Genomic DNA, 56023 nt, shown 5'->3' with positions numbered 1-56023 from the left:
TATGCTGGATCAACTCTTTCAGTAAAAGGTCAGGCAACAGCAGCAAACACAGCTACTGAGAATGCGCAAACAAACGCACCTCAAGCTGCGCCAAAACAAGAGGCTGTGCAAAAGGAGCAACCTAAACAAGAAGCTGTACAACAGCAACCTAAACAAGAAACAAAAGCTGAGGCAGAAACTTCTGTTAACACAGAAGAGAAGGCTGTTCAATCAAATACAAATAATCAAGAAGCTTCAAAAGAACTAACAGTTACTGCTACTGCTTACACTGCTAACGACGGCGGCATTTCCGGCGTTACAGCTACAGGCATTGACTTAAATAAGAACCCGAACGCGAAAGTTATTGCGGTTGATCCTAATGTGATTCCGCTAGGTTCTAAAGTCTATGTTGAAGGCTACGGGGAAGCAACAGCAGGAGACACTGGCGGCGCTATTAAAGGAAATAAAATCGACGTATTTGTACCAAGTAAAAGTGATGCATCTAATTGGGGCGTCAAAACTGTAAATGTTAAAATCTTAAACTAATAATATAGATTGTGGTAAAAGACATGAGCTTTTGGCTTGTGTCTTTTTTTCGTTCTGCTTAGAGCTGTTTATATCATATGCTGATAAAAGAAAGTGGTCCCGTTTTTCTCTTTATGTGCGATTCAGGGGCTCTCGGGTTAAAAGATTGATTCCACATTACAGAGACATTCGGCATCATGACATTTATAGCTGGTTGTTACTATCTTTGATCAGCGAAACGAGCTGGTGTTGTATCTTTTTTGGCAGATAATAAGCAGTTGGATGTAGCAGATGCCATTGACGGAATCGGATTGATTTCAGACGGTTTTTTATTGTGTTATTAGGCTCTTGCAGTTGGGCATGGCAGCTTCGGGAGCGAAGTGGCACAACTTTGTCATACTGAAAATACAATATAATCAATATCAGAAATTCTGCTGATGTGCAATGGCCGACCATTTTAACAGGGATATCATTCAATCCAGTCTTTTATTGGGCTGTTAACCAAGCAATCGTTCAGCGGGCATAGGAGCGAGGATATGGATCAGTTTAATTCTTCTGGTTGCGGCGAGGTTCTCAAACGGGAATTTCAGGTTAAAAAAAGGATCCTGGCAGATGCCAAGATCCTTTTTTATTTAAACCAGCCTTTTTCCTTTGACCGGGTAATGGCTTCAATTCGATTTTTCACTTCAAGCTTTTCTAGAATCATTGAGATATAATTCCGCACCGTCCCGCTTTTGATGCTGAGTTCCTGAGCGATTTCTTTTGTGTTTTTACCGTCAGCCACAAGTTCAAGCACTTCTTTTTCTCTATCTGTAAGAGGGTTAGCTTCGCTGTATAAGTCCTCCATCAGCTCAGGTGCATAGATGCGTTTTCCGTTCATGACGCTACGGATGGCGTTGGCCAGCTCTTCACTCGGACTGTCTTTTAACAAATAGCCTTTAACGCCAGCTTTAATAGCTCTCTGAAAGTAACCGGGTCTGGCGAAAGTGGTTAAGATGATAATTTTGCAGCCTGTATCTTTTAGCTCCTCAGCAGCTTCAAGCCCTGTTTTTCCGGGCATTTCAATGTCCATAATACATACATCAGGCTGGCGTTTTTTGACAAAATCAACAGCATCTTGGCCGGTTGTACCTTTGCCTACGACTTCCATATCGTCTTCGAGGTTTAGAAGTGATCCTAAAGCGCCCAGCAGCATTTGCTGATCTTCTGCAATAAATATACTAATCATATAAGCCATCCTTTATGTTTATTTTGAATTATTAGGAATTGCCATGGTAAGCTTGGTTCCGTTTTCGGTATTGATGTGAAGGCTTCCATTTGCAAACTCAAGCCGTTCTCTCATCCCGAGTAAGCCATGTCCTTTTGAAAAGGAATTTTCTTCTCCTTTGAATGTTCCATCGTCAGACACTGTTATCACAACTTCCTTCCAGAGCTGCTGAATGTCAACTCGGCAAGTTTTAGCCTGGCTGTGTTTGACGACATTTGTGACAGCTTCCTTTAAGCACATGCTCAAAATGTTTTCATTCAGCAATGAGATATTTTCGGGCCATTTCTCTTCTTCATAGATAAACATAATGTCAGCTGCTTCGAGAATTTGTTTGATGTTGATCAATTCATCCTTGAGCCGTATGCCCTTCATAGAGGAAACGATTTTTCTTACTTCATTTAAAGAAGTTCGCGCTGTTTGCTGAACACTTTTCAGTTCACGAGCTGCTTGTTCGGGATCTTTGTATATCAATTTTCTTGCTAAGTCGCTTTTTAAACCGATAAGAGAAAGCTTTTGCCCAAGCGTATCATGGAGATCGCGGGCAATTCGCTGACGTTCTTCTAATTTTACCAGTTCTGCAATCCGTTCATTTGCATCCTCGAGCTTTTCTTCAAGCCGTTCGCGCTCCTTGCGGCTTCTTATACTAAAGGGCAATAAAATTGCGCTGATGAGGGTAATGACGACAAAAGGAATTTGTGTCAGAAAGAATTCCTTTTTTAATACGAGACTGAAATTGGCTGCGACGGCTGCGCTAATTAAATGGACATAATATAAAATATGAAAAGGGACGCGTTCCTTAATGTTTCCAATAAAATACGCGATAAAAAAAGCAAAATAAATATAACTGAACAGGGTAATGGAAGCGGTTGAAATGCCAATTAATAAAAATCCCCACAAATAAATGGTCCAGCCTTTTGAGACAAAAGCAAATCGATATACCGAAAAAAATAAAAGCGTCAAAATGATGCCGACAATAATAACAAATGTAGATGATGATTTCCATATAAAGTAGAAGGGGAGGATGAAAAATATCGTCCATATATAGGGCGTAATCCCGTTTAGTTTTTGAAATGTAAAATGATTTTTAATCATGATCTTACCTCATTTTCAGCTTTTCATCTTACTTGTAACTTTATCATTGTGAAAGCCAGAATGCACCCTCCAACAATAAAAAGGAAGCCTTCTAGTATATTAGAAGACCTCCTTTATCATCAGGCATTCTTCCGCAGCTTCTGTTTTTCTGGTGAATCAGGCGGAAGGCTTACAGGTATATGTTTTATAGCCCGAAATGACACAAACTGTTTGTTATCTTCATCCCATAGACGGAACGCAAGTGATTGCAGGCTTGTTTTTAAGGTGATTGTCGGTACGTTTTTTAATGGTTCGTGATGTTCATGAGCAACTTCAAGCTTATAGTTAGGCACCTTTGGACTCAAATGATGAACGTGGTGGTAACCAATATTGCCTGTTAGCCATTGAAGCAGTTTCGGGAGTTTATAAAATGAACTGCCTTCAACAGCAGCCTGAACGTAGCTCCAGTTTTCATCCGCTTCAAAATAAGAATCTTCAAAGGTATGCTGCACATAAAACAGCCAAACACCGATTGAACCTGAAATCAGAAATATCGGGCCTTGCACCAGTAAAAACGATTGCCAGCCAAAGATCAGACAGCAAGCAGCAGCCAACGCGACAATTGCCAGATTCGTAAGGTATGTGTTTACACGTTCCTTGCGTCTTGCGCCTTTTTTGTTAAAACGGTTCGTAATCAGAAAAACATAAATCGGTCCGAGAATAAACATGATAAACGGGTTTCTATAAAGTCTGTATGCAAGCTTTGTTCGTCTGGATGCAGCTTTATATTCGTTTACTGTTAACATCCAGATGTCTCCTGTTCCGCGTTTATCCAGATTGCTGCTAGTCGCATGATGAATCGAATGGCTGTGCTGCCATTGAAGATACGGGAATAAAGTCAGGACACCTGTCAGAAAACCGAGAATGTGGTTATAGCGTTTTTGTTTGAAAAAAGATTGATGGCAGCAGTCATGGAAGATGATAAAAATTCTTGTCAGAAAACCTGCGGCAATCACCGTTAATGCTAACGTAAGAAGATAGGAGACATCGAGGCTGAGATAAGCAAGAAACCATAGGCCGAAGAATGGGATAAACGTGTTTAAAAGCTGAATCAGGCTGTTTTTTGTTTCAGGCTGAGCAAATGCAGCAACTTGCTTTGTCAGCTGTTTTTGTTTATGTGCAATGGTTTGTTCAGTCATAGTAAGTATCCTCTCATTGTGTGTCTCGGTTCAGTATACGCTAATGAGAGAAGTCTTTTGTAGTAGCACACATCATGCCTCCTATATGACATTTGTCATGTCTCGTGCGGCATGCATAACCGATTGCGCTAAAAAAGCTTGTAAAAAAATTTACAAGCTGATTAATGTTTATCAATCCATATGCGTGATGTACCCGAAATAGCTTCAATCCTGCATGTTCCTCCTATAGGGAACGTGGCAATTGGCGAGGTATGTCCGGCATTTATATTTGCGATGATCGGGATGCCGGATAATTCTTTTTTTGTTTCGATCATGGCTTTTACAAGATCCATTGATACGTTCGATGCTTTCTGAAATCTGCCGATCAAAATCGCCTTTACATGTGAAAAAGCGGGGAGGTGGATGAGTGATTGCAGATCGCGGTCAAACATGTGGATGTCTGACATATAATCATCTTCAATCAATAAAATAGTATGTTCTGTTTCAGGAAAATACTCCGTACCCTGCAGCAAATTAAGCGTGCATAAGTTTCCGCCAATTAAAGTGCCTTCCGCATAACCTTCTTGGATTACTACAGGGCCGTTATTAGGATAAAAACGCCTGTTTTCTTGATCCAAAAACCAGCGATCATCGCTCCACTCACTTGAAGGAAGAATTTCAAACGGATCGTCTGAAGCGCAGCAAGAAAGAAAATACTCTTGTGTATAATCAAGCCCTTTTTTCATTGCAAATGTTGAGAAGTGGGGACCTGAATACGTAACAAGACCCGTTTTTTGATAAATAGCGTTGCAAAGAGCGGTTATATCGGAATAGCCGCACAGAATTTTTGGATGTCGTTTGATTTTCTCGTAATCAAGATAACGCAGCAGCTGATTTGAATTAAACCCTCCGAGTGTCGTTAAAATCGCTTTGACGCCTGGATCAAAAAAGGCAGCGTGCAGATCATGGACTCTTGACTCGATAGAGGATGAATCAAATTCGTTACATTCATTTGCGTGTTCAGCGATGGTTACCCGATAACCTAAGCGTTCTAACGCCGTTTTTGCTTGGATTTTTGCTTCATTTGATAATATAGACATGCTGGTCGCGGGAGACACGATCCGGATTTCGTCTCCCTTTTTCAGTTTTGAGGCGTACATAGAACCCTCCATCAATGGTTTTATACCATTACAGCATATCTTGGCTCTTTCTTCCAGACTTTTTTACAAATCAACCCACTTAATGCTGCCGGATTGGGTATCATGATCGATACATACTTTGAATTGATGTTTTTCATAAAAGTGAATCAGCCGGTCTACATGATTCCAATCCCGTTTGGCGATGTCTCCGGTGACTTTCGGTATATTGTGGTCTCTTGCAATATCTTTTAAATATTTCATGCAAATGGAGCCAAACCCGTGATTCGGAGGGCCTTTGATGTCCCCTATATGAATGGCATCGTCCTTGTAAGACGCTACAAGTGAAAAACAGCCTTTTCCTCGGTATGCCGTTTTACAATCAGTTAGCATAATTTTGCATGTTTGGCCATCATCAATCGAGGAAACAATCATCCACTCATCATGTTTCGATTGATCAATACCAAGCACTTTGGCATCTTTAGATAAATCCTTCATATTCTCCTGCATGCGATAAATTTGAAATTCTAAATCATTTAGTTCTTCTTCAAGCTCTTGACGATTTTTTTCTTTAATAGTAAACAAGATCAAACTCCTTTCAAAAATCAGCTTAGAAACACAGTTACCAATTGTATTAGAAGAGAGGCGTATTGTAAACAACAATTCCATTATTACTAGAAATTAGCGGAAAGTCAGGTTTGATCGTTTTTAAGAGAGGAAAAAGAAAACTAACCTGTGAAAAAGGAGGAATCGGAATGGCGATTGATTCATTGATTAACAAATTACAGTATGTCCAATTGGAACCGCCGGATAAAATTCTCTCTCTGTATCTCAATACAGACATGAGAGATCCAGAGCAGCAGGGGGGAGAATGGAAGATTGCCCTAAAGTCAGGATTCAGCCGATTAAAAGAGTATTTGGCAGCTAGTGATCCAGAGGAGGAAAAGTGTCTGGATGGAATCAGGGCTAAAATGAATCAATACTTGAATGCAATGGGAAAAGACATGCCCCGCAGTCTCGTGTTTTTTGTTTCCGACAGCGGCATATGGGAACTTATTAAGCTTCAAGTCCCTGTAGATACAAGATTTTACTGGGAAGAAACAGCTGTCCTGGATCAGCTAAAGGGTTTGCGCCAGGCATACCCAAGTACGGCGTTTATTTTAACTCAGCAGCATGAAGTGAAAATTATTGAAACCGTATTAGGAAAAATTGAGGCGGTGGAGCGTTATGAGTATGATATGATCAATGAGTCTTGGAAGAATAGCCATTCCGCTGTAGACAAAGCGCCACCATTTGAAGAGAACCGGATGAGGGAACATGTAACAGAGAACCAATCGAGACTGTATAAGCGGCTGGCTGCCAGCCTTGATCAAAAAGCTGCCGCGAAAAGATGGGAACGAATGGTTATTGCCGGGGATAAAGAAACGGCCGATATCTTGGATCAGCATATGAATAAACCCATTCATTCGAAAATTCAAAAGAACCTGCTGAATGAAAATGAACATAAGGTCATTGAACATTTGATAAAAGAGGCGTAAACCTAACAGGCCGGGGCTAATAGCCTCCGGCCTTTGAAGTGTGTCTAATTTCTGACGAAGCAATCGAAACCGTTGACATCTTCTTTGAATTTGCATACGATTTGGATAGCCAGTACAAATTAGGAGAGGTCACCAAATGAACCAAACAGAAAATAAACCGAAAAATTACACGGGGATTGTCCTTACGCTGACAGTTCTGATTAACGGTTTAATCGCAGTGCTGTTTTTTATGCCTAAATTAGATCAGTTCAGCCATGCGAATATTCACATTTTGCCAATGCTGAATGCGATATTCAACAGCTTTACGTTTATCTTCTTATTGGCCGCGCTGATTATGATTAAACAGAAAAATATCAAAGCTCACAAACGCTTTATTTTGGCCGCATTCACAACAACATTACTATTTTTGATTTGCTATGTGACGTACCACTCGATTGCGGAAAACACGCTCTATGGCGGAGAAGGTATTATGCGCCCGATTTATTTCTTTATTTTAATTACACATATCTGCCTTTCTGCAATTATTGTGCCGCTTGCGCTGTTTACGCTGATCAGAGGCTTCAGCATGCAGGTAGAGCGCCACAAAAAAATTGCGAGATGGACAATGCCTCTATGGCTGTATGTAAGCCTTACAGGCGTTATTGTATATTTGATGATTTCACCGTATTATTAAAAGCCATACTCAGTATGGCTTTTTTTACGTGTAAACATGGCAAAAGCCCAAATTCATTTTTGGGCTTTTGTCAGTAAATTGATAGACTCTTATTCATGAGCCTTGGATTCCATGGTTTCAAGTGTTGCAACCTGCAAAGATTCTTCAACAGTTTTTGTTTTTTCTTTTACTTTTTCTGCATACGTATAATCACCGTAGCAATACGGATAGCGGAAATTTTTCGCATTTCCCCCGCAAGTATACAGATCAGGATTTTTTTTGACTTGCTGCTCGGAGTATTGTTTTGCCAATTCCTCAGTATGCGTTCCTCCATGTTCAGCTACAAAATCAATGTAACCTGCCCCCATGTTGTAGCTTTGAATAATGGTATCCAAATCCACGCCTTTTTCCTTACCGGTCTTGTACATGAGGGTAAATTGCTTGATGCCTTGTTTAACACTGAGTTGAGGGTCTGTTATCTCATTGCGTTTTAACCCCAGAGATTCAGAGGACTGCATGGGATCATTGCCTTTTCCTTTTGACTCCTGATACATCATGCCTAATATGAGTGATGTATAATTAGAGAGTCCTTGGCTTTCAAGCTCTTCTTCCACCAAGGGTTTGTAATCGGTTAAACGTTCCAAAACAATCGTTTTCGTATCGATCGGAAGTTTTTTGACTAAATCCCGGTTGAAAAAAAGCAGGACCAATAAAAAAGAGGCGATGACAAAGACAAAAATCATCATAAAACCCGCAGCAGCGAAACAGCCTTTTCTCTTTTTCTTCACTGTGTTTCACCCTCAATGTTTGGAGCAGTATGACCTTTTTTATTATGACATAAGACGGTATATCAGACCAAGTAAAAACCTGATTTGAAACATAAATTTAAACTATGAGATTGAAATGGAATACAAGCAGGCTGGTTTGCACTCAAGCGCATTTGTTATAAGATAAAACTATGAATAAAGAAAGGTGATACATATGACTGAATTTAGAGAAACGGAACAATCGGCTGCTGATCTGGACGAGGAGACGTTGTTTCTAGTCGCGCAAACATTCAAAGCGCTTTCAGATCCTACCCGAATCAGAATTCTCCATTTATTGTCCCAAGGTGAGCATGCAGTAAACGGAATTGCAGAAAAGCTGAATTTACTGCAATCCACTGTGTCCCACCAGCTTAGATTTTTAAAAAATCTCCGGCTTGTCAAATCGCGCAGAGAAGGAACATCGATTTATTACTCTCCGGAGGATGAACATGTTTTAGATGTTCTTCAGCAAATGATCCATCATACGCAGCATGATTGAAAAAGACATCCTTGCTTAACTCGCTGCTAGCGGGCAAGGATGTCTTTTTCTTTATTGTGTCCGTGCTGTTCGAGTTCGTTTCTGCTGAGCTTGATGACAAAAGAAGAAAAACCGATATAATAAACGGCTATCAGAAAAAAGACGCCTATTGTCAGAGGGTCCGTTCCGATTGACTGACTGTAAGATCCAAGGCTGTTTAGATCAGGCGAGGTAAGATAAAGCTCTGTCACTCGATATAGAAATCTTGACAGGAATAAGGTTAAGAGAATCATTTCTACCCAAATATGAGTCCGAAAATAGATCTTTCCTCTGCGTTTTTCAAAGGAGATGTTTTTCTTAGCGAAAAAGACAAGGAGCCATCCGCCAAGAATGCCCAAAATGAGATATCCATATAAAAAAGGGTGAATGGCGCTGAAGATTGAAAGTCCAAAAGCAAACAGCGAGAAAAGAATGATACGGGTGAACAGCCAGCGGGGCTTCAGCGGCTGGTATCCGATGGACCTTTTAATTTTTTTATACAGAAAAAAGATGATGATCATGGCAGGATAAACGCTCTGAAGTGTAAGATGCATGATGTGAAATCCCCTCCGTTGAAAAGTGTATGCTTATCCGGTCGGAAATAGTAGCTGAAATAAATACTGAACACAAAAAAGAAGGGGAAACCCCTGTTTTCATAGCATATGCGAGGTGTATTCCGCCGCATAATAGATATGCCCAAGCTTTATCAAAATGTTATGATTGTTTTGTTGGAAAATACAAGAAGAAAAGGTGCGCAGAATGAAACTGGAACGTTTGTTAGCGATGGTTGTGTTATTGATCAGCAAAAAACAAGTGCAGGCTGCAGAGCTTGCTGAGCTGTTTGAAGTATCTGTCAGAACAATTTACCGTGATATTGAGACGATCAATAGGGCTGGTATTCCGATTGTGACCTCACAGGGTTCCGGGGGCGGAATTGGCATCATGGAAACGTATCGGCTTGAAAGAGAGTGGCTGAAGGAGGAGGAATTGTTTGCAATTGCTTCCGCTTTGCAGAGCGTTTCATCTATGTATGAACCTGTTTCTCACAGCACAGCCTATCAAAAAATCAAACACCTTATACCTGAGCAATCTGCTCAAGCATTTAAGCACCAAACAGAAAAATGGTTTATTGACATGACGGCATGGGGCCATACCGAGGATCAAAAGGCGCTTCGTGAGAAAATCAGCGCCGCCATCGATCGGTTGTCAACGATATCTTTTACATATACAAGCGCAAGCGGGGAAACTCTTCTTCGTGAAACTGAACCTTATACATTGGTTTGCAAGGCGGGGCACTGGTATTTATATGCCTACTGCCTGGTAAGAAATGATTTTCGTTTTTTTAAACTAAACCGGATGAAAGATCTGGCTATCTTACATCAGACCTTTATCAGAAAAGACATTCAGCTGGACACTTTGCCATGGGATAAGAATTGGTACCAGAAGGGCCGTTTAACTGAATTGGTTATTCTTGTTCAGCCGGCAGCACGTCAGCGCATAGGTGAATGGTTCGGATATGATGTCCTTCACTGTTGTGAGGAAGATAAAATCTGCCAGGCGGTGATTTCACTTCCAGAAGATCAATGGCTGATCGGTTTTTTGCTCCAGTTCGGAAAGGATATTGAGGTTCTGCAGCCTCTTCATATACGGGATAAAGTAAAAGAAACCATTCATCACATGCAAAAAATATATGAAACCTGACACACTGCTGTCAGGTTTCTTTGTCTATAATCTTAAAAAAAGGAGGAGATCGTATGGGCTTTTCACATATAACACACTTAGACCGGAAACGATTTGCCGGACTATCACAACGGACAAGCAACGCACTGGAAATGACGGAAGAAAGGAGGATTCCGGCACTGTGGGATCAATTCTGGAAGCAGGATATGAGCGCTCTTTTATCACAGGCTGAAAAAGACAAGAGCATTATTGCCTTATATTCGAATTATGAACAAGAGACGAATGGGTTTTATACGTTTTCAGTCGGAACGTTTCAGGAATACGACGACATTCTTCCGGGACCATATGAAAACATTGATTTGCCGGCTTCCGCTTACGCCGTTTTCACTTCCAGAATCGGTCCTATTGAAGAGATTGTGCTTGAAACGTGGAAGGAAATTTGGACTTGGGATAAGCGGCATCTGCGCACGTTTACAGGTGATTTTGAGATGTATGATCAAAGTGCCGCAGTGCCACAGCGAGCACAAGTTAACATTTATGTAGCGATAAAAAAATAATAAACTCTTGAAAAACTAATGGTGTTAGTTAATAATAAAACTAACGCCATTAGTTTTTGTTAGGAGGGTAAAAAGATGAGAATGACTCAGTACCAAACGGTTTGGCAGCTGACTTTTTTTCCAGCATTGTTTCCGGTTAATTGCTATTTAGTAGAGGAAGAAAACGAAGTCACCCTTATTGATGCCGCACTGCCAGGCAGCTATAAAGGGATTATTCAAGCTGTGAATCAGCTTGGAAAACCGCTTCAGCATATTTTACTGACTCATGCACATGGGGACCATGTCGGATCACTGGATACATTGGCACAAACATTTCCGCATGCAAAGGTCATGATCTCGGAACGGGATTCATTCTTGCTTCAAGGTGACACATCCTTGCGGCAAGATGAGCCGCAGACGCCTATAAAAGGAGGTATTCCGAAACACATACAAACAAAGCCTCACCAACTGCTGACGGGCGGTGAAACAATTGGTTCTCTGCTTGCCATTCCAACACCGGGCCATACACCGGGCAGCATGTCATTTCTTGATACAAGAAACGGCACTTTAATAGCAGGAGATGCGTTTCAGTTGCGCGGAGGAATCGCTGTATCAGGTCAGATAAAATGGACGTTTCCTTTTCCCGCTTTCGCCACATGGAATAAGGAGGAGGCCATCAAAAGTGCACAATTGCTCGCCGATAAGGCGCCTTCCTGTCTCGCTGTCGGACATGGAAATTTCCTGAGATCACCCGCAGAGCGGATGAGACAGGCGATCCAAAAAGCAAAGAAAGGATGATGAGCATGTCACCGAGAATAGGTTTGACCCAAAAAATGATTGTAGACGCTGCAGCGGAGATTGCCGATCAGGAAGGGGTAAATGGTGTCTCACTTGCGGCACTTTCTAAAAAAATGAATGTGCGCCCCCCGTCATTGTATAACCATATCAACGGGCTGCAAGCGATCAGAACAGAACTTGCTGTCAGAGGACTGACAAAGCTTTTTGATCAAATGGCGGACTCCGTAACCGAACGAAAGGGAGATTCCGCTATGCTTTCTTTAGCACATGCATATGTTGATTTTGCAATTGAAAATCCCGGATATTATGAAGCGGCTCTGCTTAAGGTTCAGGACAAACGGACGGAAATCGTCTCTGACCAAATTGTCTGTCTTGTGACGAAGCTGCTCATTGAAAACTGCTATGCAAGTGAAAAGACTGCCATTCATGCGACAAGGGGGCTTAGAAGCCTGCTGCATGGCTTTACTGCTTTAATCGCAAAAGAAGCATTTGAACGTGAAGAGGACATTTTAGAAAGCCTGTCATTTTCAATTCGGACATTTTTGTCGGGATTATTAATAAACAATAAAAATATTATGTAAACAAATAAATGGATGTCTTATATTTCTGAATATTGTATAATATCAAGGGAGTATACATAGGGGAGAGGCATTATGCAATGGATGACATTCACAAGATTGAACGGTTAGCGGCAGCTTCATGGCCGGCTTATTTTCAAAAAAGCATAGGGCAATGGCTTCTCAGAGCGAATTTTGGCGTAACCAAAAGGGCAAATAGCGTATGGACGTCTGCGGATATGCCAGAAGGGGATTTTCAGCTAGAGGCTGAACTTTTTTATCAAAGTTTAGGCTTACCTGTTTGTTTTCATATTAGCAACGCATCACCGAAAGGGCTTGATGACGCATTGGCAGACAGCCGTTATGAAAAGGTAGACGAGTGCTTCCAGATGACAGCGTTGTGCCGGTCAATTATGAGCCGAACAAATGACAACAGCCGATTTACATACAAGTGGGAACAAGAGCCATCATCTGTTTGGATAGATGAATTTATTCAATTAGAAGGGTTTTCACCCGAGCGTCACAAAGGTTACAAACACATTTTCGAACGCATGCCGCCGTGTAAAACTTTTTTCAAGATGTATGACAAAGAAAGCCTGACAGCGCTTGGCACGGTTTCTGTCATTGATGGTTATGGCGGACTTAGTAATATCGTTGTAGCTGAGGAGCACAGAGGAAAAGGGGCAGGAACCCAAGTGATCAGGGTGTTGACTGAATGGGCAAAAAACAACGGAGCGGAACGCATGTTTTTACAAGTGATGAAAGACAATCTGGCGGCAGTTTCTTTATATGAAAAGATCGGATTTTCGCCTATATCGGAACACCATTACCGGATTAAAAGATGACCAAAGGAAGGGGTTTGCTGATGGACTCGCTTCAAGAGATGATTTGCGAAAAACGGACATACACACGCCTTTATCATTCACATAAGCACGCATACAGCCAATTTCTTTTTCCGCTTGAAGGGAGTATTGATCTTGAGACTGAAGAGCGCCAGGTGAAATTAAAGCCAGATCATTTTTTATATATTCCGCCGGAGTGTGAGCATCGTTTCCGTTCTATCGGAAGAAATGAATGTCTTGTACTGGATGTTCCGCTTCATGCAATGAAAATTGATGAGTATCGTGCAGGATCGGGAATTGAAGCTGCACTCGATCCTTTCTGGTCTTCGATCAGGTACTTGCTGACAGAGGAAGCAAAGGCCGGAACAGCCAACTCGCTTCATATGCTAGTACAATACATAAAAGAAAAGCTTCAATCCCATAACTATGCCTCAATTGCATACATTCACAGCCATTTATTTGAGCGGCTGACGATTAAGAAGCTGGCAGAAATCGAGCATTATCACCCAGCTTACTATTCAAGCTGGTTCAAAAAACAGACAGGGAAGTCCCCGCAGAACTATATTGCCGACCTTCGCCTTGAGGAAGCAAAACGAATGCTGATGGAGAGAAATGAAACCCTTACCGTCGTGAGCGAGGCGCTGGGCTTTCAAAACCTTTCTTCTTTTACAAGATGGTTCACGAAAAGCACAGGAATGCCGCCCCGCCTGTATCGAAACACCTTATATTCGGATAAAAAATGATGGCTCTTTAGTTAAAAGAATATTGTATATCTCCTTTACAATAGGAGAAAAAGGAGTTATTGATATGGCAGTTATTGAAGACTTTGAGAAATTGGATATCAGAACGGGAACAATTGTAAAAGCGGAAGAATTTCCTGAAGCAAGAGTACCGGCAATCAAGCTTGTGATAGATTTTGGGACTGAAATCGGCATAAAACAATCGAGCGCACAAATCACGAAGCGTTACAAGCCGGAAGGTCTCATCAACAAGCAAGTCATAGCAGTCGTGAACTTTCCGCCCCGCCGAATCGCCGGATTTAAATCGGAAGTCTTGGTCCTCGGCGGCATACCCGGCCAGGGCGACGTCGTCCTTTTGCAGCCGGATCAGCCTGTCCCAAACGGCACAAAAATCGGATAACGCAAAAAAAGACGTTTGCCTAAGGCAAACGTCTTTTGCGTATTGAGGCGATGCACCACACGCCACATTCGTGTGTGCCGTAAAGGCATGTACATCGGCTTACACAATTCAGCTCATCGCTATATGAATATAGCATGGAGGGCGAAGGAATGCAAGGATTACTTTGTTTTTGTGATTGAATTTGTCCGTCTAATCAAGATCTTATTATATGAAATGTAATAATCTTTTAGTACAGAAGGTGAGCATGATCTAAGGTAAGCGATTGACCTCATAAGCAACACGTATTCCAGATTCAATCGCGCCTTGCATCCACGCATGAGTGAGTGAGGCGTGTTCTCCGGCGAAATGAACTCTGCCCTCAGGGACAGGAATATAGGGATACAGCTCTAATTCTTGTCCTGGTTCGAAAGCTGTAAAACCTCCCGCAGAATACGGGTACTGGCTCCAGCTAAAAGAAGTGCCAGACACAAATTCAGACCACACAATATCACCATAGATTTCAGATAAATTCAGTAAAGTATACTGGATTCGCTCTCCTTCTGAAAGACTGTCCCATATTAGTGCCTCATCAGCCCATGTATAACTCGCCAGAATGACGGCATGTCCATTTGCTCCAATATTTCTGCTTGGATAATACGAAAAACGAATCGGTAGATCAGTAATAGATTTGCCGCCGCGCTGCCCGGCTTTTTCCCAAAATCGGCTTTTAAACTCTATGCCGATTTTTGTTGCACTGATATAGTTTAGCTCACGGATGGCCCTCCGTTTATAGTAAGAGAATGAATGGTATGGTTCGACTTTTACAAATCGCAATGTTGAAAAAGGAATGGTTACAATAGCGAGATCTGCTGTGAACGATGCAAATTCTGCCGTTTGTTGATGCTGACAATGGATCGTAACACTATTTTCCCCCTGAGAAATTTTCATCATTTTTTGATGGTATAGAATGTTTGTTTTTAATTGAGGAAGAAACGCGTGAGGCAGCAGATCCATGCCGCCAGTTATCTCATAGAAGTGAGCGGGCGATGAAAAAAAGATAGATTCCCGCAATACTTCAACAAGGGACATCCCCATATACGCTTCCATATCCAAAAGTACACCAATCATATCGATCGCGCCATATGAAAAATACGTGTTTAAAAAAGAGCTTAACGAATGATTTTTGTATTGTTCTTCGACAATCCGCCAATTTCTCGCTGGATTTTGATTGATAAAATTTAGAATAGGCTGCAGTAAAGAAAGCATCAGCTCTTCAGACGTTTTCCCTTGTTCATTTGGTGCAACTGGGTATCTCAATATTCCAGGAGCTCGTTCAAAAACTTGGAGACGTGTTTTGATTCCATTTGCATAAATGATGTCCATCGGGGTTCTGTTGAGAAATACATTTGTTGGCAATTTGAATTTTTTTATATATTCTAAGGTTAACGAATGGTTATTCGGTATGCGCATCGGGCCAGCGTTAAAATACAAATCATCACTAAAGGGAGCTCTCAAAGTGCAGACACGGCCGCCCGCTCTGCCGCTCGCTTCGAGAATCGTTACTCTGTGACCGGCATTTTTCAGCAATGATGCTGATACAAGCCCGGACAATCCAGCTCCTACAACAAGAATATGCTTTGGATGCTGGGATGCGCTAAGGCCATTTCTAATGATCTTTACCATGTCATCATTCATTAGAGAATTCAATTTTTGGAGGCACCTCTTTTTAGAATTTATTGCATTATATTCACTGAAAAGAGCACCTATCACGATCTGTTCACATCTTTTGGAATTTGAAAGGTTATTGTTAAAAGGAAATAAAGGGGTGATGTATGTGACTAACTTTGTTCATAAGACGGTAAATGGCTTGAAAAGTCTTTTAGATGAAAAAGGAGCCATTAAATTGTTTTGTTCAGAAGGTGATATCATGGAGTTCCTTGTTACATTTTCACCGGACAAAGCAACCCTGAATGACATTCAAAGCTTTGAGGCTAAACACCAGCTTACCCTTCCAGAGGATTATCAGAAGTTCTTGACACTGCATAACGGTGCGAAAATTTTTGAAATTCTTTCTGATGGGGAGAATATAGGTGGAGGACTTCAGCTATTTAGCCTGGAAGAGATTGAAGAGGAGTTAAAATATGAGGATTTGTTTGAAGATATCAATGGTATTCCAATTGGCTACTTATTGGAAGAATGCCATTTAATGATTGATAAAGATAAAGTGAACCAAGGTGATCCCAACTATCTCTATATATTTGAAAGTGGTTTAGAATATAATCCATTAAATGTAAACTTTGAAATATTTTTAGACCGGTATATATTGGCCAATGGAGAACCTTTTTGGGATTGACGCTACTATACCGCAGAAAATGATTATAGAACAAGATAGTGTGTGATGTATAAGACAGTCATTTTGGCTGTCTTTTTCTGTTATTCAAATAGATTACTGTGGTAAAATTCACATAGAGTAGTCTAGGAAGGAGAATGATATGAAGGTATTTGAGGCTGATTCATTACTCTTTGAGGCCGATAAAAGAATCAAAGAGTTTAAGGAACTAAGGTCGCAAATGGTGAAGCTAAGAAAAGCTTTTCAAAACGTAGCTAACCTAGATGACAGTGAGTTTTCAGGCAAGGGTGCTGACAACATTAAAGCATTTTATCATGATCATGTCGGTGTTACCGATCAATGAATTGATTTAATTGACATGAAGATTGCTTTCTTAAGCAGCATGTCTGCAAAACTTGAAGATGCAAAGATGTCAGATGCTTACATAGAAGAATCCTTTTTAGAACATGAACTGGCGAACGCTTATACAAAATCAAAATCCATTATGTCTGAACAGAAGAAAGCGATGAAAGACATTCTGAATAACATCAATGATATTCTCCCCCTTGATATATTCTCAACAGAAGACTTCAAAGACAAACTTTCTTCTGCAGATGACAAACGTGAAAAAACAATCGATAAGCTAAACAAGCTTGATGAGGATTTAAAAACAGAGTACGCTGAGACTGAGCCAAACGAACAATTCATCCAGCAAGATTTTAAAAAGCTGCAGGAATCTACAGGCAAAGGGAAGAACGCCACTCCGATTCACTATAACGCCAAAGCGTATAGAGAAAGTGACATACATAAGAAAAAAGGCGACATAGAGAAGCATTCTGAAGCTTACTTAAGCGTGAAGAAAGAAGAAGCAAAGGACCGTGAAATCAAGGAATTAAAGAAAAAACTTAATGACGGTGTCTCTGACCCTGATGAATATTTAGAGATTGCTAAGAAAGTAGGGTACGAGAATCTGGAGCCAGCTCAAGTACAGCTAGCAGTGCAAATTGAACAAGCGAAGCAGCTAGAAGGAGCAGGAGAAATCACCTGGGATATCGTAAAAGGTGTAGGAGTAGGCTTATATGATGTTGGTAAAGACACTGTAACCGGCATATGGGATTTCATCACCGATCCGGGAGAAACGCTCTCAGCACTGGGGAATGCAGTTATTCATCCAGTGAAAACATATGACGCTATTTCAGCAGCAATTGAAGAGTCATATCAAAAGGATATGGTGAATGGAGATGCCTATTCAAGGTCAAGATGGGTGACGTATGCAATTGGCTCAGTGGCTGCAGCTGTTGTCGGAACAAAAGGTGCAGGAGCCATTAACAAAGCAGATGCAGCGGGCAAAGTAATAAACAAAGCAAGTCAAGCAGGGAAGAAAATTAAAGACGTTAAGATTCCAGATTTGCTTCCGTATAACCCTAAGTACGATCTTGCTATGACAGGGGACGTGCCATACAATGTAGTGGATGGAGAAAACTTAAAAAATCAACTAATGATTTTTGCTAAAGGATCAGATAAAGAAGTTAAACCTTTTGATGTCGTTGATTATAGACCAAGTAACAGTCCTTTAGAGAATCACCATGGTGTAATGGATGTATGGGCTAAACATAATGTTCCGAATTATGTGAGCAGAGGTAGTAATACGCCAACAGTAGCTTTAACTAAGGAGCAACACAATGCTACCAAGAAAGTTTATAGAGAATGGTTGTTCGAAAAAACAGGGAAGAAAGTTGGCGGCAAAGTAAACTGGAAAGAAGTATCCCCCAGAGAAATACAAGAACTTACTGAGAAGATGTTTGATGCTGCTAATGTTCCTAAAGAAGCGAGACAGCAATATTATAATGCATTTAATCAATACAACTTTAGAAAGTAGGTGTGGACATATGAGTATTGATATGTTAATCAAGAAGATTGCTTCTACATCAGACTGCCGGCTGTTTGAAGCTGATGGTCTCCCAGCGATAGACGTGAAGCATCAACTACCAAGAGATGTTAGTGAATTTTATGAGCAATGCGGCGGAGCAGTTTTATATGAAAATGCGGATTATCCAATATACATAGTACGACCAGCTGAGTTTGAATTGGCTAATCCCATTATTGTTGGGGAACTCTGTGAAGAAGACATTTCATCCGAGTGGTATATTGTTTGCACGGATGGAAAAGGAGAATACCTAACAATTGACTTAAACGAAGAGCGAAAAGGAAAATGCTATGACAGCTTTTTTGATCGACATGGAATAGTTGGTGAAACACAGGTGATAGCAAGTTCATTTACAGATTTAATACAGCGACTGCTTGAGAATAAGGGTAAACATTGGTATTGGTTAAGGGATGATTATATATCACTAGGCGATGCATATGATGGCGTAGAAATTGAATAATCTAATAAACAAAAGCATTGCAATTGTTCATTGCTAAAGATGTGCAATGCGGAGGGATTAAAATGAGCTTCACTAAGATCGAACAAAAGTTGAAAGAGTTTACGATTGATGCTGGCACATATCCTAGCATTAATACAAATGAACAACTCAAAGAGCTTGAAATGAACATAGGCAATCAATTACCTTCAGATTATAAGAACTTTTTGAAGAAATATGGCGGCTGTTATTTAGAAAGTAAAAAAACATCAGATGAGATTGAGTATGACGTTTGCTATAAACCTATAGAGAAAGATCCTTGGATGGGCAAGGGCGATGATACACAATTGTTAGAAGGTTTTTATGGTTTAGCGAACGATCATGACAGTCTTCAGAAAGCAATCGATACATATTCTGATCGCTTTCCTAGAAATATTATTCCTATCGCAAGCTCTGCAGGCGGGAATGAAATATGCATGGATATCGATAATGGAAAGATATTGTTTTGGGATCATGAATTAAGTCATCCCGACAAAGACTTTTTCTTAATTGCCAATTCGTTTGAGGAGTTTGTCTTCAGTTTAGTTGATGAACCAATTGAAGCTGATAAAGAAGATGATGGAATTCTGTATATTGAATTAGATGATGACTTACTAAGCAGTTAAGAAAGCGTATGGAAATAACTGGAGGAAAAGTTAAAATGGCAGTTAGTTATTGGACAGGGGAGAATCTTACACTGCGAGCAATTCAACCTGAAGATATCGTTATATTTGATTCGTTAGATGATGAAATTCTGCGAAATATGGACTCGCTACATTTTCCTCGTTCAGCTAATAACATGAGAGAATGGGTAGAAGAACAATTAGAAAAAGATGAATTCCGTTTTATTGCAGTTGATAGTGATAATAATATAGTAGGTATAATTGAAACCTTTGACTGTGATAGGAAAAATGGTACCTTCGGTTATTATTTGGCTGTATTCGAGCCATATAGGGGAAAAGGATTTGCCAAAGAAATGATCTTGATGGTTCTTCGCTTTTTCTTTTTGGAACTTGCTTATCAAAAAGTAAATACAACTGTTTATTCTTTTAATAATCCATCCATACGATTACATGAAAAATTAGGTTTCATGAAAGAGGGACAACTAAGAAAGATCATTTTCACTAAAGGTGCCTATTATGATGGTTTTTGCTTTGGAATGACAAGAGAAGAATTTGAACTGAATCATGGATAATATCACTTGTGCATCGATAAAGTACTGGATTCCAATAAAATAATGGTTTTATCCATAAAGCAAAAGTTTTGCAAATTATTTCAATGGTTTCATTTAATGTGCTATAATCAGAACTGTAAGACATTTGATTGGTTATAGCGTATTTCTTTAATGAGAAATACATAAAATAAAAAAGACCGAGGTGCTACCAACACCCCGGCTATGTACAAAAAGCTGTCCATCAAAGGGCTTGCTCGATGTGGTTTCTAGGTAGACCTATCCCTTCAGGTTCTGAGGCTCAAGGGAGGTCTATTTTTTATTTATATAAGTCAACAGGGCAATTATAAACGACCCGAATGCAAGCATTAGCATTAATACCTGGAATGTTGACATAGCATCACCCCCTTTCTTTAGGGGATGAGCAAGACTCTCTTGAGTGAGCAATCTTAATGAACAGGAAATATTATACTATACATAAATCCCCTTCTCGTTAAAAATTCAATATATTAACAACGTGAAAAGAATTTGCAAAATGCAGGTTCTTTTTTGTATTCAGTTATTAAATCATTTGAGTGATTGTCGATATTTAACATGTGTAAAAATGGAAAAGGTGATACAATTATAAAAAGTTCTGAGAGGATTGTGATTATCGGTGGTAAATGTAAACTCAAGCGATCTTATTTATGATCCAAAATTCTTAGCATTTTGCAGCTTGGCTACAGAAGGATATGGGGGAAATAACTCAGCTCCTAGTAGATCCATTGGTTTTAGTGAATTCTGTGAAAAACTTGAGAAAAATGAAGTAGTTAAACCTGAGAACAAAAAAAGCTCACTTGACCTAAATAAGTCTTTAGATTATTGGAAATCAAGGTTTAATCCAGGCGGTAATCTTTCGGCGTTAGATTCTCAGGTATTAGATATTATCAAAAAAGCTTACAACTTAGGCATGGTTAACAAAGATAATATGCTGTTGCGAAACGAAGCAGTTAATGCGTATAAAAATTCAATTTAAATATGAGACAGAGCCCAGCTTAATAAAGTGCTGGGCGTTTTACTTATTAGAGTTATTTTCTCGCAAATACTTTTTATGTTCTTTCTCCAACTTTACAATATCATCTTTGAATATATAAATTTTATATTTTTCCTTTGCTTCACTTTTGGTATGATCCATGCAATTGTAATTGCCGGATCTGTTTGACCAATTTGCACACTAAATAAACCAAATTCATCCCGAATACTACCGATTACTTCCAAAGGGGACTTTTTATTTGCTTAGGTTAAAGTTATACCTGACATAATCAAAACAGGAACTAAAATCAAAAATTCAATTAACCTCTTCTTCATTTACCATCACCGTCTCCCTCGTCGAAAAGAATCTCTCCTTTATTAATACTACGTAAATCATTATTGACCTTTATATTTTATTACCAACATTTGTTCTGTTAATATTAGATCAATAAAGGAGGATATGCTTAGAGATTGAGGAACAATCGACTGGACATCAATGATGCTCCCAGAGCATTTAACACAGCTTAAACAAGATTTGATTGATGTATCAAAAATTGAAAAGCCAGCTTTAGATGATCAACAAATTGAGGAAATGGGTATTCTCGTTTCTGAGGCATTGGAATTAAATAAAGAGTTAAATTTCAAACTCTTTAACAATGGATTTGTTGAAATGTCATCGGCAGAGTCCATTACATTAATTTTGAACAACAAAAGCTTCACGGAAAAGACCAGAAGGACAATACAGTTTATATCAACATGAATAACATCATAGGAGTTACATACAATGATTAATTACTCACAATTTCCACGAAAGAAAATACTTTGTGTCGATATGAAATCCTTTTATGCTTTTGTATCGGCTGTCTCAATGGGGCTCAATCCTTTAACATGTTACCTTGCTGTTGTAGGGAATACGGAGAGACAGGGAAGTGTAGTGTTAGCTGCATCTCCTGCACTTAAAAAAGATTTTGGAATCAAAACAGGATCGAGACTGTTCGAGATCCCTGAAGATCCAAGAATACACATTGTAAATCCACAAATGAAGCTTTTCATCAAAGTTTCAACTGAGATTACAAAACTGTTTTACAGATTTGTCCCCGAAAAATGTGTCCATACGTATTCAATTGATGAATCTTTTTTAGATGCAGGAAAAGAAAAACCTGAAGAAATGGCCAAAGCAATCCAAAGCAGCATGTGGAGAGAGTTCGGTTTGATGTGTACTGTAGGCATTGGAGACAATATGTTGCTAAGTAAGCTTGCGCTTGACCTGGAGAGTAAGAAACGAGGAGTGGCATTGCACGTTGGAGATATGAAGATGTACCAAATAAACTCTGGAAGGTTCGCCCTTTGTCTAAAATGTGGGGAATAGGAGGGAGGATGGAAAGAAACCTGAACCGAATGGGGATATCAACTGTAGGTCAGTTAGCCAAATTTCCTTTAGAGCTGCTTGAAAAGAAGTTCGGAATAATGGGGAACCAGTTGTATTATCATGCTCATGGAATCGATTTATCTGAAATAGGAGCTCCGTTGATGCAGGATCAGATTAGTTGTTTCGGTAAGAGTCAGATTTTACTGAGGGATTACACAAGGAGAGAAGAGATTAAGGCTGTTCTTCTGGAGATTTGTGAGGAAGTTGCAAGAAGAGCACGCACACACAACAAAGCTGGTCGAACAATCAGCCTGGGTATTGGATACAGTAAAGATGATCTTGGTGGTGGATTTTCACCGAGCCAAAACAATAGATCTTCCCACAAATATCACGATGGACATATATCGATGATGCTTGATAAGTTTTACTCGGGTAAAACAGTGAGAAGTATCTCAGTTACGTTATCAAATATTGAGGATGATGTTAATCAACAGTTGAGTTTATTTGAAGTGGATAATGAAAAGAGAAGGAAACTTGGGTTTAGAAGTAAATACAGATCGAAAGCGATTCTTAGAGCAGTTTCTTATACATCTGCTGGTACTGCGCTTCACAGAGCAGGGCTGACTGGTGGACATACATCATAAAGTTAAGATGATAAAACTACAATGTTAATTTGCTTATTTTAATAGAGAAACATAACGTATTCTGCCACCATACACTATGGTTTTACTAGACACAGAGGACATCTTTTCTTATACCATTAGACACAGTATGGCTTACTTATTTTTACTTAAACAGTTGGAAATGGTTTTTTCATCTGAGATAATAAAACCTACTTTTCTCATAAATAAACGAGGTGAAAATCAATGAATGGGATAGAATTTTTAGAATCTGTGTCACAACTGGGACAAATAATTTTATTGTTCTCCGGCTACGCCTTTTATTGGAGATTGAGTAAAATAAAAAGAGAACGAAGACTTACAAAATATGAAACTTTTCTTAGGTTCTTCGTAATGTTCGGCATATTAGCATGGGGGCTTTCGTTTCTTGCTTTGCATATGTGGTAACAAACTTCCCATTAAAATTTTATTTTGAAGACAAAAGACCACACTGACTGTATTTCGTAGTGCGGTCTTTTTAGTTTAATTAGCTAATGATTAATCAAGAGTTGACAAATTAGTAGCACCCATTGCTCGGTAATGTTTCTAATGGGTTAAATATTAAACAAAAAACTTGGTCGGTTGAATAGAAGTAATATTCCTTTTAGCTTCATGGAACTCTTTGTCATTCGAGGATGAAAAGCCACTAAAAATTGCTAATCCAACGACAACTGACAAGGTGGCTAATGCAAGTTTAAATTTCATATAAACACTCTCCTCTTTGTATTTGGATTCGGGCATCCACCATGACGTCAAAAAAGGTGGTTGAGTTTTCAAATTGCCCTATCTCCTTACAATAATTAGCCGTGTCGAGTGCTAATTCCTCTAAATCTGGATACATTACATTATCTTTAAGTACAGAAAAAGTTCGGAAAACTGTGCGTTTATCTATAGAGTCGATATATAAAGCCTTTAAGTAATTAAACTCAGCAACTAAGACATCATCGTTAATGGCTTGTGCTTTCTTGATTCCTTTTTTATAAAGAATAAAGGCTTTTTCAATATCCTTCATTTTGAAGTAAATTTGTGTCAGTGTAAATAACGTATGAGGGAGAAGATCACTTTTATCGTTTTCGTACAGTGAAACTGCTTGTTCAATATATTCAGCAGCTTTGTCATACTCTTTCATCTTATAATAACAATTTCCCAAATTATATAATGATGCCCCAATTAGTTTGTGCTTGTTTATAGCTTTAGAATCTTTTAGGGCTCTTTGAAGATGCGGAACTGCTTTTTCATGACTTTCCAGATCATCAAAGTTGCCTGCTACAACAAATGCACATTGTATTCGGCGAACAGTATAAGTTTTTTGGTCTTTATAAATGTTAAGTGCTGCTTCAGCATAGTGCATTGATACATGGGTTTGTTTCATGTGATAATAAACTTCAGCCATTTTGAAATAAAACTCAGCTCGTTCAATTTCGTCTGTTACTAAAGCGAGCTTTTTCTCAGCAATTTTATATGACCTTATTGCTTTTATATAATCCTTCTTATCAAATTCGTACATTCCTCTAAAGAAATTGCAGTAATATTCCAGGACACCTTTAAGCTTTGTTTGACTGCTTTCGATCTTTTCTAATAAGTCTGAAATTTTAGGGCGTTCTTCATTCAATGACTTAGGTTCAAGGTAATCCAGCATTAGCTGATGACGAAAACACATTAGAGAATAATACAACAATAAGTCTTGATCTTCCTTCATATGTTTTATTTCTTCTTCAACCTCTGCTTTTAATATCTCAGCATCTGGAACGGCGAACATCCGTATGTATTTATACCACTCATTGATTTTAACTCCAACCGTGGATGACGGAATTAATTGCTCCATTGAAATCCCTCCCTCTATGTATCCAATAGACTAAATATGTAATATTTTATCATATTTAAGTGTTTAAGGAAGATTAACATTTTCTTAAAAAGCGAAAAAAATACCCTCTTCAATTAAGAGAAGGGCAGGGGTTTTATCTCGGTGAATCATAATCCATTGCTTGTTTACTATCAGAAATACCTTGAGTTGTTGAGTCAACAATGATACCCATTGCAGTTTAAAAAGTTAGAAGTGCATTAAATTTCTCTGTTAAATCGTCACCAAATACAGTCAAGTCGTATAACGTACACGAATAACATGCTTATCGTAAAAATTTATAATGAGTTAAAAAAGACAGTAAACATAAGGATTTTTGATACTTTAATTAGTGAATAGGGGGTAAACGATAAAACGTAAGTGGGAGTAGGGAAAAGTGGTTGTTTTAAGGAGATATTGATAAAAAGGGAAAATTTTCAGAAGGAAAAACGTTGATAATATAGGCTTATACGATAGCGATTACGATGTGAAATAGGGCGATTTAAAGTGAAATTAGGAAAATGAAAATTTGGATAGGGTGTGGAAATGGAAGTGCTATGAGTACATTTGTTCTTGCTTTTGAGTATTTGGATGTTAGTAGACCCCCAAATATTGGTTTAAATCTCTATATAATAAGTCTTATACCTGCATTTCAGTTACATATAATGGTTATGTCCGAATGCTTTATGGATATATACAAAAGTGAAAATCAAGAACATTTTAAAAAAAAGCAGAATAATTTCTGGCTTGAAATGGGATAGATAACTCTGTTTTTGATCGTTATCGTAACAGGAAAAATTAATAAGAACACTTATTATATCCTTAATAAGCCAAATGTTCTGAGTGAAGTACTACATATTCAACCTTGTCTTTTTAATGGAAATGGAGCATCCATCGTTTTTTATTTGGCCATATTTTAATCCCTCAATGATAGCGACTGATTAACCCTTATATGCAATATAAGATATGGCCAAAGTAATTATTATTACTCAGCGGTAACAGAAGAGAATGAATTAGGGAAAGCATTTGATTTCATACATAAGAGACCACAAGGCAAAGAGTTAAAACTCTTTACCATCAGGTGTTTTCCTTAACCGATTCGCAATTAACTTCATTAAATTTACTGCAATAGATACCAAAACAATAATCAAAGCGATTTCAGATAAGATGATAAGTCCAATATTTAAGTCAAGCCTATCAAAGTAATCACCGCTAAAGGAAATGAGTTGATAAATACCTAGCATTAGAGCTATAAAGATTGCTCCTAAAACAATTAGAGATTTTTTAGAGAAATCCTTAGCATGTTCAAAATTATAAATTATTAGAAATACAAATAGACAAGCCATAGCAATCTCATGAGTCAACGAACCGCTTGCTGAAAATCCTTGCACAATTAAGGAAGCAATTAATCCAATTATTCCGATTATTTTTTTCAAGGTATCACCTGCTTTGTATGATCCTAGGTGCCAGCTTACCAATTAAAGGGGAATTTCTCAAGACCATGTACTTTAAAGTTAACTTTCGAGATTTTAAACAGAATTGGAGGCCTTGATACATGGGTTTATATGTAACACACGGAGCATTCGATGGGGCGTACTCGTCATTCAATAATCTTAGGAGATTTTTATTAAAATCAATTGGAGGTAGTTGGCCACCACATGATAACCAAAAAATTTAAGTATGGCTATTGGTACTTTGGCAAAGGCTATTCAACAATAACCTATAAGGGGCTAACAGAGTTTTTCGGTCATTCAGATTGTGATGGTGTAATTACACCTGAAATGTGTAAAGTTATTGCAGAGGAATTAGAAGCCATCTACCCTATGCAGAAGAGTTGGCAAATGTGTGGATGCCTCATGATTATACGCTACCTAATAGATACATAGAGACTTTAGAACAGTTTATCAATGGGTGTTGATTGGCATTTGAGTTGAATGAGCCATTAGGGTTTAGATAAAAGATAGTTTTTAACTAAACATATAAGGATGGATCGTTATCGGTAAAAGTACACGCATCGATAACGATCGCAGAAGGGGATGTTAATCTCTATAGCGGCGTGTTTTCTCGAAATAATCTGGATAATTATTCTGCTTTGGTCTTAATTTAAATACAAACCAAATTGCAAAAGCAAACGTATAATCCAGGACTTTATCAAAAGTCCAGTTTGTGAAAAGATCCAGAAAAAAATTCATTAGTTTCCACCTCCGAGACAAAAATGTCCTATCTCTCTTAGATGGCATGTGTATGACACGCTCTATAAATAAAAGAGTGAAATCCAATATGAAAATCTAAAAAGAATTGAAAAAAACTTAAAAAAGTATAAAGGATGCAGTAAATGATGGAAACTAAAGCGAAAGCAAATGTAAAGATTCACGTACTGGCTGACGAAACACTTAGCGGCATCAAGCGCGAATACGTAGAGGTCGATCGTAAAACGGAGGTTGGCGAGAAGATCATTATTGTTGATAAAAATGATCCAGATGATGAGTACGAGAATGGAGCTAATTTAATATGGATTTTCAATTTTCAAAATTGTAAGGTTAACTTATCTACCCGGAGGTGATGTTATGTATATAGGGAATGGCCATTACTGTTATTCAAATTCAACTGCAATGTTTCTTTCATCAATAGGAGAAAATGTATCTCCTCAAATTGTAGAGATATTAACTGGTGTTGGGTTAGGTGCCATGATAGAAAATGAAAAAAACCTTTATTTTAGTATGAGAGATCCTGATGATGGTATCAATTATGCTTTAAACATCCTTGGATTTACTGCAGAAGAACATCAGCAAGCTAGGGACTTAGATGACCCATTTCCGTTATTAAAACAGCAAATCAAACAAAACCCTGTAATTCTAGGCCCTTTAGATATGGGGGAGCTAACATACCATCCGAATCATAAAAATTTAAATGGTTCTGACCATTATGTTCTAGGGTACCAAATGGATAATGAAAATATTTATGTGCAAGATCCAGCTGGCTTTCCATTTGTTCCATTATCACTGGACCAATTTAAGAAGGCTTGGATGGCGGAAAGGATTCCGTATAGGAAAGGAATCAATAAATATTGGTCTTCAGCAAAAAAGGTTCTCACATTAGACAATAACGAAATATACGAGAGAGCAATTGATTATTTTAAGAGAACTTATCGGAAATTCGAAAAAGTGGATATAGGGTTAATTGGAAGGGAAGCAATTTGTTTTTATGCTGATCAATTATTAAATGCCCCTATTACAGCTGATACTATAGGGCATACAACATTCTTCCTTTTCCAATTAAGTGCAAGAAGGGCCAACGATTATGCAATGTATTTTAAAGATAGGCATTCACATTTATCAGTGTTGAAGACTGAACAGGCTAAGGTGTTTGGGATATGTCATTCTATGTCTGTAAATAAAGATTGGAAAGGTATATCGGAGAAGTTAATGAAGCTAGCCGATTTAGAGGATAATTTTAGATTGGAACTTTTAAAAGTCGGCTATTAATTATAGAGATTTCCACTTTAACAAACGGGGCGTTTGTTCAATAAAGGTCTCAATACATATTATAAATATCAACTATGTATGAGCCCTTATTTTAATTTTAGTCTTGATAATTTAAGCTCAGTGATATAGCTCTCGTCATCAAAAGGCTAAAGGCTCTTTTATTGAATGCAATAGCATTGGAGATACCAACAAAATACCCCCTCCTACTTAGAACATATTAGCTAAGCGAAGGTGATATATAAAGCGATATGGCAGTGGTACTTAATGGGATTCAATCAGCTCAGGTGAATTATTTTTAGGGGAATTCACTAAAGATGAAACCTGATATGCTTCCATGTCATCAGCATCATAAGGCTGCAGTAAGCTTTGTAGATAATCAGGATCAGTATTTTGAGGGTTAAGCCATTCTTTTTCGTTCTCATCAGTTAGAATGACCGGCATCCGATCATGGATGTCTTCCATAAGCTTATTGGGCTTTGTTGTGATGATTGTGCAAGTGTACAACTGATTGCCTTCTGGCGTGTTCCACTTTTCATATAAGCCGGCAAAAGCAAAGAGATTGGATGATTTAAGCTTAATCCGCATAGGGATCTTAGTCTTCGGATCAAGACGTTTCCATTCATAAAAACTGTCAGCCGGTATGATACAACGTTTGCTTACGAGCGGTTTTCGAAAACTGGGTTTCTCGGCCAACGTTTCAGCACGAGCATTAATCATTTTATAGCCGATCTTTTCGTCTTTAGCCCAAGGAGGAATAAGACCCCATCTAAGTTTGCCCAGCCGGTTGTTTGATCCGTCGTTGATGATTGTCAGGATGTTTTGTGAAGGAGCGACATTATAGCTTGGGTGATATTTATCTTCGGGTAAGAATTGATCTATATTGAATTGCTCAATGATGTCATCAAACTCAGAAAATAAAGTGAACCTGCCACACATGTTCATCATCCTTTAGGGTTTTTGAATATTGTACAGACTTGGTACATGAAAATCAAAAAGGAGGAATGTGATGCTGCAGCAAACAGTTGAGGTTAAAGAAGTTGAATGGAGAAAGAAAAGGTCAGTGATATTTATACAATACATTAAATAGTTTTTCTATAAATTGTTCGGATAGTCTTTACAATAATAAGAAAGCCCCCATACCGGGGGCTTGAAGCTGCCTAATAACCATTAAATCCCTTGATTTCAAAGTTTTCTGTATCAAGATTTAGGCTATTCAATTGCTTTAACAACACCTCAAATTTTAAGCAGTCACCGTTTCTTAATTCATCTGGAATATATTTAGGATTTGCAATTTTCATGCCATTCTCAATCCATTGTTTTCGGTATAACTGAATTGCAGCTTCAATTAAGTAATCTGGCGTTACAATAAAACCTAAGCTTACTTCATGATCTTCACTGTAGCCGTATTCAAAATCGCAACAAGGGCAGATTTCAAATGTTTTTTGATACTCACCATCATTATTTAATGGGTTTTCACTTAATCCTTTATATCCGCAAATTAAACATGTATATAATTTAGTCATAGCAATCCCTCTTTAATATATTTATAGTTCCTATTGATTTTTATAATAATTATAACTAAAAATGTTGGGGGGGTGTGCAAGCGGGCAAAAAATGACCTTTTCTCATGAAGCTTTTATTATATTAAAGAAACTATGAAGTGGCTAGCATCCGCAATGGTCGGAAGAGGGAAAGGAACAAAGGACATTAAGTTTTGAATAAAACAGCAGTTTAAAGAGAAGGGAGGTTAACTAAGCCTGAAGAAATATTGGATAACCTTCAATTCTCAGACCGTGGGGAAGGTCACGAAACTTGTGTGTTTACTGTAATATTGATTTTATCCAGGATATAACAGGGAACATTGAATTATAAATAGAAAGGAGAGATTAAATTTTCCTCAAAATAGACATTCGTCCTTTTGTTTTATTCTGTTTCTTGATTACGGATACCCCTTTTACTTTGCTATAATACAACTCAAAGGTTGTAGATACAAATTATCGATAGTGGTGTATTAACAGGGGGAATGAATATGGTAAACAAAGTATTACGCAAAATAGACGGAGCAACAATCTTCTTTGTCTTGGTTTTAACTTTTGATCTAACTGTTTTCTTATTGTCTTTTGATGATTATTACTTAAGCTTTGTTGTACAAACAAATTATATTTTCCCTATACTACTTACTTTAGCCGGTTTTTTTGCGTTAGCTTGGAGGTTTAAAATTCGACAATTATATGTAACTTGCATAACAATTCCACTGATACTTTCAGTTGCATGGTTTGCGTTAACTAGTGATTCATACGATACCATTTCTTCGCCAACTAAAAATGTAACAATAACTATAGAACATAATAATGCCACCTTAGGGGAAACGAATCATTTTTACGATTTTTATGTTCATGTTCCTAGTTTATACCCTGGTTTAATGAAAAAAGTGAATAAGGACACCATACGTATTATGACTCGAAATATCGAGGATAAAGACGACCTTAGTGTATTAGGAGTAGGTAATGTCGAATGGATAAATAACAAAATAATTTTCCATTCAGCATATGAAAAGGCAATTGAGGTTGATTTACAGTATTAGTCTAAGTTGAAGCAATCTTTTTTGTGTAATATTTGTATAATAAAGGAAATCTTGATACTCTTAAACTTTAAATTTGATAATTCTATATTTAAATTACATGCAGCGTTTACTACTAATTTGGATCTTTAAACTGATTATGATATCCAGATGGATTTGCTCATGATGAGTAAATCGATACTCAAAACAGCTGGCTTTAAAATTTCTTAATCCAGGATACATACATTAGAGATGAAGATAACAACTCAGTTTATTGCCGTTATTGCTTTGGAGAAACTAAGTAAATATTTGTCATAAAAAATTCTGATCTATTGAAAGGGGTTATAAACATGCAACTTTTAAGGATCTTTATTGTTCATGTCTTGTCTGCGTTATCAGCTGCTGTTGTTTATGTTTTGGGCATTGATTATGATGGTTATATTCCGTACTTCTTAATAAGTGTTATTCTCTTTATCTTCTATTTAATCTTTGCTGCACCTGTTCAATATTTCTTGAATCGCAATCCAAAAAGGTTTAGCCTGAACTATTTGCTTACATACATATTCTTTTCCTTTTTAGTGTGGTTAATCTTTGCTATAACTACTGACCCAAAAACCACAATAGACTTTCTAATGGGATATGAAATTTACTTATTTAGCATTTCATTTGCTGTAATCTTTTGGATCTGGGATTCAGTTTTTCTGCAAAACAAGGCAAAGAAAGCAGCTAAGTAAGAACGTCATAAAATTTCTTCCTTATTAAGAAAAAAGACTGTCCTTTAATTACCAATTTATATTATGATTGGAATAAAAGGGGGAGAGGGAATGAAAAAATTAATCGTTCTGACTATGATTTGCCTTGGCTTTATGTCGAGTTTTAGTATTCCAAATGCCGAGGCAAAGCTTACATTAGAGTACAAAAATGTTAACTTTCACATGAGTGAGGATTCAGAAAGTTTTTCTATGGCAGATTATTTTGATCGTGATTATGACCGTACTTGGCTATTTTACAAATTCACAATTCGCAATGCTGAAGGTTGTACTCTAAATATGAAAATCAGCAGAATTACTCTTGCTGGCTGGGTATTCCCACGTAGTGAGAAAGAATTTACCGGAAATTATTTAGATTATACTGCTACAGACCGAGTAGAGGGAGATGCTAATCGTAATCACGTGTTAGAGATTACAAAGAATCCAGGTTGTGGAGATGTTTGGATAAACGGTATTTATGGATTTGAACATGAAGAGCCTGATGAGTATTAAATTCAGCGAGGCCAAGGAGAAAAAAGCCTTGGCCATTATTATTTAGTTAATGATCATTTTAAGTGATCAGAAATAACTAAGAGGTGAGAACGTGATTAAATCAAATTTAAAGCCCTTATTAGACGAAAGGAAGATCAGTATCAGGCAGCTATCCAGAGAAATTAATCATGAGTATCCGACTGTCAGAAAGCTATCCAGAGATGAAATGGAGCGGTATCCAAGAGAGCTGTTAGATAAAGTCTGTACATATTTAAACATCGAGCTGCATGAGTTATTGATTTTCCAAAAAATCATAACCATATCGAACACTCAGGATGAAAATGGTATACTAAAGTTATAAGGTTAGGAAAGAATTACAAGTTTTCTAGGTCTAAATAAAATCGTACTTTTATCCAAAAGGGTATTTTGTTATTTAAATAAAATGATTTGTTGTTTCATAATTGTTATCTAAAAGGAAAAAGATTCGATTAACCGAAAGTGAGAATGTGTGAATGAATTTAATGGGGTATATGGAGGAAAGGTTTCCAAGACTCGAATTAATTCCTAGCATCTATAATCAGTGGAGCATAGGAATCCATTTCTATCTTGGGGGAAATATTTACCAACTCAAAGAGAATGAAGAATTGAATCTTAAGAGATTTCGGTTTGTATATGAGCAAATCTCAACCATTTTCAATGAATTATTTGAACAAAACGATGACATATTCCTTGTGACGAATATGTATAAGCACAAAACCAATGACAAATTTATAAAAAAATTGAAGGTGTACCAACCGTTTCTAAAGTGTAAAAATTATTTAAATCAAATTCAAGTAAAGACATATTCCTACCCGTGTGAGATAGATGAAGCTGAAGAATACGAGATGCAACAATTTTCCTTGTTATGCAAACCTCGAGACTTACATGTAGCTGAACTACTTAAAGCAGCCAGTAATGAAGATTTTCCATTGAAACCGAGATTCGGGGGTTACTCTATTGATTACCCTGATGTTTTCTTTGTGAACATTACAAAAGACATTATTTTCTTTATCTATGATGACCGAGGATGTGAAGTCATAGCTCTTGATTTCAAACGAATACGTCCACTTAATGAAAAATATCACAACTGGGTAGAAGAATATAAATACATATAATACTCTTTCTAAAACGATTTATACCAGGAAAGGCAGAATTAGATTATGAGGGCACTACATACAAGATTTAAACGGTTATTGAAACTAAGAAACTTAGAATTTTTTCAGTTGGTCTTAAGTGATGATGAGAGATCTGCATTTTTATTAGTACTTGAGGAAAGATTAGAGGATTTTGATTCTCAAGGTGGTAACCATATTAGTGTTTATTTAGTTACTCACTTTGAGTTATCTGATCAATCATATAAAGATGTACTAAGCTTTAATGATGATCTTTTGGATATGAAGCATAATTGTTCGTATTCAATGGATATTCTAAGCGTTAAAGAGGAATTTGATTTCGATTTTCCATTTGATATGCTTGCAATTAAAAGATATGTACAAGAATTAATAAATATGTTAGGGATTAATCTAACTTTACCTGAAATGAAAGAAAGAGATTTTGACAAACTTTCTCAAGACTAAATAAAACTACGATTTTAAAGAGAAGCAGGGGGCAATAATGTTAAAAATGATTACTGTTTGGTATAAGTATTACGATGATAATGACCCTAAATTAAACCATATTGAAGACGGCTGGTCAAAGAATGAGTACCCAAAACCAATTAAATCATCGTTTGCAAATCAAGAGGCTTGGAGAAAAAGCGAGTGGGAGAGAAAATATGCATATCTTGATGAAAAATCTAGAGTAGTTGATGCGACTAAGGCTATTTGGCTTAAGTAAAGTTTTGTATTAATAAGGTTTTTTGAAGACAGGAGGATAGACTTTTGCTACCTAATAGATTGTTAAACAGTTATGTTTATACTCTAATTATCTCTAGTTTATCATTTGGTTTAATCTTTGGTCTGTATATGTTTGCTTACTCTGGTTTTATGGCATTCGCATTAGTCACTATTGGCATCATAGGAGTTTATGCTTTAATCACTTACTTGGTATTTGCTGTCCCTTTGCAAGTGTGGCTTAGAAGAAGGCCCAGAAAATTCAGTTTGAACAATTTTTTAATTTATATTGCAGTAGCCTTTTTAGCTGTGTTTTTGTTCTGGACTGTTGATTATCCGCCAAATGCTCTTACTGTATTCAGAAGCTTAAATTATTACATTATGAGTATTGTTGCAGGTCTTATTTATTGGTTTTGGGACTCCATATTCCTACGAAATTAACACATTAAATTAAATTATGAATTTCACACCGTTTACAACAAGTAAGAAGGCTGCTGATCCAAACAGTAAATATCCGGACAGTTTTTGTTTGCTTAATATCGCTTCAACTCCGACTAATGATAAAAGGGCGGCAACAAATAATTGCACAACAATCAACAATAATTCATTTTGATTGAACAATGAGTATACGCACAAGACTAATGCAATGCAAGAAACCGAAATTTTTGCAACTTTTAGCAAGGTATCACTCCTTATGCGGTCATGAATTAACCTTAACACGATTACGCGTCTTAATCCGAGAGCATAAAGAATCAAGATAAAAGAAGTGTTTTAAACAAAAAGAGCATTAAACTAAATGCTCTTTTTCATACCGCATCGCCGACATTCACGCAAGAATATTCCACTCTTCGCAGAGCTTTTGAACAAAGTGTAATCACAATTGGCGCAGCGGCCGTATTTTACATCAGAATATTCTTTGTAATCATAAACGATTGAAGTATCATACCCGTTTGTATTTCTCTTCCACAAGATCACCTACATAATTTATTCACATACTCAAGAATACCAAATTTCGTTCGATATAGGGAGGGAACAAATGATTGGATTAGGTTATTTTTTAATAATCTGGCTTGGAGTTGGATTATTGACTGGCATTAAGTTTATTTTTGTTGATCAGGTCTATGATGAAGAGTTTAAAGAACTCATGGATAAAGAAACAGCAGCGGGCATGGAAAGGAATTTGGCCAGCCTGTTTTTCAAAGATAAGCTTAATGTTATTGCTTTTTTCATGTTAATTGGTTTGCTGCCATTAGCAATGAGGATTACAAAATTATTTAAAAGAGGTTGATTTATGCCTTTGCTTGATTATTTTTATGTACTGCAGTTTGAAAACAAGGAATACTTCAAATCATTTAAGTTAGATGAGGACGGTTATTTAACATCTAGCGACCTCCACGGCGCTTCTAAATTGCAAACAATGTATGAAGTCATTGAGGTAGCCAGTGAACTCAAAACAAAGTGCAATGTGCAATGTGCAATGTGCAATGTGAGGTAAGGGAAATCCAAGTCGTAAAGCGTTAGGAGTGTTCAGGTGTATTGGATAGAGTGGATTGAAAATGGAGAAAAGAAAAGCATTGTTGCAGAAGGTTGGATTGAAGGGGCTGTTATACTTGAAGACTTGTATCAGAAGCGGTTTGATTATGTTGAATGGAAGCGGCTTTGAAAAGGGGTGAAATGCAATTAAAAATTTAGTTTTATTGTCCAGCTTTTTAGGAATTGTGCTATCAATTATAGGGCAATTATTTGGAGTCCTAACAGATTTCTTTATTCCAGGTATTGCAAGGCTTATGGGGGTTTTAGCTGGCCTCCTAGTATTACTTTGCTTGAAGTCCAGAAACACAGAAATGCAGACATTTATAGTGAGCTCAAGTACTGCATTAGGAATAATAGGTGCAGGAGTTTTATATCTTCCAGCGGCTATTGTCAATATCTTAATTGGGTTCAAACTAAACAAAAAGTTAAAAGAAGAAAACAATAATAAAAAGCAGATCTGAATAGACTGCTTTTTGTTTAGTGTGACCGTGGAAAATTGTAGTATAATAGTAATAAAATAATCATTTTATTTAGACATTATTTCTTAAAGGAGTAAGCTTATGGATTTACTTAATTAGACTTACATTATATCTACAATTATAGGAGCTGCTGGGTTCATTAGTTTATTGTGGTTCTCTTATTTTAATGATAAAGGTGAAATATAAAGCAGAGCATTGGGTTAATCTGTATATTGATTATGATGATCCAAAGCTAAAAAGTAAGGGGGGGATTAATGATGACAGAAGACTTTTATTGCGGTGAAGTATTAAGCGGAAAAACAAAAGTAAATAAAGTTTTAGAAACCGAGAATGTATTGGCGTATCATCATACAAGACCTTTTTGGCCGGTGCATATTGTTGCTATTCCTAAAAAACATATCTCTTCTTTAATCACTTTGGAAGAAGACGACAACGAACTTTTACTCGAGTTGATGGGTGTGATTAAAAAGGTTGCAGCGAAGGTGACAAAAGAAAGTGGTTCTTGCAGGGTGCTTACAAACTTAGGAGATTATCAGGACTCAAAGCATCTGCATTGGCATATAGCTTCAGGAGATCCATTGAGATAAAAGAATCCTTTTATATAAAATATACCTAATGAGTAAGGTAAATTACAATACAAGAAACTTTTGATCTCGGGATGGAAAAATATGGATACTTATCAAAAGATGCTCGATGAAGCAATAATGAAAATTTTAAAAGAAGAGGCTGAAGCAGGAAAGGAATTAGATAAAGAAAAACTAAACAAAAGAATTATTGATCTTACTAAAGAGGCCCCATCAAGTATTTCTAAACATGTATATGAAAGTTTAAAAGCCGATATGGCTAGAATGTATTCTGAAGAAGAAGACATTGCAAATGAATTTAAATCACGTTTACACCAACGTTGGTATGAAGGATTTTTAATATTACAAGGTATTATTAAGGTCTGTGAAGAAATATCAATAGATTTGCTTGATAAGCATTATGAAAAAGAGCATGTTGATGAAAAAAGCAAACTGATTTTAAGTGTTCTTTTTAAATTGCATTCTAAAAGTATACAAGCCGGTAAAGAAGTTTTAGTTTTGTTAAAATCAGGTTATTCAGATGGTGCTATGGCTAGGTGGAGGAGTCTACATGAATTAAATGTTATTTTCAAAACCTTATCCTATAAATTTAAGGATATAGAATTTACTCATGATTTGGTAAGTAGATTTCTTGATTATAGTGAAATAGAAAGAATTAAAGAAATCTATACATATAAAAAAGCAACTAATGTTCTTAATTTAAATCCAATTTCACAAGAAGAAGAAAAAGAATATAAAGCAAAAAAAGAAAGTATTTTAAAGAAATACGGTAAAGAATTTGAAAAACCAAATAATTGGGCTAGACCTTTGTTTTCTAATATAAATAACAAACCTCTATATTTTTCAGATTTTGAAAAACTGGTGGGGATAGATCGATTAACTCCCTACTATAAGCAAGCCAATTATCAAATTCACACTAGCCCAAAAGGAATATTTCAAAGTCTTTCTATGGTATCTACTGTGAATCAACAATCCTTTTATCTTTTTGGAGGATCAAACTATGGTTTATCTTTACCTGGACAACTTACAGGTATTTCATTAAGTCAGATTACTACAAGTCTTGTTTTATTAGAACCTAACCTTGATAGTCTAGTCATAGCAACAACATTACAAAAAATGGTAGATGAATGCATTTCAACTCTTAATGAGATACAAGAACAACTAACAAGAGAAGAAAATGAAAATTTTTAACAGGTTACAAATAAAATAATTGTTTTATTCTGATTAAATTAGTGGGAAGGGTGTTCACTTTGGATCTTATGTGGATAGGAATTGGTTTGGCTGCATTGGGATACTTTATTAGCGATGGTTTGAAAAACTTCAAAAATCCTAAAGGAAGTTATTCAGACTATCCAACTTTAATTAAGGAGTCGGATCTTCATTATCATTAAGTAAAGCAGAAGTCAAAGAATTGCTGGAAAAATTCCCGGGTGCTCCAAAATTAGAATTAAAAGGAACAGTCTATTATCCTTACCAGCAATTTTTGCAGTGGATGTCATCGATTGATTATACAAATAGTTAAAGATTTAAGGAGAATTGTATTATGACTACAGATCATTTAACCAAAAAGCGCCTTAAGAATCTGGAAAAAGAAAAAGAGGTATTTAAGATAGTTTCTCGCCTAACTGTTCCATGGTTAACTAGTGCGATTTCTTAATTGATGTAACCTTTGGTCATACATTTTGAATAACGAACCCGAATACTATCTATTGAGCTTTCGTTTCTCAATAAAATAAAAAATCTCAACAGAAGTTCAAAAATCCCCCCTATTTCTGGTGGAAATGCATTATAATATGAAAGCATTACTTTTAAAATGGTAGCAATGAACTAGGAGGAAGTCATGGTAAGCAAGAAGAACAAAATTGTAGCGGCATTATTAGCATTTTTCTTCGGGGGTCTGGGAATACATAAGTTTTATTTGGGAAGAGTAGGACAAGGTATTCTATATATTTTGTTTTGCTGGACTGGTATCCCCTCTATTATCGCATTTATTGAATTCATTATTTTTCTTTGTGGAAGCGAAGAAGCGTTTGATCAAAAGTACAATTTTTATTACTTCCAGCAGCAATCTAAAGCTTAATTTTAAAGAGGGATATACAGTCCCTCTTTAAATAAAATAAGAATGTTAAAGAAATTTATTTTGAATTGGAGGCTCGGTTACATTCCACAGTTACCCTGATTGTCAATTCTTATTTTTCTTTTTCAGAGCCCTTTCAAATAACAATCTTGCAACTTCTTTGTAAAACTGACCTAAGCTATCATCCTCAAATTTTTGGTCAATAATTCTAATTGAGCGATTCTTTCTTAGTATAACCTTAATTGTTTTCTTCTTCAGTTCTTCATATTCTTCATATTCTTCATAAATTTGCTTCCCTTCATTAGACAAGCGGCAGCAACAATGACTTCACAATCTCTAATATATATCTCCTTTATACCAAAAGATTCAATGGGAATTCATTGCAGATATTACTCCATCTGAATTAGAAACAAGAATTGTGATCCTGCGAAAAAAGGATCAGGATATGGTGGAACAAGGCCACTTATAATGCATTTCTAGGTATTTGTAATTAAATTACAAATACTTTTAATATTCGCTCATGAATTCGTGGTATTATACTGAAGGGGACGATCAAAAGCTTTGGCGTTAGTAATTAAGAATGTTTTAAATATATACGAGTGCTACCTCAAAGTCGGAAAAAATATTATAGGAGGTAACATATGTTTAAGTTTAAAAAGAATTTCTTAGTTGGATTATCGGCAGCTTTAATGAGTATTAGCTTGTTTTCGGCAACCGCCTCTGCAGCTAGCACAGACTACTGGCAAAATTGGACTGATGGGGGCGGTATAGTAAACGCTGTCAATGGGTCTGGCGGGAATTACAGTGTTAATTGGTCTAATACCGGAAATTTCGTTGTTGGTAAAGGCTGGACTACAGGCTCGCCATTTAGAACAATAAACTATAATGCCGGAGTCTGGGCGCCGAATGGCAATGGATATTTGACTTTATATGGCTGGACGAGATCACCGCTCATAGAATATTATGTAGTGGATTCATGGGGTACTTATAGACCTACTGGAACGTATAAGGGTACTGTAAAAAGTGATGGGGGTACATATGACATATATACAACTACACGTTATAACGCACCTTCCATTGATGGCGATCGCACTACTTTTACGCAGTACTGGAGTGTTCGCCAGACGAAGAGACCAACTGGAAGCAACGCTACAATCACTTTCAGTAATCATGTGAACGCATGGAAGAGCCATGGAATGAATCTGGGCAGTAATTGGGCTTACCAAGTCATGGCGACAGAAGGATATCAAAGTAGTGGAAGTTCTAACGTAACAGTGTGGTAGCAGATCATCCTTAATCAGGGGTAGCTAACGGGCTGCTGATCGTTCCTTGAGAAGTTTTATAATCAATGATTATTAAAATCGTTAGTAATGGTTAAAGGTTGTTTTCTACTAGGTGAACGGCCTTGGAATTGCTGGAGGTAGGGTATTCTCCATCTGGTTTTAAAACTTTCCCTATAGGTTAATAGAATGGTATTTAAATGAGAATGCTATCAATTTTTTGTAGTCAGCGCTTGCTCACAACAGATACCTTTACATAACCCTTCTTTATCAAACATAAGCCTTTTTCAAAATAAAAATATCTGGTAGTTAACCAGATCCTCATAACTTTATACTAGTTAAAGGTGGGACTGTTAAGAACAAAAAGTCCAATTTATGAATGGGGACTCTACGAACAAAGCAAGTAAGTTCAAAAAGAACCCAACTTTAGGATTTCCTTAGAGGATTGAATCAGCTCGAACCAAGTTTTTTAATGCGACTAGCTATGGAAATTAAGAAAAGAACCTGGTGAAATTGCCCAGGTTCTTTTTATATTGCACAAAAATAAACACGGTGATATAATCACACTACGTGCGCTTTCTGGTTAAAAAGTTATAGATACCCATCTTATAATTTTATTATATCCTGCTGGGAAGCTCTTGTCAATATTTATTTTTTGAAGGAGAGATGTAGAATGAGTTCTTTAGTTCTCGGTTTACATGAAATTGAAAAAACACAGTTTTCGCTCGTTGGAGGAAAAGGGTTACATTTAGGGGAATTATCAAAAATTCAAGGTATACAAGTACCAGAAGGATTTTGTGTCACAACAGTAGGATATCAAAAAGCCATCGAACAAAACGAAACGTTACAAGTGTTGTTGGATCAGTTGGCGATGCTAAAAGTTGAGGACCGAGATCAAGTTGGTAACATCAGCAGAAAGATTCGGCAAATCATTATGGAAGTAGACATCCCTTCCGATGTTGTGAAAGCAGTGGCTCAATATCTCTCCCAGTTTGGCGAGGAACATGCCTATGCCGTGCGTTCTAGTGCGACTGCTGAAGATTTACCTCATGCTTCTTTTGCCGGTCAACAAGACACCTATTTAAATATTATCGGCGTCGATGCAATCTTGCAGCATATCAGTAAATGCTGGGCGTCCCTATTTACGGATCGCGCGGTTATTTACCGTATGCAAAATGGATTTGACCACAGCCAAGTCTATTTATCCGTTATCGTTCAAAGGATGGTTTTCCCTCAGGCTTCGGGGATTTTATTTACCGCTGATCCGATTACCTCAAGCCGAAAGGTGTTATCCATCGATGCCGGTTTTGGACTTGGTGAAGCACTGGTTTCCGGCTTGGTATCTGCCGATTGTTATAAAGTACAGGATGGGCAAATCATCGATAAGAGAATAGCAACTAAAAAATTGGCTATCTACGGACGAAAAGAAGGCGGAACAGAAACACAGCAGATCGATTCTGATCAGCAAAAGGCTCAAACTCTGACTGATGAACAAATTTTACAGCTGGAACACATTGGAAGAGAGATCGAAGCTCATTTCGGCCAGCCGCAAGATATCGAATGGTGTTTGGCCCGCGATACTTTTTATATTGTACAGAGTCGTCCAATCACTACTTTATTCCCCATCCCTGAAGCGAGTGACCAAGAAAATCACGTCTATATTTCTGTTGGTCATCAACAAATGATGACGGATCCCATAAAACCACTGGGATTGTCTTTTTTTCTGTTGACGACTGCTGCACCCATGCGTAAAGCCGGTGGAAGGCTATTTGTTGATGTCACACATCATCTGGCATCCCCTGACAGCAGAGAAGTTTTCTTAAAAGGCATGGGGCAGCACGATCAGCTCTTAAAAGACGCACTTATGACCATAATAAAGCGACGAGATTTCATAAAGTCGATACCAAATGATAAAACAGCACCAAATCCCAGCAGAGGCAATGCAGATATGCCGGCTCAAGTTGAAAACGATCCGACAATCGTGTCTGATTTGATTAAGAGCAGTCAAATATCGATAGAAGAGTTAAAACAAAACATCCAAACGAAATCAGGATCAGATTTATTTCGTTTTATTCTGGAAGATATCCAGGAATTAAAGAAGATTTTATTTAACCCCGAAAGTTCGGTTGTGATTCGAACTGCTATGAATGCTTCATTATGGATTAACGAAAAAATGAACAAGTGGTTAGGTGAAAAAAACGCAGCAGATACGCTTTCTCAATCTGTACCCCATAATATTACTTCAGAAATGGGTCTTGCGCTATTAGACGTCGCAGATGTGATTCGTCCTTATCCAGAGGTAATTGATTACTTACAACATGTAAAAGATGATAATTTTTTGGATGAACTGGCTAAGTTTGATGGCGGAAGCAAAACCCGAGACGCGATCTATGATTATCTCAGCAAATACGGAATGCGATGTACCGGAGAAATTGATATTACAAGAACTCGATGGAGCGAAAAACCAACTACACTTATCCCAATGATTCTTAATAATATCAATAACAGTGGGCCTAATGCCAGCCATCGGAAATTTGAGCAAGGGCGACAGGAGGCTTTGAAGAAAGAACAAGAGTTATTAGATCGATTGAAGCAATTACCGGATGGTGAACAAAAAGCCAAAGAAACAAAACGAATGATAGATATCATCCGGAATTTCAGCGGGTTCAGGGAATATCCAAAATATGGCATGATTAATCGATACTTCGTTTATAAGCAGGCTTTACTGAAAGAAGCCGAACAACTCATAGAAGCGGGCGTTATTCATGAAAAAGAAGATATATACTATCTCACTTTTGAAGAACTTCACGAAGTCGTACGCACACATAAACTGGATTATCAAATCATCAGTACACGAAAAGACGAGTACACATTATATGAAAAACTATCTCCACCACGTGTTATCACGTCTGATGGTGAAATCGTTACAGGTGAGTATAAACGAGAAAATCTCCCAGCCGGAGCGATTGTAGGTCTACCTGTTTCCTCCGGAGTTATAGAGGGGCGAGCGCGTGTCATTTTAAACATGGAAGATGCTGATTTAGAAGATGGAGATATATTAGTTACCTCCTTTACCGATCCAAGCTGGACACCATTGTTTGTATCCATAAAAGGCCTGGTCACCGAAGTTGGGGGGCTGATGACCCATGGAGCTGTTATAGCCCGTGAATATGGCTTACCTGCAGTTGTTGGCGTTGAAAATGCTGCCAAGCTGATAAAAGATGGGCAACGAATTCGCGTTCATGGTACAGAAGGCTACATTGAAATCTTATAATGTCTGATGTGTGTAGAGAGCCATCAGATATTCCCCACCAGCCCTAACTAGAAGTTGGGAGGCTGCAATTGTACCGAATGATAAAGTTCCCGTTGAACTAACGAAGATCGATAGCACATTAAGAAAAGCTGGAACCTCTTGGAGGAGGTCTGGCTTTTCTATATAAAATTGGCGTAGTGTGCAAAAGCCGCATTTTGCGGGCGGCACTTCTTTAAAGTGAATTGTTTATTACCAGCATTTAAACTTGTATTTGTGCTTAAAACAAGAGAAAAAGGAGCTAAAAAGCTCCTTTATAAATTTAAACAACTTTTGTATAAATAGCCGTGTAAAACCCGATTGAGTAATCAAAATAATGACGTGTAAGCGTATAAGTATAACCGTTGTATTCTATTGTTGGCTGGAAGTCCATTGGCAGAGGACTAATGCGGTATATAGTGTCATAATCATATTCATCACTTTTTACTGCAACCTCAGACGAAGTGCCAGCAGCCAATGCGGGAACCGCGGATATGAGCATGCCAAAGGATAAAGCAGAACTCGATAAGATTTTCCTAATCTTCAATTATATCAACTCCGTTTACAATTTATACATATATTATGTTGTAATTGGAAGTTATTTTGAAAGTGAATAATGGATCATAAAAAGTAAAAATCTCGATTTTAAAGGGAGCAAATATATGTATAGTAGACGACAGTAATGATAAGTATATTTATGCTGGAACCCAGAAAGAAGCAGCATGCAATAATGAGTTTGAAAGCGGAATAAGAGTAAGGGTATGGTTCGAAGGTAACCACATACAAACATTTGAGAAAGAACAAAAAGAAGTAGATCCGTTTGGTGAATGTCCCTGTTGTTTATTTTTAAAGATCAAAAAGAGTTTAAAATGGCCGGTGTGGCCCAAGAGCAGCTTAGAAATAAGCTTAAACAAATAATCCTCCCACAAAGGGAGGATTACTATTACATATTAACTAAAGTGTAAGTCAATGAAACAATGAATAAAAAATACGAAATATAAGATATTGCTTTTGAAGAACTTGTTTGATGTATTTGGAATGTATAGATAAGTGCAAAACCCAAGAAGAAAACTGTTACAAACCAAGAAGTGTATTGTGGAAAGATGGCGACCGCCAATACCATGATTGTTGAAAAAATAAATGAAGAGTAATGAGTTACTTAATGATCATTATTCAAAGAAATCACCTCTACGAATTTTTACCCGATTTAGTCTGTGTATTAACAGCTTGTAAAAGATTCAATATGAGAAAATGAAGAAGTTTCTGGATAGATTTACACTACAGTTTATTGATATGTAGTTATGGAGTGAGATTGTTTAACATGACGGGAGGGAGAAAGTTGCCTAAAATCGGAGTAAGCTTGATAGTGCTCATTATTTTCCTTGCAGGCTGCAAAAATGAACAACACGGAGAAGAAACAAAGATGCAGAGCCTAGTAGGCTATGTCGTGCTTAAAGACAATGAAAGGGCAATTCTCATTACCGATACAAAAGCTCCAGTAAAAGAAGATTACGATCTTTCTGAAGGACAACTTATGAACAAGTTTAAAAATAACATAGTAATTGTAGGATTAAGTGAGATTGATAACACAGATGATCTCAAAAGAGGTGAAAAAATAAAAGTGTGGTTCCATACATTAAAAGAGTCAAATCCACCAAGTGCAACGATACAAAAATATGAATTATTATAAAAAAATTGTTGAATTCTCATATAGATAACCTCTGAGTCAACAAATGTTGTTCTATTGCATTGAAACTGCCAGTGACCAATATCAAGTTCAGTTATGTTAATTCAAGTGGTTTGATATGTTAGTGTCTTCGAGACGAAATATTGGAAGTGAGTCCGGATATTCATGAGTATTACAAATTGGTCACAGAATAAGAGACTTAAGGGAGTTGTCTGCATTGTATGTTCACTTCTTTATAATGGCTTGCACTAAGGAGTATATTCTTGGAAGGAAAGAAAACGGATTTTAGGGTGCTTAATCTTAATTCTTGTCAGGTCAAACTTTACTTGTTCCATAAAATGAAAACTTGCCGTTAATTATAATAACGTTTAATTTTGTGGTGTTTAAATATCTGATTCTAGAGGTCTTATGAAAGAACCGTTCATCAAAAAATGAACGGTAGGAGTTAAAAAAGTAATGTCTTTTCCTTTGTGGTAAAAGGCTAAACATTTATTTGAGATCGTTAAGGACGACTTTTGCAGCCTCAGCGATAAGAGCATTATCATAATTAGCATCTTTCGTAAAGCGGTTTGACAGAATTGCCACAACAATAGGAGCTCTGTTTGGCGGCCAAACGATAGCAATGTCGTTTCGTGTCCCGTAACTTCCGGCTCCGGATTTATCGCCGACTTCCCATCCTATTGGAGCGCCTGCCCGAATCAGTTCGTCACCAGTAGCATTGCCTCGCATCCAATCGGTTAAGATCATGCGTTTGTCAGTCGTGAGAGTGTTATCTAAAGTGAAGGCTTTAAGATCGGTTGCCAGTGCTTTTGCGGTGCTTGTGTCACGAATATCACCAGGAATCGCAGAGTTTAGATCCGTCTCGAATCGTTTAGCTTTCGTTACATGATCCCCAATCTGTTTCAGTGACTTTTCAAAACCTTTAGGGCCGCCAAGCTGTTGCAGCAATATGTTCCCAGCGGTATTATCGCTGTAACGGATAGCCGCTTCCAAGATTTCTTTTAGACTCATGCCTGTTTCGAGGTGTTTCTCTGTGATTGGAGAATATGTAACAAGATCGTCCTTGCTGTAGTGGATGATTTCATTAAGTTTTTCAATTGAGTTTTTCTTCAGGACAGCAGCTGCGGCTAGAACTTTATAGGTTGATGCGTAAGCAAATCGCTCATTCGGCCGATAGGCGATTGTCTTGTTTGAACCTGTATCAATTGCATAAACACCAAGCCTGGCATCAAATTTTTTCTCAAGTTGAACAAATTTTTTATTCGTTATACAGCTTGCCATGTTTGTGTCTTCTATGGATTTTGCTTCGGCATGTGTTGAGTTGAAAAAAGGTGTGAAACCAGTAATGCTTAAACATAAAAGCCCAACACATATTCCGAATTTTATTGACGCTTTATTTTTCAACTTCATCAGGCCTCCTCATTCAAATGATTTTGTATTACCTTTGAAATGTTTCCCATGACAGTTAGTGTAACAAACCCCTTTGCGCTAGTAAACATAGAATCAATTGATCTTATATTTTTATAAGTTGGGAGAACAAGGGCATAAAAATAGAATCAACAAAAAAGCTGACAATGGCTGTCAGCAAAGTCATCTATTAGAAAGCTTTATCAATTGTGATTGGAGTGTTATTGGATGCAAACGAGAAAAGTTTATCTCTACGTATTTCACACAATGTCAGACTGGGAATATGGATATTTAATTGCGGAACTAAACTCAGGGAGATACTTTAAACAAGATGCAGCATCTTTAAAAGTAGTTACAGTAGGGGTTAATAAAGAAATGATAACTACGTTGGGAGGATTAAGCATAAAACCAGATATTTCTCTTGACGAATGTACTCTTGGGAGTCAAGATCTTATCATTTTACCCGGAGGAAACACTTGGGGAGAAGATATTCATCAGCCGATCTTGAAAAAAGTTGACGACGCTTTAAAGCTCGGCACGACTATTGCTGCAATTTGTGGGGCAACCTTGGGCCTCGCGAATGAAGGATACTTAGATTCGAGAAAGCACACAAGCAATGACCTAGAGTATATGAAAATGGTCTGCCCTAATTACAAAGGAGAAACACTATATGAAAAGGGGCCTGCAGTATCTGATGAAAATTTGGTTACTGCATCAGGAATTGCTCCTCTGGAATTTGCGGTAGAAGTATTGAAAAAATTAGATGTATTTGCACCAGATACATTGCGTTCATGGTATAAGCTAAATAAGACTCAAAAGCCTGAATACTTCTTTGAGCTAATGAATACAATAAATCGATAGAAAACACTTTAGCAGTTTTTTGTAATGCTCCTGAACTTATAGGAGCATTTTTTATATGTGTCTAGGAGCTAAATAAAGAAATGCAGAAACTCTAAAAAAGAATATAGATTGGTAGGCCTTATTTCGAATAGAGTTTGATTTGGGTTAAAACTGTTCTTATTAAGGCTCATTTCATGGTGCTAAAGATTCATTTGGAGAAGACTGTCTTGATCAGAACAGACCCTTCCAATATATTGAAGTAAAAGATATCGGGAGGAACTCTTTTGAAAAAGATGTTGATGTTAGCTTTTACATTTCTTTTGGCTTTCACTATCCATATAGGGGAAGCTTCGGCTGTTATCGTGAAAGATGAGGAGAAAGTGAGTTTTACAATGACAGAAAATGAAAAATGGTTTATGAAGTCTGATGACCTAAATTCAAACCATTGGACATCTCACTTTGGGTACAGATTCACCATTTTCGATACTGAAGGATGTACAATTAACACAAGAATCATGCGAATGACTTTGTCAGGATATGAAATAACCGTTAGTGAAAAAAACTTCTCAGGGGATCATTTTGATTTGAGTGCAACTGATCGAGTTGAGACGATGCCTTATAAGACTCATTATTTGATTTTGACAAAAGATCCAGATTGCGGAGATGTTAAAGTAAAAGGTCTATACGGTTTTCAGTTTGATCAGCCAGAATGGTAATAAAAAAGAATCTGGATTCTCACCGGCCTAAACGCCAGCCAAGCTAATGTCTCACATGCAGACACTAGCTTTTTTCATTGTTTAATAGGCTGTCGTCAGGATTCTAGAAGACTTTCTCATAATAGTCGTTCCCTGTCACATGAAGCCCAAATGACAGGAGAAATGTATATCATTCACACTTTCCGTCGTGAAAATGTAAATGTATTCATAAAAATCCCGCAGCATATCAGCAGTGCGCCGAGGATAATGTTGATGGTGATCTGTTCGTGCAATTGCAGCCATCCAAAGAATAGGGCTAATACGGGAACAAACATTAATGCCATGGATGCTTTTGACGCTTCGATTTGATTGAGCACCCAAAACCATACGACAAAGGTAAAGCCGGTGGAAAGCAAGCCATTAAACAGCAATGACCACACCGCTTGATATGTCCATTCGGCTGAAGTGACGGGCTCCAAAATAGAGGAAAACACCAATAACATGACGGCTCCCATCATAAGGTGCCAGGCATTCATGTGAATAATATTGATATGCTTGAATTGTAGCTTGCTGAACACATTCGCGATTCCCCAGCTAAGCGCTGCCGCAAGGACGCACAGCTCCCCAAATAAAGCGCTTTGATCGATATTGAGCATTTCCTTTCCAAATATAAATAACAGTCCGAAGAGGCCGCAGACCAGTCCCATCGTTTTATAAACATTCATTTTCTCGTTTAATGTAAAATGGCTGATCACCGTAACAAATATAGGCATTGTATATACCAAAACAGAGGTTTTCCCTGAATCGACAAACTGCATTCCATACGTCAAGATCCCCATATAGCCCAGCCCCATCAAGAGGCTCATGATGATATAGCTTTTGAGATGTTCTTTTTTAATTGAAAGCTTTTTTCTTTGGATGAAGAGAATGAGAAATAAAGGAACCGCTCCGATGAACAGGCGCAAACCCGAAAATAAAAGCGGGGGGATGTCATGAATTCCTACTTTCATCGCAACCCAAGTATAACCCCAAATAAGTGTGACAGATATGATTCCCAGCATAACTTTTACCATAATGAAGCCGCCTTTCTTGTTTAAATATCGTGCTGGTTTCTATCATATGTTACATTTATGTATAACTGAAATACATTTTTATTATTGGGGGTATAACCAAATGGTTATGAACATGAACCATCTTCACATATTTGTTAAAGTCGGGGAGAAATTGAATATTACAGAAGCGGCAAAAGAATTGTTCATCTCTCAGCCGGCGGTAAGCAAAGCGATAAAAAACCTGGAGAGCTCACTGCAGCTCAAATTATTGATCAGGGATAAACATCATGGTTTAATGCTGACTGACATCGGAAAAGAAATATTGCTGCTGGCGAGGCAAATGAAGGGAATTGAAAGCAAAATATATCAAGTAGCCAACCGGGAAAACAAGCTGTTAAACGGGAAGGTGAAAATTGGTTCATTTCCTGCAGTTTCAACAAATATCATGCCACAGGCGATTGCGGCATTCAGATCAAACTATCCGCTGATCCGCATAGAATTGATCGAAGGAACCTCTGACCAAATAAAAGGATGGGTTGAGGATCGGACGGTTGATATCGGGATCGCAGCATCTCCATTTGAACCGTTTGAAAATCAGCTATTGTGTAACGACTATATGGTGGCCGTCATCCCGCCGCAGCGTGACGAATTAAAACTTGAAAAGCATGTCGACCTTGAAACATATCAAGATGACCTCATTTTTTGTAAAGGCGGTCATGAAATCGCGATGTCAAACGCATTTTCGCAATACAACATCGAATTAAAGGAAAACTTAACTGTGCAAAATGCCGAAACCTTGATTAATATGGTCAAAAATAACTTGGGTATCGGCATCATTTCAAACTTTACACTTTCATCCGTCCCGCATCAATTGATTAAAAAGGACATCTTTCCTAGGGTCACACGCAATATTGGCGTCATCGCACATTCATTTGAAGAGATAACGCCGGCGGCGCATGAGTTTGTCAAGGTGTTGAAAGCAGTTGTAATCTGAATCAGTTATCGTGGTGCGATGAAATTTGAAGAAGATGAATACTCAGCGGCAGAGTAGAAAAAAGCAACCATTTGAACGTTGCTTTTCACTCTATTTGGGACTTGAATGCTAAGAAAAAGATTCACCAATCTCTGCCTTTGTGGGATTCTGCTCCTTAACTTGTTTTAATGATGCTACTATAAGAAAGCTAACAATCACTAGCAAGAGCCATGAACTTACCTTTCCAAGGTGTACGAGACTCCATGTATCGATTTGGTTTGGATATTTCCAAGCTCCAAAAAACGTAGCGATATTTTCCGCTATCCATATAAAAAATCCGATGAGTACAAAAGAAAGTGCGAGCGGCATACGGTAACGAGCTCCATTCACCTCGTATGTAACCCATGTTTGCCAAAAGACAATGATGACAAGCCCAGACAACCACCATCGAATGTCTATAGAAAAATGGTGGGTGAAAAAATTCAAATAAATCGCTGCGGCAAGCGGAACAACTGCAAAAAAAGGCGGCCACTTAACCAGTTCAACCATAAGCCTTCTCCATGCCTGGCACAAATAACTGGCTACACTTGCGTACATAAAGCCGCTATACAAAGGTACTCCAAATATTTTGGAGTATCCTTCTTCTGGATAAGACCAGGAGCCCATATGGACTTTAAAAAGTTCCAGAGCAAGCCCAATAAGGTGGAATAATGTGATCACTTTTAATTCATCCCGTGTTTCAAGACCGGAACGCACCATCCACAATTGCATGAGAACGCAGATAATGAGCAGCCAGTCATACCGCGGCAAGAACGGTAGTGGGATGATTTGCGTAATAGCCAAAGAGGCAAAAATAACGGCAGGAAACAAACATGAAAGGGCTTGTTCCCAGCCAAAATGAACGATTTGTTTTATGGCTCTCATGATGTATGCCTCCTCCATAGTTGTGTTCTTCGTGTATGAAAGGGACGCTTAGTATAGCAGCTAGATGGATATAAGTTTATGTCCATAAGCTCACCGCCAATCACTTTATTTTTCTGTTGATCCTACATATTTTTTCTTTACGAATCCTGTGTGTCTTCATCACTTCGGTATTCCAATATATCCCCGGGCTGACATTCTAAAGCCTTGCAAATCGCTTCTAAAGTTGATAATCGAATAGCTTTTGCTTTTCCGTTTTTCAATATCGAAAGATTAGCCATGGTGATGCCAACTCTCTCTGAAAGCTCTGTTACGCTCATTTTCCTCTTAGCTAGCATCACATCAATATTGATAATAATCGCCATGTCATCACCTCAGACCGTTAAGTCATTTTCTGATTTTATATCTATCGCTTCTTTTAAGAGTTTTTGAAGAACAGCAGCAAAGACCGCAATCACCATTGAAGCAAAAATAATAACCAATCCGATCACAATGATACCCGGGGCGTCGTCTATCTCGGCCATCAGATAAAAGACAGGCATGCCTGCTGCGTAAAAGATACTGATAGTGACTGCGCAGTATTTTATATTCTTCAAAGCTCTTACAGACAAACCCGAGAAAGCTTTGTTTTTGTCAATATAGCTTAAAAGTTTGAACGCTTGATAAAGAGCAAAGTAAAAAGGTATCGCCGTTACATACAAATAGATGAAAACGAGATATTTTATATAAGCGATATTTGGAAATATATCCGCTGAATAGTTGGCTATCTTAGGCACTAAAAAAATGCATAAAGCAAGAATTGGAATTCCAATAAGAACCAAAGCTATCTTTAAAAAAATTGTCGACATTCGATTCATAACAAGCACCTCATTTATTTGTTGTCTAATTGAATGTAACAAAAAATTTATCGTTTCTCAATAAAAAAATATTGAAATGGATTGATTTGTTGTTGTTATAGGAGATCCTTTTCATTTTTGACAAGACAAAAAAGCATCCCTCATCACTGGGAGATGCTCAACTATTTTAAACTTTGCCGACTGAATGAACCGTGTGCCTCAGTGAACTTAGGGATCGGTGTGAACATAAAGCTAAGCTCTTTTATGAAGGCTTTTATCAACGTCTAAAGATTCAAACAAACGATGGGAAGAAATACATCAAAGGATAAGCGGCTGTTCATACTAATGATCGGGAGGTAAACCGACTTATGATACAAATTTTGATCACTGGTCTTTTTTTATTGGCTCAGCCGAGTGAGCCGCAGGACAGTTTAACGGTCACACAGCAAGGACGGACGATTGCCACTGTTAACCGTGAAGACTTTACAATGCCTCTTCCCGGCACTCCAATGGTTGACTATGAAAAATACAGTAAATTCATCAAACAGCTTGATCAGAAAGTGTACCGTGAGCCGATAAATGCTGTCCTTAACGATCATGGAAGCATCGTCCCGGGCAGGGTTGGCTACAAACTGTATCAACAGGCGTTTATGGAAAAGTTTTATGCGTATTTTTATGGGCAAGGTCCCTCCAAGATAGAAGTGCCGGAAATGAACATTTATCCGAAAGTTGACAGCGAGCTGCTAGCTCACATCAGTACGCAGCAGCTTGGTCAGTACGTGACGTATTTTAACTCAAGCAATAAAAGCCGTTCACACAATATTTCTCTTTCTGCAAAAGCAATCGACAATCACGTTGTTTTCCCTAATGAGACGTTTTCGTTTAACCAAGTTGTGGGAATGAGAACTCGGAACAAAGGATATAAAAGTGCACCCATTATTGTAAAAGGGGAGTTGTCTGAAGGTGTAGGAGGAGGAATTTGTCAGGTGTCCTCAACTCTATTTAATGCCGTTGATCGTGCAGGACTGCAGATCGTTCAGCGCTATTCTCATACTAGAAGTGTACCATATGTACCGCCCGGACGGGATGCGACGGTAAGCTGGGGAGGTCCTGACTTTCGCTTTCAAAACCAATATAACCAACCAATCTTAATTCGGGCAAAAAGGTATGGGGGAAGTATGATTATTACGCTATACTCTTCTGATGTGATAAACAGCAAATTGAGAAAAATCCCCAAAGCTCCCTCTCGGATACCGAAAGAAATAAATGCAGAGCAGTAAAGACAAAACCTCAGGTAAGGTTTTGGTTAAGAGAGCTTGTAGATTGCTCAAAATCAATTCTTTAAGGAGCGGCCAGTGAAAGGAAGGAGGGATAAATGAAGTGAAAAGGGTATTATTTTCTGTAATTGTTTTTACAGCAGTTGGATTTACGTTTTGCCAATCAAAAGCGCATGCCCTGACTTTTACGGTGTTGCCTATTACACAAAAAACAGACCAGTGGTCAGTAAAAGTAAGTGAAGCAAAAAATGTAAAGGAATTTGCGAGACCTCAAAAAGGAGAATATCAAGTATATTCCTTGGAAGTCAAAAATATAGGGGAAAAAGCAGCTACAGTGGATGTGCAATTGTATAGAAATGATCCTGATTCAATCACAAGATTTTCACTTTTTGGATGCCTCGATGAAAATTGTGACAAACCAAAAGAAGATTCTAAAATGTTAGCTGAAAGTTTAAATGATGGCTCACCGCTGAAGTTCAATCATTTTATGCTGGCAGATAAGGCCTCTGAATTAGAGGTTGTGATTATTTGGACACAGAAGGGGCAAGAAGGACGCAATTTAAAACAGACCTTTAAATTCACTGAAGATGGCGTTAATTAGACAGTAAAGATGGAATGGCTTTGATGATTCGATCTCTTACTTTGCCTGAGGAAAAAACGAAAATAATTGTTGGAAAACCAATCATAGCTGAGTCAAATGTCAAAGTGACTGTGATTTATGACTATAGAGAAGAACCAGAGGAGGCTTTTTGGATACACTTATCCGATGGGAGTGAAATGTTTGTCGATGATCACAAAGTCTTTATGGAATACGAATAGAGACTTTGTGACTGACTGCGCATTTCAGCGTTACATTTTACTGATAATGACAGTGACACCTAAACAAGTGCAGCCCGTTTCGTTATTAAAAATCTTTAATTTCGAAATTTTCACATCTCAATTTCAGTCAATTCTGTTATCATCGAAAGAAGAGGAACAAAAGTCACCAGCTATTTGGACAACTTTTAGCGTTTTTTATATGGGAGATTTGTGACTCATGAGATCATGAGTGTAAATAAATTTGAAAAGTTACTTAATAAACTCTTGTTAGCTTGATTTTTAAAAATAAAAAGTCCATTTTAAAACAAAATTGTATGTAAGGCGTGATATACGTTTAAATTTTGTCTCTGAAAGAGCTTTAATTTAAATTCGAAGTTTTTAATTTTCTTTTCGGTAACATTTTGATCATATTTTCCTACTAAAAAGTTAGGAAAGTGGGGGTAAACATGAAAAAAAAGAACAATATTAAGAAATGGCTATTGATCATTGCTGGATTCTTGATCATCTGCATCACCACATTATTTGTAATGGTATCAGGAAACAAAGTGAAATATGAGGGCAGCGGGAAAAGCGGACTGTGGATGTCTAACCTTGAAAAATCAGACAAAACTTCAATTGGACCTAATTATTTTCTAAATATATATTGGCAGGGGAGTAAGAAGGACGAAAAGAGGACTGTCATAGAAAAAATCACCTTATACATAGATGGTAAAATGTATGATGACAGGGAAAATTATGATTTGTCAGAATACACAGGTGATGAAATGCCGGGTGGGGGACGCATGGAGGACCATATTGCCACCTTTGATTATATGCCTGAAGATGAAGTGATAGGACATGATGTATTAGTGAAAGTGGAGTGGAAGACAGGCCAGAAAAAACAGACAGAAGAAATCAAATTACATAAGAAGCCATGGTATAAAAAATAGCTTATTTGATGTATTTGTGATCACATTGGTGGTCACTTTTTTATTTGCGGATTCCTAGGCACAGCAATCTAAGATTCTGCATAGGCTGAAATAAAATCTTGTTCATTTCTAAAACGAGGTGCATGCTGTTGGAACAACAACCAATCAATCATGATGACAGAAACGTGCCGCAGCCTATTCGAAGTGATGGAGCTGGAGCTATTGATGCAGGCCCGCGAAATATAATGCGGGATATTCAAAATCCGAATATACTTGTTCCGCCTGTTACAGATGAGGGTATGATTCCTAACTTGAGATTTTCATTCTCAGACGCTCCCATGAAATTAGATCACGGCGGCTGGTCAAGAGAAATCACCGTAAGACAGCTTCCGATTTCGACTGCGATTGCAGGTGTAAACATGAGCTTAACTGCGGGAGGCGTCCGTGAGCTTCATTGGCATAAGCAAGCGGAGTGGGCTTATATGCTTTTGGGACGGGCACGTATCACCGCTGTTGACCAAGACGGACGAAATTTCATTGCTGATGTTGGTCCCGGCGACCTTTGGTACTTCCCAGCAGGAATTCCGCATTCCATACAGGGATTGGAACACTGCGAGTTTCTGCTCGTATTCGATGATGGAAACTTTTCTGAGTTTTCAACGTTAACCATTTCAGATTGGCTTGCACACACACCAAAAGACGTTCTGTCTGCAAATTTCGGTGTCCCGGAGAATGCTTTCAACTCTCTTCCGTCTGAGCAAGTCTATATTTACCAAGGGAATGTGCCGGGATCAGTCGCGAGTGAAGACATTCAGTCACCATATGGAAAAGTCCCCATGACCTTTAAACACGAGCTGTTAAATCAACCCCCAATTCAAATGCCAGGGGGGAGTGTACGAATAGTGGATTCTTCTAACTTCCCAATTTCAAAAACGATAGCCGCTGCACTTGTTCAGATTGAGCCTGGCGCGATGAGAGAGCTTCATTGGCATCCCAATAGCGATGAGTGGCAATATTATCTAACAGGACAGGGACGAATGACGGTATTTATCGGAAATGGGACTGCCCGCACATTTGATTATAGAGCAGGCGACGTTGGATACGTGCCTTCTAATGCCGGACACTATATACAAAACACTGGTACAGAAACATTATGGTTTTTAGAAATGTTCAAAAGTAACCGCTATGCAGATGTGTCACTCAATCAGTGGATGGCATTGACGCCTA

General features: G+C 37.7%; 67 protein-coding genes and 12 pseudogenes (2 of these 79 only partly in view). 52 read left to right on the top strand and 27 right to left on the bottom strand.

Translation table 11 applies throughout. The features are described 5' to 3' along the window. Nucleotides 1-525, top strand: partial view of a LysM peptidoglycan-binding and 3D domain-containing protein gene (locus tag ACFVP7_RS11990; RefSeq protein WP_021481459.1) — the 3' portion only. Its footprint begins 339 nt before the window's first position; the window shows 525 of its 864 coding nt (coding positions 340-864); its start codon lies beyond the left edge, outside the window; the stop codon is at nt 523-525. A 607-nt stretch (nt 526-1132) separates the two neighbouring features. On the opposite strand, the gene desR is transcribed toward ACFVP7_RS11990, so the two are convergent. The 5 genes from desR to ACFVP7_RS11965 all read right to left on the bottom strand — a co-directional run bounded on the left by desR (nt 1133) and on the right by ACFVP7_RS11965 (nt 5741). After that, a complete protein-coding gene (gene desR, locus ACFVP7_RS11985) occupies nt 1133-1732 on the bottom strand; it encodes a two-component system response regulator DesR (protein WP_004399356.1) in 600 nt (199 codons plus the stop codon). A gap of 18 nt (nt 1733-1750) precedes the next feature. Beyond that, the gene (gene desK / locus ACFVP7_RS11980; protein ID WP_014480016.1) at nt 1751-2863 is read right to left on the bottom strand and encodes a two-component sensor histidine kinase DesK; all 1113 of its coding nucleotides are present in this window, start codon (nt 2861-2863) and stop codon (nt 1751-1753) included. 119 nt (nt 2864-2982) lie between these two features. Continuing rightward, on the bottom strand, nt 2983-4041 hold the full coding sequence (gene desE, locus ACFVP7_RS11975) for a fatty acid desaturase DesE (RefSeq protein ID WP_004399588.1): 1059 nt from the start codon (nt 4039-4041) through the stop codon (nt 2983-2985). 161 nt (nt 4042-4202) lie between these two features. Continuing rightward, the gene (locus tag ACFVP7_RS11970) at nt 4203-5180 is read right to left on the bottom strand and encodes a S66 peptidase family protein (protein WP_014477062.1); all 978 of its coding nucleotides are present in this window, start codon (nt 5178-5180) and stop codon (nt 4203-4205) included. Nucleotides 5181-5243: 63 nt separating this feature from the next. Then, a complete protein-coding gene (locus ACFVP7_RS11965) occupies nt 5244-5741 on the bottom strand; it encodes an N-acetyltransferase (RefSeq protein WP_014477061.1) in 498 nt (165 codons plus the stop codon). Between the two features lie 170 nt (nt 5742-5911). Here ACFVP7_RS11965 and ACFVP7_RS11960 point away from each other — a divergent pair, with 170 nt between their 5' ends. After that, a complete protein-coding gene (locus ACFVP7_RS11960) occupies nt 5912-6694 on the top strand; it encodes a VLRF1 family aeRF1-type release factor (RefSeq protein WP_038829953.1) in 783 nt (260 codons plus the stop codon). 136 nt (nt 6695-6830) lie between these two features. Beyond that, a complete protein-coding gene (locus ACFVP7_RS11955) occupies nt 6831-7367 on the top strand; it encodes a DUF420 domain-containing protein (RefSeq protein ID WP_003231280.1) in 537 nt (178 codons plus the stop codon). A gap of 89 nt (nt 7368-7456) precedes the next feature. Here the strand turns inward: ACFVP7_RS11955 and ACFVP7_RS11950 are convergent, their stop codons facing one another. After that, on the bottom strand, nt 7457-8134 hold the full coding sequence (locus ACFVP7_RS11950) for a lysozyme family protein (protein ID WP_014480011.1): 678 nt from the start codon (nt 8132-8134) through the stop codon (nt 7457-7459). Between the two features lie 193 nt (nt 8135-8327). Between ACFVP7_RS11950 and czrA the strand changes: the two genes are divergently transcribed. Beyond that, nucleotides 8328-8651: a Zn(II)-responsive metalloregulatory transcriptional repressor CzrA gene (gene czrA, locus ACFVP7_RS11945; protein ID WP_003231284.1), complete on the top strand. Its 324-nt coding sequence runs from the start codon at nt 8328-8330 to the stop codon at nt 8649-8651. Nucleotides 8652-8677: 26 nt separating this feature from the next. Here the strand turns inward: czrA and csk22 are convergent, their stop codons facing one another. Next, the gene (gene csk22, locus ACFVP7_RS11940) at nt 8678-9223 is read right to left on the bottom strand and encodes a mother cell-specific sporulation protein Csk22 (RefSeq protein ID WP_095843767.1); all 546 of its coding nucleotides are present in this window, start codon (nt 9221-9223) and stop codon (nt 8678-8680) included. Nucleotides 9224-9428: 205 nt separating this feature from the next. Here csk22 and ACFVP7_RS11935 point away from each other — a divergent pair, with 205 nt between their 5' ends. The 7 genes from ACFVP7_RS11935 to csaA all read left to right on the top strand — a co-directional run bounded on the left by ACFVP7_RS11935 (nt 9429) and on the right by csaA (nt 14222). Further along, nucleotides 9429-10370 carry a helix-turn-helix transcriptional regulator gene (locus tag ACFVP7_RS11935; RefSeq protein WP_396582172.1) on the top strand — a complete coding sequence of 314 codons (942 nt, stop codon included), beginning with the start codon at nt 9429-9431 and terminating at the stop codon, nt 10368-10370. Between the two features lie 53 nt (nt 10371-10423). Continuing rightward, on the top strand, nt 10424-10906 hold the full coding sequence (locus ACFVP7_RS11930; protein ID WP_014480008.1) for a GyrI-like domain-containing protein: 483 nt from the start codon (nt 10424-10426) through the stop codon (nt 10904-10906). A 75-nt stretch (nt 10907-10981) separates the two neighbouring features. Continuing rightward, nucleotides 10982-11683 (top strand): MBL fold metallo-hydrolase, encoded by a 702-nt coding sequence (locus ACFVP7_RS11925; protein WP_087961118.1) that lies wholly within the window; start codon nt 10982-10984, stop codon nt 11681-11683. 5 nt (nt 11684-11688) lie between these two features. Further along, on the top strand, nt 11689-12264 hold the full coding sequence (locus ACFVP7_RS11920; RefSeq protein WP_396582170.1) for a TetR/AcrR family transcriptional regulator: 576 nt from the start codon (nt 11689-11691) through the stop codon (nt 12262-12264). Nucleotides 12265-12341: 77 nt separating this feature from the next. Continuing rightward, nucleotides 12342-13085, top strand: coding sequence for an N-acetyltransferase (locus ACFVP7_RS11915; protein WP_021481454.1), 744 nt, complete (start codon nt 12342-12344; stop codon nt 13083-13085). Between the two features lie 14 nt (nt 13086-13099). Further along, entirely contained in the window at nt 13100-13825 is a 726-nt protein-coding gene (locus tag ACFVP7_RS11910) for a helix-turn-helix domain-containing protein (protein ID WP_072174094.1), read from the top strand. Between the two features lie 64 nt (nt 13826-13889). Continuing rightward, nucleotides 13890-14222, top strand: a complete 333-nt coding sequence (gene csaA / locus ACFVP7_RS11905; RefSeq protein WP_014480003.1) for a chaperone CsaA — start codon at nt 13890-13892, stop codon at nt 14220-14222. A gap of 249 nt (nt 14223-14471) precedes the next feature. Here csaA and ACFVP7_RS11900 read toward each other — a convergent pair whose 3' ends face one another. Continuing rightward, entirely contained in the window at nt 14472-15908 is a 1437-nt protein-coding gene (locus ACFVP7_RS11900) for a flavin monoamine oxidase family protein (protein WP_124073037.1), read from the bottom strand. A gap of 127 nt (nt 15909-16035) precedes the next feature. On the opposite strand from ACFVP7_RS11900, the gene ACFVP7_RS11895 reads away from it, so the two are divergent. From ACFVP7_RS11895 to ACFVP7_RS11875, 5 genes and pseudogenes are all read left to right on the top strand, one after another. Further along, nucleotides 16036-16554, top strand: coding sequence for an SMI1/KNR4 family protein (locus tag ACFVP7_RS11895; protein ID WP_338730486.1), 519 nt, complete (start codon nt 16036-16038; stop codon nt 16552-16554). Nucleotides 16555-16693: 139 nt separating this feature from the next. Next, a pseudogene (locus ACFVP7_RS11890) lies at nt 16694-18409 on the top strand (T7SS effector LXG polymorphic toxin). A gap of 10 nt (nt 18410-18419) precedes the next feature. After that, nucleotides 18420-18917 carry an SMI1/KNR4 family protein gene (locus tag ACFVP7_RS11885; protein WP_144530259.1) on the top strand — a complete coding sequence of 166 codons (498 nt, stop codon included), beginning with the start codon at nt 18420-18422 and terminating at the stop codon, nt 18915-18917. 62 nt (nt 18918-18979) lie between these two features. Next, complete coding sequence (locus tag ACFVP7_RS11880) at nt 18980-19558, top strand: SMI1/KNR4 family protein (protein ID WP_257432906.1); 579 nt, start codon at nt 18980-18982, stop codon at nt 19556-19558. Nucleotides 19559-19593: 35 nt separating this feature from the next. Continuing rightward, complete coding sequence (locus ACFVP7_RS11875) at nt 19594-20127, top strand: GNAT family N-acetyltransferase (protein ID WP_085187541.1); 534 nt, start codon at nt 19594-19596, stop codon at nt 20125-20127. Nucleotides 20128-20415: 288 nt separating this feature from the next. Here ACFVP7_RS11875 and ACFVP7_RS11870 read toward each other — a convergent pair whose 3' ends face one another. Continuing rightward, nucleotides 20416-20499, bottom strand: a complete 84-nt coding sequence (locus ACFVP7_RS11870) for a putative holin-like toxin (RefSeq protein ID WP_072592542.1) — start codon at nt 20497-20499, stop codon at nt 20416-20418. Between the two features lie 259 nt (nt 20500-20758). Between ACFVP7_RS11870 and ACFVP7_RS11865 the strand changes: the two genes are divergently transcribed. Further along, complete coding sequence (locus tag ACFVP7_RS11865) at nt 20759-21118, top strand: hypothetical protein (protein WP_043857661.1); 360 nt, start codon at nt 20759-20761, stop codon at nt 21116-21118. Nucleotides 21119-21157: 39 nt separating this feature from the next. Here the strand turns inward: ACFVP7_RS11865 and ACFVP7_RS11860 are convergent. Further along, nucleotides 21158-21450 (bottom strand): annotated as a pseudogene (locus tag ACFVP7_RS11860) (hypothetical protein). Between the two features lie 160 nt (nt 21451-21610). Between ACFVP7_RS11860 and ACFVP7_RS11855 the strand changes: the two are divergent. The 4 genes and pseudogenes from ACFVP7_RS11855 to ACFVP7_RS11840 all read left to right on the top strand — a co-directional run bounded on the left by ACFVP7_RS11855 (nt 21611) and on the right by ACFVP7_RS11840 (nt 23550). Continuing rightward, nucleotides 21611-21906 (top strand): annotated as a pseudogene (locus ACFVP7_RS11855) (YolD-like family protein). Beyond that, on the top strand, nt 21899-22483 hold the full coding sequence (locus ACFVP7_RS11850; protein WP_338730484.1) for a type VI secretion protein ImpB: 585 nt from the start codon (nt 21899-21901) through the stop codon (nt 22481-22483). Before ACFVP7_RS11855 ends, ACFVP7_RS11850 begins: the two are co-directional and overlap by 8 nt. Then, complete coding sequence (locus tag ACFVP7_RS11845; protein WP_338730483.1) at nt 22462-23127, top strand: DNA polymerase thumb domain-containing protein; 666 nt, start codon at nt 22462-22464, stop codon at nt 23125-23127. Before ACFVP7_RS11850 ends, ACFVP7_RS11845 begins: the two co-directional genes overlap by 22 nt. 222 nt (nt 23128-23349) lie before the next feature. After that, the gene (locus ACFVP7_RS11840) at nt 23350-23550 is read left to right on the top strand and encodes a hypothetical protein (RefSeq protein ID WP_021481449.1); all 201 of its coding nucleotides are present in this window, start codon (nt 23350-23352) and stop codon (nt 23548-23550) included. Between the two features lie 153 nt (nt 23551-23703). Here the strand turns inward: ACFVP7_RS11840 and ACFVP7_RS11835 are convergent, their stop codons facing one another. The 5 genes and pseudogenes from ACFVP7_RS11835 to ACFVP7_RS11815 form a co-directional block, all read right to left on the bottom strand. Next, nucleotides 23704-23847, bottom strand: coding sequence for a hypothetical protein (locus ACFVP7_RS11835; RefSeq protein ID WP_153801665.1), 144 nt, complete (start codon nt 23845-23847; stop codon nt 23704-23706). Beyond that, nucleotides 23837-24967 carry a Rap family tetratricopeptide repeat protein gene (locus tag ACFVP7_RS11830; protein WP_338730481.1) on the bottom strand — a complete coding sequence of 377 codons (1131 nt, stop codon included), beginning with the start codon at nt 24965-24967 and terminating at the stop codon, nt 23837-23839. The genes ACFVP7_RS11835 and ACFVP7_RS11830 overlap by 11 nt, the downstream gene beginning before the upstream one ends. A 133-nt stretch (nt 24968-25100) precedes the next feature. Continuing rightward, a complete protein-coding gene (locus ACFVP7_RS11825; RefSeq protein ID WP_227057947.1) occupies nt 25101-25178 on the bottom strand; it encodes a phage holin in 78 nt (25 codons plus the stop codon). 865 nt (nt 25179-26043) lie between these two features. Further along, nucleotides 26044-26418 (bottom strand): YoqO family protein, encoded by a 375-nt coding sequence (locus tag ACFVP7_RS11820; RefSeq protein WP_338730480.1) that lies wholly within the window; start codon nt 26416-26418, stop codon nt 26044-26046. Nucleotides 26419-26949: 531 nt separating this feature from the next. After that, nucleotides 26950-27174, bottom strand: a pseudogene (locus ACFVP7_RS11815) (hypothetical protein). A 143-nt stretch (nt 27175-27317) separates the two neighbouring features. Here ACFVP7_RS11815 and ACFVP7_RS11810 point away from each other — a divergent pair. Both ACFVP7_RS11810 and ACFVP7_RS11805 read left to right on the top strand, forming a co-directional pair. Beyond that, a pseudogene (locus ACFVP7_RS11810) lies at nt 27318-27485 on the top strand (hypothetical protein); the annotation flags it as partial. 64 nt (nt 27486-27549) lie between these two features. Next, nucleotides 27550-28467 carry a hypothetical protein gene (locus ACFVP7_RS11805; protein ID WP_230488201.1) on the top strand — a complete coding sequence of 306 codons (918 nt, stop codon included), beginning with the start codon at nt 27550-27552 and terminating at the stop codon, nt 28465-28467. A gap of 261 nt (nt 28468-28728) precedes the next feature. Here ACFVP7_RS11805 and ACFVP7_RS11800 read toward each other — a convergent pair whose 3' ends face one another. Both ACFVP7_RS11800 and ACFVP7_RS11795 read right to left on the bottom strand, forming a co-directional pair. Next, nucleotides 28729-29403: an SOS response-associated peptidase gene (locus ACFVP7_RS11800; protein ID WP_338734159.1), complete on the bottom strand. Its 675-nt coding sequence runs from the start codon at nt 29401-29403 to the stop codon at nt 28729-28731. 221 nt (nt 29404-29624) lie between these two features. Then, nucleotides 29625-29990, bottom strand: coding sequence for a hypothetical protein (locus tag ACFVP7_RS11795; RefSeq protein ID WP_071577897.1), 366 nt, complete (start codon nt 29988-29990; stop codon nt 29625-29627). A gap of 506 nt (nt 29991-30496) precedes the next feature. Between ACFVP7_RS11795 and ACFVP7_RS11790 the strand changes: the two genes are divergently transcribed. The 8 genes and pseudogenes from ACFVP7_RS11790 to ACFVP7_RS11755 all read left to right on the top strand — a co-directional run bounded on the left by ACFVP7_RS11790 (nt 30497) and on the right by ACFVP7_RS11755 (nt 34580). Then, nucleotides 30497-31051, top strand: a complete 555-nt coding sequence (locus tag ACFVP7_RS11790) for a hypothetical protein (protein WP_338730479.1) — start codon at nt 30497-30499, stop codon at nt 31049-31051. A gap of 326 nt (nt 31052-31377) precedes the next feature. After that, complete coding sequence (locus ACFVP7_RS11785; protein WP_046160541.1) at nt 31378-31761, top strand: UPF0715 family protein; 384 nt, start codon at nt 31378-31380, stop codon at nt 31759-31761. Between the two features lie 90 nt (nt 31762-31851). Continuing rightward, nucleotides 31852-32289, top strand: coding sequence for a hypothetical protein (locus ACFVP7_RS11780; RefSeq protein ID WP_046160477.1), 438 nt, complete (start codon nt 31852-31854; stop codon nt 32287-32289). Between the two features lie 91 nt (nt 32290-32380). After that, nucleotides 32381-32607: pseudogene (locus ACFVP7_RS11775) on the top strand (helix-turn-helix domain-containing protein). A 173-nt stretch (nt 32608-32780) separates the two neighbouring features. Further along, nucleotides 32781-33422: a DUF3885 domain-containing protein gene (locus ACFVP7_RS11770; protein WP_338730477.1), complete on the top strand. Its 642-nt coding sequence runs from the start codon at nt 32781-32783 to the stop codon at nt 33420-33422. Nucleotides 33423-33530: 108 nt separating this feature from the next. After that, the gene (locus tag ACFVP7_RS11765; protein WP_338734158.1) at nt 33531-33884 is read left to right on the top strand and encodes a hypothetical protein; all 354 of its coding nucleotides are present in this window, start codon (nt 33531-33533) and stop codon (nt 33882-33884) included. A 37-nt stretch (nt 33885-33921) separates the two neighbouring features. Then, a complete protein-coding gene (locus ACFVP7_RS11760; protein WP_116315615.1) occupies nt 33922-34143 on the top strand; it encodes a hypothetical protein in 222 nt (73 codons plus the stop codon). A gap of 44 nt (nt 34144-34187) precedes the next feature. Then, nucleotides 34188-34580, top strand: a complete 393-nt coding sequence (locus ACFVP7_RS11755; RefSeq protein WP_072176394.1) for a UPF0715 family protein — start codon at nt 34188-34190, stop codon at nt 34578-34580. A 9-nt stretch (nt 34581-34589) separates the two neighbouring features. Here ACFVP7_RS11755 and ACFVP7_RS11750 read toward each other — a convergent pair whose 3' ends face one another. Then, nucleotides 34590-34820, bottom strand: coding sequence for a membrane protein (locus ACFVP7_RS11750; RefSeq protein ID WP_043857649.1), 231 nt, complete (start codon nt 34818-34820; stop codon nt 34590-34592). Between the two features lie 111 nt (nt 34821-34931). Continuing rightward, entirely contained in the window at nt 34932-35111 is a 180-nt protein-coding gene (locus ACFVP7_RS11745) for a hypothetical protein (protein WP_151262527.1), read from the bottom strand. Nucleotides 35112-35175: 64 nt separating this feature from the next. Here ACFVP7_RS11745 and ACFVP7_RS11740 point away from each other — a divergent pair, with 64 nt between their 5' ends. The 8 genes and pseudogenes from ACFVP7_RS11740 (at nt 35176) to ACFVP7_RS11705 (ending at nt 38815) form a co-directional block, all read left to right on the top strand. Continuing rightward, on the top strand, nt 35176-35427 hold the full coding sequence (locus ACFVP7_RS11740) for a hypothetical protein (protein WP_072176392.1): 252 nt from the start codon (nt 35176-35178) through the stop codon (nt 35425-35427). A gap of 3 nt (nt 35428-35430) precedes the next feature. After that, a pseudogene (locus ACFVP7_RS11735) lies at nt 35431-35660 on the top strand (hypothetical protein). A 10-nt stretch (nt 35661-35670) separates the two neighbouring features. Further along, entirely contained in the window at nt 35671-35802 is a 132-nt protein-coding gene (locus tag ACFVP7_RS11730) for a hypothetical protein (protein ID WP_043857647.1), read from the top strand. A gap of 16 nt (nt 35803-35818) precedes the next feature. Further along, nucleotides 35819-36133, top strand: coding sequence for a hypothetical protein (locus ACFVP7_RS11725; protein ID WP_043857646.1), 315 nt, complete (start codon nt 35819-35821; stop codon nt 36131-36133). Between the two features lie 272 nt (nt 36134-36405). Next, nucleotides 36406-36738, top strand: a complete 333-nt coding sequence (locus ACFVP7_RS11720) for an HIT domain-containing protein (protein WP_080375754.1) — start codon at nt 36406-36408, stop codon at nt 36736-36738. An 81-nt stretch (nt 36739-36819) separates the two neighbouring features. After that, nucleotides 36820-37926 (top strand): DUF5677 domain-containing protein, encoded by a 1107-nt coding sequence (locus tag ACFVP7_RS11715; protein WP_338730475.1) that lies wholly within the window; start codon nt 36820-36822, stop codon nt 37924-37926. Nucleotides 37927-37994: 68 nt separating this feature from the next. After that, nucleotides 37995-38257, top strand: a pseudogene (locus ACFVP7_RS11710) (DNA-binding protein). Between the two features lie 318 nt (nt 38258-38575). After that, nucleotides 38576-38815, top strand: coding sequence for a TM2 domain-containing protein (locus ACFVP7_RS11705; RefSeq protein ID WP_014477028.1), 240 nt, complete (start codon nt 38576-38578; stop codon nt 38813-38815). A 102-nt stretch (nt 38816-38917) separates the two neighbouring features. Here ACFVP7_RS11705 and ACFVP7_RS11700 read toward each other — a convergent pair whose 3' ends face one another. After that, nucleotides 38918-39121 (bottom strand): hypothetical protein, encoded by a 204-nt coding sequence (locus tag ACFVP7_RS11700; RefSeq protein ID WP_249852740.1) that lies wholly within the window; start codon nt 39119-39121, stop codon nt 38918-38920. 332 nt (nt 39122-39453) lie between these two features. Here ACFVP7_RS11700 and xynA point away from each other — a divergent pair, with 332 nt between their 5' ends. Continuing rightward, nucleotides 39454-40095, top strand: coding sequence for an endo-1,4-beta-xylanase XynA (gene xynA / locus ACFVP7_RS11695; protein WP_015251938.1), 642 nt, complete (start codon nt 39454-39456; stop codon nt 40093-40095). Nucleotides 40096-40765: 670 nt separating this feature from the next. Further along, nucleotides 40766-43366: a phosphoenolpyruvate synthase gene (gene ppsA / locus ACFVP7_RS11690; protein WP_338730473.1), complete on the top strand. Its 2601-nt coding sequence runs from the start codon at nt 40766-40768 to the stop codon at nt 43364-43366. Nucleotides 43367-43664: 298 nt separating this feature from the next. Here the strand turns inward: ppsA and ACFVP7_RS11685 are convergent, their stop codons facing one another. Further along, nucleotides 43665-43928: a hypothetical protein gene (locus tag ACFVP7_RS11685; RefSeq protein WP_134982804.1), complete on the bottom strand. Its 264-nt coding sequence runs from the start codon at nt 43926-43928 to the stop codon at nt 43665-43667. A 95-nt stretch (nt 43929-44023) separates the two neighbouring features. Here ACFVP7_RS11685 and ACFVP7_RS11680 point away from each other — a divergent pair. Continuing rightward, a pseudogene (locus tag ACFVP7_RS11680) lies at nt 44024-44209 on the top strand (hypothetical protein); the annotation flags it as partial. A 115-nt stretch (nt 44210-44324) separates the two neighbouring features. On the opposite strand, the gene ACFVP7_RS11675 reads toward ACFVP7_RS11680, so the two are convergent. Beyond that, entirely contained in the window at nt 44325-44504 is a 180-nt protein-coding gene (locus tag ACFVP7_RS11675) for a hypothetical protein (protein ID WP_134157025.1), read from the bottom strand. Nucleotides 44505-44720: 216 nt separating this feature from the next. On the opposite strand from ACFVP7_RS11675, the gene ACFVP7_RS11670 reads away from it, so the two are divergent. Next, complete coding sequence (locus ACFVP7_RS11670) at nt 44721-45071, top strand: DUF3221 domain-containing protein (RefSeq protein WP_131227491.1); 351 nt, start codon at nt 44721-44723, stop codon at nt 45069-45071. A 486-nt stretch (nt 45072-45557) separates the two neighbouring features. On the opposite strand, the gene bla is transcribed toward ACFVP7_RS11670, so the two are convergent. Beyond that, complete coding sequence (gene bla / locus ACFVP7_RS11665) at nt 45558-46478, bottom strand: class A beta-lactamase (RefSeq protein ID WP_338730472.1); 921 nt, start codon at nt 46476-46478, stop codon at nt 45558-45560. 225 nt (nt 46479-46703) lie between these two features. Here bla and ACFVP7_RS11660 point away from each other — a divergent pair, with 225 nt between their 5' ends. Next, complete coding sequence (locus ACFVP7_RS11660; protein WP_396582156.1) at nt 46704-47336, top strand: type 1 glutamine amidotransferase family protein; 633 nt, start codon at nt 46704-46706, stop codon at nt 47334-47336. Nucleotides 47337-47599: 263 nt separating this feature from the next. Next, the gene (locus ACFVP7_RS11655; RefSeq protein ID WP_095843747.1) at nt 47600-48031 is read left to right on the top strand and encodes a hypothetical protein; all 432 of its coding nucleotides are present in this window, start codon (nt 47600-47602) and stop codon (nt 48029-48031) included. Nucleotides 48032-48204: 173 nt separating this feature from the next. On the opposite strand, the gene ACFVP7_RS11650 is transcribed toward ACFVP7_RS11655, so the two are convergent. Next, nucleotides 48205-49083 carry a DMT family transporter gene (locus ACFVP7_RS11650; RefSeq protein ID WP_338730471.1) on the bottom strand — a complete coding sequence of 293 codons (879 nt, stop codon included), beginning with the start codon at nt 49081-49083 and terminating at the stop codon, nt 48205-48207. A 100-nt stretch (nt 49084-49183) separates the two neighbouring features. Here ACFVP7_RS11650 and ACFVP7_RS11645 point away from each other — a divergent pair, with 100 nt between their 5' ends. Further along, nucleotides 49184-50056, top strand: a complete 873-nt coding sequence (locus ACFVP7_RS11645; RefSeq protein WP_338730470.1) for a LysR family transcriptional regulator — start codon at nt 49184-49186, stop codon at nt 50054-50056. Between the two features lie 108 nt (nt 50057-50164). Here ACFVP7_RS11645 and ACFVP7_RS11640 read toward each other — a convergent pair whose 3' ends face one another. The 3 genes and pseudogenes from ACFVP7_RS11640 to ACFVP7_RS11630 all read right to left on the bottom strand — a co-directional run bounded on the left by ACFVP7_RS11640 (nt 50165) and on the right by ACFVP7_RS11630 (nt 51813). Continuing rightward, nucleotides 50165-50959 carry a DUF817 domain-containing protein gene (locus ACFVP7_RS11640; protein ID WP_338730469.1) on the bottom strand — a complete coding sequence of 265 codons (795 nt, stop codon included), beginning with the start codon at nt 50957-50959 and terminating at the stop codon, nt 50165-50167. Between the two features lie 105 nt (nt 50960-51064). After that, a pseudogene (locus ACFVP7_RS11635) lies at nt 51065-51321 on the bottom strand (helix-turn-helix domain-containing protein). 9 nt (nt 51322-51330) lie between these two features. Beyond that, on the bottom strand, nt 51331-51813 hold the full coding sequence (locus ACFVP7_RS11630; protein ID WP_024571433.1) for a DUF2975 domain-containing protein: 483 nt from the start codon (nt 51811-51813) through the stop codon (nt 51331-51333). 347 nt (nt 51814-52160) lie between these two features. Here ACFVP7_RS11630 and ACFVP7_RS11625 point away from each other — a divergent pair, with 347 nt between their 5' ends. The 6 genes and pseudogenes from ACFVP7_RS11625 to oxdD form a co-directional block, all read left to right on the top strand. After that, nucleotides 52161-53072: a VanW family protein gene (locus ACFVP7_RS11625; RefSeq protein WP_015714063.1), complete on the top strand. Its 912-nt coding sequence runs from the start codon at nt 52161-52163 to the stop codon at nt 53070-53072. A gap of 100 nt (nt 53073-53172) precedes the next feature. Further along, a complete protein-coding gene (locus ACFVP7_RS11620; protein WP_021481414.1) occupies nt 53173-53670 on the top strand; it encodes a hypothetical protein in 498 nt (165 codons plus the stop codon). A gap of 104 nt (nt 53671-53774) precedes the next feature. Continuing rightward, a pseudogene (locus ACFVP7_RS11615) lies at nt 53775-54000 on the top strand (hypothetical protein); the annotation flags it as partial. A 6-nt stretch (nt 54001-54006) separates the two neighbouring features. Beyond that, nucleotides 54007-54164, top strand: a pseudogene (locus ACFVP7_RS11610) (YoaP domain-containing protein); the annotation flags it as partial. A 170-nt stretch (nt 54165-54334) separates the two neighbouring features. Then, nucleotides 54335-54817, top strand: a complete 483-nt coding sequence (locus ACFVP7_RS11605) for a DUF4944 domain-containing protein (RefSeq protein WP_338734085.1) — start codon at nt 54335-54337, stop codon at nt 54815-54817. A gap of 122 nt (nt 54818-54939) precedes the next feature. After that, nucleotides 54940-56023 carry the 5' portion of an oxalate decarboxylase gene (oxdD, locus tag ACFVP7_RS11600; protein WP_338734083.1) on the top strand. Its footprint extends 95 nt past the window's final position, so only the first 1084 of its 1179 coding nucleotides appear in the window; its start codon is at nt 54940-54942; the stop codon falls past the right edge of the window.

Source organism: Bacillus sp. SG20033, assembly GCF_044570195.1.
In the GTDB taxonomy this organism is placed as follows: Bacteria; Bacillota; Bacilli; order Bacillales; family Bacillaceae; genus Bacillus; species Bacillus subtilis.
The sequence above is the reverse complement of the archived record's forward strand: the minus strand, read 5'-3'. Positions and strand labels throughout refer to the sequence as shown.

Coding starts and splice junctions, on each gene's coding strand:
- ACFVP7_RS11675 (WP_134157025.1), bottom strand. CDS start 44,504: ATGGTATTGGCGGTCGCCATCTTTCCACAATACACTTCTTGGTTTGTA.
- ACFVP7_RS11790 (WP_338730479.1), top strand. CDS start 30,497: ATGGTAAACAAAGTATTACGCAAAATAGACGGAGCAACAATCTTCTTT.
- ACFVP7_RS11920 (WP_396582170.1), top strand. CDS start 11,689: ATGTCACCGAGAATAGGTTTGACCCAAAAAATGATTGTAGACGCTGCA.
- ACFVP7_RS11840 (WP_021481449.1), top strand. CDS start 23,350: ATGAATGGGATAGAATTTTTAGAATCTGTGTCACAACTGGGACAAATA.
- ACFVP7_RS11660 (WP_396582156.1), top strand. CDS start 46,704: ATGCAAACGAGAAAAGTTTATCTCTACGTATTTCACACAATGTCAGAC.
- bla (WP_338730472.1), bottom strand. CDS start 46,478: ATGAAGTTGAAAAATAAAGCGTCAATAAAATTCGGAATATGTGTTGGG.
- csk22 (WP_095843767.1), bottom strand. CDS start 9,223: ATGCATCTTACACTTCAGAGCGTTTATCCTGCCATGATCATCATCTTT.
- ACFVP7_RS11625 (WP_015714063.1), top strand. CDS start 52,161: ATGATACAAATTTTGATCACTGGTCTTTTTTTATTGGCTCAGCCGAGT.
- ACFVP7_RS11930 (WP_014480008.1), top strand. CDS start 10,424: ATGGGCTTTTCACATATAACACACTTAGACCGGAAACGATTTGCCGGA.
- ACFVP7_RS11805 (WP_230488201.1), top strand. CDS start 27,550: ATGTATATAGGGAATGGCCATTACTGTTATTCAAATTCAACTGCAATG.
- ACFVP7_RS11780 (WP_046160477.1), top strand. CDS start 31,852: ATGAAAAAATTAATCGTTCTGACTATGATTTGCCTTGGCTTTATGTCG.
- ACFVP7_RS11875 (WP_085187541.1), top strand. CDS start 19,594: ATGGCAGTTAGTTATTGGACAGGGGAGAATCTTACACTGCGAGCAATT.
- csaA (WP_014480003.1), top strand. CDS start 13,890: ATGGCAGTTATTGAAGACTTTGAGAAATTGGATATCAGAACGGGAACA.
- ACFVP7_RS11715 (WP_338730475.1), top strand. CDS start 36,820: ATGGATACTTATCAAAAGATGCTCGATGAAGCAATAATGAAAATTTTA.
- ACFVP7_RS11795 (WP_071577897.1), bottom strand. CDS start 29,990: ATGACTAAATTATATACATGTTTAATTTGCGGATATAAAGGATTAAGT.
- ppsA (WP_338730473.1), top strand. CDS start 40,766: ATGAGTTCTTTAGTTCTCGGTTTACATGAAATTGAAAAAACACAGTTT.
- ACFVP7_RS11885 (WP_144530259.1), top strand. CDS start 18,420: ATGAGTATTGATATGTTAATCAAGAAGATTGCTTCTACATCAGACTGC.
- ACFVP7_RS11800 (WP_338734159.1), bottom strand. CDS start 29,403: ATGTGTGGCAGGTTCACTTTATTTTCTGAGTTTGATGACATCATTGAG.
- ACFVP7_RS11720 (WP_080375754.1), top strand. CDS start 36,406: ATGATGACAGAAGACTTTTATTGCGGTGAAGTATTAAGCGGAAAAACA.
- ACFVP7_RS11970 (WP_014477062.1), bottom strand. CDS start 5,180: ATGTACGCCTCAAAACTGAAAAAGGGAGACGAAATCCGGATCGTGTCT.
- ACFVP7_RS11925 (WP_087961118.1), top strand. CDS start 10,982: ATGAGAATGACTCAGTACCAAACGGTTTGGCAGCTGACTTTTTTTCCA.
- ACFVP7_RS11870 (WP_072592542.1), bottom strand. CDS start 20,499: ATGTCAACATTCCAGGTATTAATGCTAATGCTTGCATTCGGGTCGTTT.
- ACFVP7_RS11760 (WP_116315615.1), top strand. CDS start 33,922: ATGTTAAAAATGATTACTGTTTGGTATAAGTATTACGATGATAATGAC.
- xynA (WP_015251938.1), top strand. CDS start 39,454: ATGTTTAAGTTTAAAAAGAATTTCTTAGTTGGATTATCGGCAGCTTTA.
- ACFVP7_RS11705 (WP_014477028.1), top strand. CDS start 38,576: ATGGTAAGCAAGAAGAACAAAATTGTAGCGGCATTATTAGCATTTTTC.
- ACFVP7_RS11645 (WP_338730470.1), top strand. CDS start 49,184: ATGGTTATGAACATGAACCATCTTCACATATTTGTTAAAGTCGGGGAG.
- ACFVP7_RS11770 (WP_338730477.1), top strand. CDS start 32,781: ATGAATTTAATGGGGTATATGGAGGAAAGGTTTCCAAGACTCGAATTA.
- desR (WP_004399356.1), bottom strand. CDS start 1,732: ATGATTAGTATATTTATTGCAGAAGATCAGCAAATGCTGCTGGGCGCT.
- desK (WP_014480016.1), bottom strand. CDS start 2,863: ATGATTAAAAATCATTTTACATTTCAAAAACTAAACGGGATTACGCCC.
- czrA (WP_003231284.1), top strand. CDS start 8,328: ATGACTGAATTTAGAGAAACGGAACAATCGGCTGCTGATCTGGACGAG.
- ACFVP7_RS11785 (WP_046160541.1), top strand. CDS start 31,378: ATGCAACTTTTAAGGATCTTTATTGTTCATGTCTTGTCTGCGTTATCA.
- ACFVP7_RS11850 (WP_338730484.1), top strand. CDS start 21,899: ATGATTAATTACTCACAATTTCCACGAAAGAAAATACTTTGTGTCGAT.
- ACFVP7_RS11880 (WP_257432906.1), top strand. CDS start 18,980: ATGAGCTTCACTAAGATCGAACAAAAGTTGAAAGAGTTTACGATTGAT.
- ACFVP7_RS11935 (WP_396582172.1), top strand. CDS start 9,429: ATGAAACTGGAACGTTTGTTAGCGATGGTTGTGTTATTGATCAGCAAA.
- ACFVP7_RS11960 (WP_038829953.1), top strand. CDS start 5,912: ATGGCGATTGATTCATTGATTAACAAATTACAGTATGTCCAATTGGAA.
- ACFVP7_RS11640 (WP_338730469.1), bottom strand. CDS start 50,959: ATGAGAGCCATAAAACAAATCGTTCATTTTGGCTGGGAACAAGCCCTT.
- ACFVP7_RS11830 (WP_338730481.1), bottom strand. CDS start 24,967: ATGGAGCAATTAATTCCGTCATCCACGGTTGGAGTTAAAATCAATGAG.
- ACFVP7_RS11835 (WP_153801665.1), bottom strand. CDS start 23,847: ATGAAATTTAAACTTGCATTAGCCACCTTGTCAGTTGTCGTTGGATTA.
- ACFVP7_RS11915 (WP_021481454.1), top strand. CDS start 12,342: ATGGATGACATTCACAAGATTGAACGGTTAGCGGCAGCTTCATGGCCG.
- ACFVP7_RS11650 (WP_338730471.1), bottom strand. CDS start 49,083: ATGGTAAAAGTTATGCTGGGAATCATATCTGTCACACTTATTTGGGGT.
- ACFVP7_RS11605 (WP_338734085.1), top strand. CDS start 54,335: ATGAAAAAAAAGAACAATATTAAGAAATGGCTATTGATCATTGCTGGA.
- desE (WP_004399588.1), bottom strand. CDS start 4,041: ATGACTGAACAAACCATTGCACATAAACAAAAACAGCTGACAAAGCAA.
- ACFVP7_RS11630 (WP_024571433.1), bottom strand. CDS start 51,813: ATGAATCGAATGTCGACAATTTTTTTAAAGATAGCTTTGGTTCTTATT.
- ACFVP7_RS11955 (WP_003231280.1), top strand. CDS start 6,831: ATGAACCAAACAGAAAATAAACCGAAAAATTACACGGGGATTGTCCTT.
- ACFVP7_RS11740 (WP_072176392.1), top strand. CDS start 35,176: ATGATTGGATTAGGTTATTTTTTAATAATCTGGCTTGGAGTTGGATTA.
- ACFVP7_RS11825 (WP_227057947.1), bottom strand. CDS start 25,178: ATGGGTATCATTGTTGACTCAACAACTCAAGGTATTTCTGATAGTAAA.